Source organism: Novosphingobium sp. 63-713 (assembly GCF_001898925.1).
Taxonomy (GTDB): domain Bacteria; phylum Pseudomonadota; class Alphaproteobacteria; order Sphingomonadales; family Sphingomonadaceae; genus Novosphingobium.
Genome location: NZ_MKVS01000047.1, coordinates 626,895 through 684,310, shown reverse-complemented (window position 1 = coordinate 684,310; position 57,416 = coordinate 626,895). Strand labels below are relative to the sequence as shown.

Annotated in this window: 47 protein-coding genes and 1 tRNA gene (2 of these 48 cut by a window edge); 28 read left to right on the top strand and 20 right to left on the bottom strand. The window is 63.7% G+C overall.

Annotated elements, in window-relative coordinates; all coding sequences use genetic code 11:
• A protein-coding gene (mlaD, locus tag BGP00_RS21540; protein WP_292688905.1) for an outer membrane lipid asymmetry maintenance protein MlaD crosses the window boundary here: on the bottom strand, positions 1-398 show its 5' portion. Its footprint begins 133 nt before the window's first position; only the first 398 of its 531 coding nucleotides appear in the window; the start codon lies at positions 396-398; its stop codon lies off the left edge, out of view.
• A gap of 27 nt (positions 399-425) precedes the next feature.
• Positions 426-1,082, bottom strand: coding sequence for a phospholipid-binding protein MlaC (locus BGP00_RS21535; protein WP_168604257.1), 657 nt, complete (start codon positions 1,080-1,082; stop codon positions 426-428).
• Positions 1,083-1,092: 10 nt separating this feature from the next.
• Here BGP00_RS21535 and BGP00_RS21530 point away from each other — a divergent pair, with 10 nt between their 5' ends.
• Positions 1,093-1,299, top strand: coding sequence for a hypothetical protein (locus tag BGP00_RS21530; RefSeq protein WP_292688903.1), 207 nt, complete (start codon positions 1,093-1,095; stop codon positions 1,297-1,299).
• A 12-nt stretch (positions 1,300-1,311) separates the two neighbouring features.
• On the opposite strand, the gene BGP00_RS21525 is transcribed toward BGP00_RS21530, so the two are convergent.
• Positions 1,312-2,283, bottom strand: a complete 972-nt coding sequence (locus tag BGP00_RS21525; protein WP_292688901.1) for a VacJ family lipoprotein — start codon at positions 2,281-2,283, stop codon at positions 1,312-1,314.
• A gap of 262 nt (positions 2,284-2,545) precedes the next feature.
• On the opposite strand from BGP00_RS21525, the gene BGP00_RS21520 reads away from it, so the two are divergent.
• A complete protein-coding gene (locus BGP00_RS21520; RefSeq protein ID WP_292689223.1) occupies positions 2,546-4,651 on the top strand; it encodes a penicillin acylase family protein in 2,106 nt (701 codons plus the stop codon).
• Here the strand turns inward: BGP00_RS21520 and BGP00_RS21515 are convergent.
• Positions 4,648-5,388 carry an SDR family NAD(P)-dependent oxidoreductase gene (locus tag BGP00_RS21515; protein WP_292688900.1) on the bottom strand — a complete coding sequence of 247 codons (741 nt, stop codon included), beginning with the start codon at positions 5,386-5,388 and terminating at the stop codon, positions 4,648-4,650. The genes BGP00_RS21520 and BGP00_RS21515 overlap by 4 nt on opposite strands.
• A gap of 143 nt (positions 5,389-5,531) precedes the next feature.
• Between BGP00_RS21515 and BGP00_RS21510 the strand changes: the two genes are divergently transcribed.
• The gene (locus tag BGP00_RS21510; RefSeq protein ID WP_292688898.1) at positions 5,532-6,758 is read left to right on the top strand and encodes a cation:proton antiporter; all 1,227 of its coding nucleotides are present in this window, start codon (positions 5,532-5,534) and stop codon (positions 6,756-6,758) included.
• Between the two features lie 107 nt (positions 6,759-6,865).
• Positions 6,866-6,941 (top strand) — tRNA-Thr (locus BGP00_RS21505).
• Between the two features lie 152 nt (positions 6,942-7,093).
• On the opposite strand, the gene BGP00_RS21500 is transcribed toward BGP00_RS21505, so the two are convergent.
• From BGP00_RS21500 to BGP00_RS21485, 4 genes are all read right to left on the bottom strand, one after another.
• Positions 7,094-9,019 carry a methyl-accepting chemotaxis protein gene (locus tag BGP00_RS21500; RefSeq protein ID WP_292688896.1) on the bottom strand — a complete coding sequence of 642 codons (1,926 nt, stop codon included), beginning with the start codon at positions 9,017-9,019 and terminating at the stop codon, positions 7,094-7,096.
• 290 nt (positions 9,020-9,309) lie between these two features.
• Positions 9,310-10,329, bottom strand: a complete 1,020-nt coding sequence (locus tag BGP00_RS21495) for a hypothetical protein (RefSeq protein WP_292688894.1) — start codon at positions 10,327-10,329, stop codon at positions 9,310-9,312.
• Between the two features lie 173 nt (positions 10,330-10,502).
• Positions 10,503-11,285, bottom strand: coding sequence for an OmpA family protein (locus BGP00_RS21490; protein ID WP_292688892.1), 783 nt, complete (start codon positions 11,283-11,285; stop codon positions 10,503-10,505).
• A 109-nt stretch (positions 11,286-11,394) separates the two neighbouring features.
• Entirely contained in the window at positions 11,395-12,615 is a 1,221-nt protein-coding gene (locus tag BGP00_RS21485) for a S8 family serine peptidase (protein WP_292688890.1), read from the bottom strand.
• 134 nt (positions 12,616-12,749) lie between these two features.
• Between BGP00_RS21485 and BGP00_RS21480 the strand changes: the two genes are divergently transcribed.
• The 4 genes from BGP00_RS21480 to BGP00_RS21465 all read left to right on the top strand — a co-directional run bounded on the left by BGP00_RS21480 (position 12,750) and on the right by BGP00_RS21465 (position 15,952).
• A complete protein-coding gene (locus tag BGP00_RS21480; protein ID WP_292688888.1) occupies positions 12,750-13,199 on the top strand; it encodes an RNA polymerase sigma factor in 450 nt (149 codons plus the stop codon).
• Complete coding sequence (locus tag BGP00_RS21475; protein WP_292688886.1) at positions 13,196-13,957, top strand: anti-sigma factor; 762 nt, start codon at positions 13,196-13,198, stop codon at positions 13,955-13,957. The genes BGP00_RS21480 and BGP00_RS21475 overlap by 4 nt, the downstream gene beginning before the upstream one ends.
• 155 nt (positions 13,958-14,112) lie before the next feature.
• A complete protein-coding gene (locus BGP00_RS21470; RefSeq protein ID WP_292688884.1) occupies positions 14,113-15,105 on the top strand; it encodes a LacI family DNA-binding transcriptional regulator in 993 nt (330 codons plus the stop codon).
• A 343-nt stretch (positions 15,106-15,448) separates the two neighbouring features.
• Entirely contained in the window at positions 15,449-15,952 is a 504-nt protein-coding gene (locus tag BGP00_RS21465; RefSeq protein WP_292688882.1) for a DUF2478 domain-containing protein, read from the top strand.
• Here BGP00_RS21465 and BGP00_RS21460 read toward each other — a convergent pair.
• Positions 15,921-16,910 (bottom strand): LLM class flavin-dependent oxidoreductase, encoded by a 990-nt coding sequence (locus BGP00_RS21460; RefSeq protein ID WP_292688880.1) that lies wholly within the window; start codon positions 16,908-16,910, stop codon positions 15,921-15,923. The genes BGP00_RS21465 and BGP00_RS21460 overlap by 32 nt on opposite strands.
• A gap of 62 nt (positions 16,911-16,972) precedes the next feature.
• Positions 16,973-17,818, bottom strand: coding sequence for a rhodanese-related sulfurtransferase (locus tag BGP00_RS21455; RefSeq protein WP_292688878.1), 846 nt, complete (start codon positions 17,816-17,818; stop codon positions 16,973-16,975).
• Between the two features lie 80 nt (positions 17,819-17,898).
• On the opposite strand from BGP00_RS21455, the gene BGP00_RS21450 reads away from it, so the two are divergent.
• Both BGP00_RS21450 and BGP00_RS21445 read left to right on the top strand, forming a co-directional pair.
• Entirely contained in the window at positions 17,899-19,767 is a 1,869-nt protein-coding gene (locus BGP00_RS21450) for an ABC-F family ATP-binding cassette domain-containing protein (protein ID WP_292688876.1), read from the top strand.
• 326 nt (positions 19,768-20,093) lie between these two features.
• Positions 20,094-20,387: a hypothetical protein gene (locus tag BGP00_RS21445; RefSeq protein ID WP_292688874.1), complete on the top strand. Its 294-nt coding sequence runs from the start codon at positions 20,094-20,096 to the stop codon at positions 20,385-20,387.
• A gap of 131 nt (positions 20,388-20,518) precedes the next feature.
• Here BGP00_RS21445 and BGP00_RS21440 read toward each other — a convergent pair whose 3' ends face one another.
• Positions 20,519-20,968 (bottom strand): cytochrome c, encoded by a 450-nt coding sequence (locus BGP00_RS21440; RefSeq protein ID WP_168604242.1) that lies wholly within the window; start codon positions 20,966-20,968, stop codon positions 20,519-20,521.
• A 5-nt stretch (positions 20,969-20,973) separates the two neighbouring features.
• The gene (locus tag BGP00_RS21435; protein WP_168604241.1) at positions 20,974-22,542 is read right to left on the bottom strand and encodes a flavin monoamine oxidase family protein; all 1,569 of its coding nucleotides are present in this window, start codon (positions 22,540-22,542) and stop codon (positions 20,974-20,976) included.
• 539 nt (positions 22,543-23,081) lie between these two features.
• Here BGP00_RS21435 and BGP00_RS21430 point away from each other — a divergent pair.
• Together BGP00_RS21430 and BGP00_RS21425 are read left to right on the top strand one after the other, a co-directional pair.
• On the top strand, positions 23,082-25,604 hold the full coding sequence (locus BGP00_RS21430) for a TonB-dependent receptor (protein WP_292688872.1): 2,523 nt from the start codon (positions 23,082-23,084) through the stop codon (positions 25,602-25,604).
• A 102-nt stretch (positions 25,605-25,706) separates the two neighbouring features.
• Positions 25,707-27,659 (top strand): tetratricopeptide repeat-containing sulfotransferase family protein, encoded by a 1,953-nt coding sequence (locus BGP00_RS21425; protein ID WP_292688870.1) that lies wholly within the window; start codon positions 25,707-25,709, stop codon positions 27,657-27,659.
• Positions 27,660-28,223: 564 nt separating this feature from the next.
• On the opposite strand, the gene BGP00_RS21420 is transcribed toward BGP00_RS21425, so the two are convergent.
• Positions 28,224-28,487 carry a KTSC domain-containing protein gene (locus BGP00_RS21420; RefSeq protein ID WP_292920969.1) on the bottom strand — a complete coding sequence of 88 codons (264 nt, stop codon included), beginning with the start codon at positions 28,485-28,487 and terminating at the stop codon, positions 28,224-28,226.
• Between the two features lie 5 nt (positions 28,488-28,492).
• Positions 28,493-28,636 carry a hypothetical protein gene (locus BGP00_RS21415; protein WP_292688866.1) on the bottom strand — a complete coding sequence of 48 codons (144 nt, stop codon included), beginning with the start codon at positions 28,634-28,636 and terminating at the stop codon, positions 28,493-28,495.
• A gap of 295 nt (positions 28,637-28,931) precedes the next feature.
• Here BGP00_RS21415 and BGP00_RS21410 point away from each other — a divergent pair, with 295 nt between their 5' ends.
• Positions 28,932-29,408, top strand: a complete 477-nt coding sequence (locus BGP00_RS21410) for a hypothetical protein (RefSeq protein WP_292688864.1) — start codon at positions 28,932-28,934, stop codon at positions 29,406-29,408.
• A 91-nt stretch (positions 29,409-29,499) separates the two neighbouring features.
• Here BGP00_RS21410 and BGP00_RS21405 read toward each other — a convergent pair whose 3' ends face one another.
• The 3 genes from BGP00_RS21405 to BGP00_RS21395 all read right to left on the bottom strand — a co-directional run bounded on the left by BGP00_RS21405 (position 29,500) and on the right by BGP00_RS21395 (position 33,756).
• Entirely contained in the window at positions 29,500-30,564 is a 1,065-nt protein-coding gene (locus tag BGP00_RS21405) for a ribonucleotide-diphosphate reductase subunit beta (RefSeq protein ID WP_168604238.1), read from the bottom strand.
• Between the two features lie 464 nt (positions 30,565-31,028).
• Positions 31,029-31,418 (bottom strand): PepSY-associated TM helix domain-containing protein, encoded by a 390-nt coding sequence (locus tag BGP00_RS21400; protein ID WP_292688862.1) that lies wholly within the window; start codon positions 31,416-31,418, stop codon positions 31,029-31,031.
• 391 nt (positions 31,419-31,809) lie between these two features.
• Positions 31,810-33,756 carry a ribonucleoside-diphosphate reductase subunit alpha gene (locus tag BGP00_RS21395; RefSeq protein WP_246870217.1) on the bottom strand — a complete coding sequence of 649 codons (1,947 nt, stop codon included), beginning with the start codon at positions 33,754-33,756 and terminating at the stop codon, positions 31,810-31,812.
• Positions 33,757-34,280: 524 nt separating this feature from the next.
• Here BGP00_RS21395 and BGP00_RS21390 point away from each other — a divergent pair.
• The 7 genes from BGP00_RS21390 (at position 34,281) to BGP00_RS21360 (ending at position 44,339) form a co-directional block, all read left to right on the top strand.
• Positions 34,281-34,529: a GlsB/YeaQ/YmgE family stress response membrane protein gene (locus tag BGP00_RS21390; protein WP_168604235.1), complete on the top strand. Its 249-nt coding sequence runs from the start codon at positions 34,281-34,283 to the stop codon at positions 34,527-34,529.
• A 126-nt stretch (positions 34,530-34,655) separates the two neighbouring features.
• The gene (locus BGP00_RS21385) at positions 34,656-36,929 is read left to right on the top strand and encodes a TonB-dependent receptor (protein WP_292688860.1); all 2,274 of its coding nucleotides are present in this window, start codon (positions 34,656-34,658) and stop codon (positions 36,927-36,929) included.
• A 44-nt stretch (positions 36,930-36,973) separates the two neighbouring features.
• Positions 36,974-38,290 carry an alkaline phosphatase family protein gene (locus BGP00_RS21380; protein WP_292689219.1) on the top strand — a complete coding sequence of 439 codons (1,317 nt, stop codon included), beginning with the start codon at positions 36,974-36,976 and terminating at the stop codon, positions 38,288-38,290.
• Positions 38,291-38,526: 236 nt separating this feature from the next.
• Positions 38,527-39,705, top strand: coding sequence for a TolC family protein (locus BGP00_RS21375; RefSeq protein WP_246870194.1), 1,179 nt, complete (start codon positions 38,527-38,529; stop codon positions 39,703-39,705).
• A 4-nt stretch (positions 39,706-39,709) separates the two neighbouring features.
• Entirely contained in the window at positions 39,710-40,858 is a 1,149-nt protein-coding gene (locus tag BGP00_RS21370; protein WP_292688858.1) for an efflux RND transporter periplasmic adaptor subunit, read from the top strand.
• Positions 40,855-43,986, top strand: a complete 3,132-nt coding sequence (locus BGP00_RS21365; protein ID WP_292688856.1) for an efflux RND transporter permease subunit — start codon at positions 40,855-40,857, stop codon at positions 43,984-43,986. Before BGP00_RS21370 ends, BGP00_RS21365 begins: the two co-directional genes overlap by 4 nt.
• Positions 43,987-44,000: 14 nt before the next feature.
• Entirely contained in the window at positions 44,001-44,339 is a 339-nt protein-coding gene (locus BGP00_RS21360) for a P-II family nitrogen regulator (protein ID WP_168604230.1), read from the top strand.
• Positions 44,340-44,363: 24 nt separating this feature from the next.
• On the opposite strand, the gene BGP00_RS21355 is transcribed toward BGP00_RS21360, so the two are convergent.
• Both BGP00_RS21355 and BGP00_RS21350 read right to left on the bottom strand, forming a co-directional pair.
• Positions 44,364-45,323 (bottom strand): MlaA family lipoprotein, encoded by a 960-nt coding sequence (locus tag BGP00_RS21355; RefSeq protein ID WP_292920974.1) that lies wholly within the window; start codon positions 45,321-45,323, stop codon positions 44,364-44,366.
• A gap of 160 nt (positions 45,324-45,483) precedes the next feature.
• A complete protein-coding gene (locus BGP00_RS21350; RefSeq protein ID WP_292920976.1) occupies positions 45,484-46,380 on the bottom strand; it encodes a LysR family transcriptional regulator in 897 nt (298 codons plus the stop codon).
• Between the two features lie 135 nt (positions 46,381-46,515).
• On the opposite strand from BGP00_RS21350, the gene BGP00_RS21345 reads away from it, so the two are divergent.
• From BGP00_RS21345 to BGP00_RS21325, 5 genes are all read left to right on the top strand, one after another.
• Positions 46,516-48,411 (top strand): FUSC family protein, encoded by a 1,896-nt coding sequence (locus tag BGP00_RS21345; RefSeq protein WP_292688851.1) that lies wholly within the window; start codon positions 46,516-46,518, stop codon positions 48,409-48,411.
• The gene (locus BGP00_RS21340) at positions 48,408-48,638 is read left to right on the top strand and encodes a DUF1656 domain-containing protein (RefSeq protein ID WP_168604226.1); all 231 of its coding nucleotides are present in this window, start codon (positions 48,408-48,410) and stop codon (positions 48,636-48,638) included. Before BGP00_RS21345 ends, BGP00_RS21340 begins: the two co-directional genes overlap by 4 nt.
• Before the next feature lie 10 nt (positions 48,639-48,648).
• Positions 48,649-49,620: an HlyD family secretion protein gene (locus BGP00_RS21335; RefSeq protein WP_292688849.1), complete on the top strand. Its 972-nt coding sequence runs from the start codon at positions 48,649-48,651 to the stop codon at positions 49,618-49,620.
• Between the two features lie 8 nt (positions 49,621-49,628).
• On the top strand, positions 49,629-51,008 hold the full coding sequence (locus tag BGP00_RS21330; RefSeq protein ID WP_168604224.1) for an efflux transporter outer membrane subunit: 1,380 nt from the start codon (positions 49,629-49,631) through the stop codon (positions 51,006-51,008).
• A gap of 161 nt (positions 51,009-51,169) precedes the next feature.
• Complete coding sequence (locus tag BGP00_RS21325; protein WP_292688846.1) at positions 51,170-51,571, top strand: lysozyme inhibitor LprI family protein; 402 nt, start codon at positions 51,170-51,172, stop codon at positions 51,569-51,571.
• A gap of 75 nt (positions 51,572-51,646) precedes the next feature.
• Here BGP00_RS21325 and BGP00_RS21320 read toward each other — a convergent pair whose 3' ends face one another.
• Complete coding sequence (locus tag BGP00_RS21320) at positions 51,647-52,123, bottom strand: DNA-deoxyinosine glycosylase (protein WP_292688844.1); 477 nt, start codon at positions 52,121-52,123, stop codon at positions 51,647-51,649.
• 187 nt (positions 52,124-52,310) lie between these two features.
• Here BGP00_RS21320 and BGP00_RS21315 point away from each other — a divergent pair, with 187 nt between their 5' ends.
• The 3 genes in view from BGP00_RS21315 to BGP00_RS21305 are tightly spaced (each overlapping or abutting the next) and all read left to right on the top strand, a layout consistent with a single transcriptional unit that may run on beyond the window.
• Positions 52,311-53,531 (top strand): efflux RND transporter periplasmic adaptor subunit, encoded by a 1,221-nt coding sequence (locus tag BGP00_RS21315; protein ID WP_292688842.1) that lies wholly within the window; start codon positions 52,311-52,313, stop codon positions 53,529-53,531.
• Entirely contained in the window at positions 53,528-56,668 is a 3,141-nt protein-coding gene (locus BGP00_RS21310) for an efflux RND transporter permease subunit (RefSeq protein WP_292688841.1), read from the top strand. The genes BGP00_RS21315 and BGP00_RS21310 overlap by 4 nt, the downstream gene beginning before the upstream one ends.
• Positions 56,665-57,416: the 5' portion of an efflux RND transporter permease subunit gene (locus BGP00_RS21305; RefSeq protein WP_292688839.1), read on the top strand. The gene runs 2,452 nt beyond the window's last position; only the first 752 of its 3,204 coding nucleotides appear in the window; it begins with the start codon at positions 56,665-56,667; the stop codon falls past the right edge of the window. Before BGP00_RS21310 ends, BGP00_RS21305 begins: the two co-directional genes overlap by 4 nt.

Sequence of the window (57,416 nt, the reverse complement as noted above, 5' to 3'; positions counted from 1 at the left end):
ACCGCGCCCTGCGTGTTGTTGATCTCGCCGCCCGGCTTCAGGTCATCCTCGGCCCCGCCCGGCGTCAGCGCGATATGCGCGCCGCCCAGCAGGCCGTCGCTGGTGATCTTGGCCGTCGAATCCGAAGGCAGCTTCACATCCTTGGTCAACGAAAGGTGCATCACCGCCAGATAGGTCTTGGGGTCGATCGTCACATCGCTGACCGCCCCCACCTTGACCCCCGAAACCGTCACCTTGGCGCCGGGCTGAATGCCGCCCGCCTCGCCAAAGCGCGCGCTCACCTCATAGGTGCCGCTGCTGTGCTTCAGTCCGGAAACGCCCAGCGCGTAGGTCAGCATCAAGGCGGCAAAGGCCAGCACGGCAAAGCCCATGATCGTTTCGGCCCAACTTGCCCTCATGCGTCTTTCCTACCCTTTTTCTTGTACTTACTTGCCGCTGCGCAGGATCTTGCCCGTGCCGCCATCCTTGATCAACTGGGCGATCAGCACATCGATCTTGCCGCCATTGTTGTCGATGGTCGAGACGAAATCCTGCTGCTGGGTAATGGCCAGCCAGACGCCCGATACCTGAACGTCTACAACTTTCCACCCTGAACCATCGTTCAGCACGCGCCAGACCAGATTGGTGGGCGCGCTCGACCGGCCCCCGGCAAGCTGCGTCGTGACCAGCACATCGCCCGGCTTGCGCACCAGCGAGCCCAGCACCACGACCTTTTCGCCGTGATAATCGTCGATCCGGCTCATATAGACGCCCTCGGCATAGGTGCGGAAGGCGGCGGCAAAGCGGTTATATTGGTCGGGCGTCGCGCTGCGGGCATATTTGCCCAGCACAAAGCGCGTCACCTTGGGCACATCGACCAGACGGTTGATAAGGACGCGAAACGCCTCCTTCTTGGCCGCATCATTCTTGCTCCGGTCGTTCAGCACGGCCAGCACTTCGCGTGCGCCCTGCTGGACAAAGGCTTCGGCATTGGCATCGCGGGGGGATTGGGCAAGCGCCACAGGCGCGGCGACCGGCAGCGCGGCGGCTACCACACCTGCCACGCCCAGCGCGAAAGACAGCTTCAGATCAGCGCGAAACATCGACAGCTCCATGACCAGCATCGTGGGGGATTACATTGGCCTGCCGGTCGCGGAACCTCTTGGCCGCGACACAGGTTTTGGTCAATGCCCAAGCCCCGCACCAACGCGTGAAGAAAATCCGCCGGACCAGAAAATCCGGCGTTTGTTAACAGACGAGCCGAATCAAAAATCCGACGCTTTTATAAGGTTGGTCGAATCAAAAATCCGGCGTTTTTGAAGGTTAGCCGAATCAAAAATCCGGCAATGCCGCCGCCTTACCCGTGGCGTCCTGAACAACGGCTGCACGCTGCTGGCTGTAGGCCGCGCGGGTGAAGGCATAGGGATCGGACGCCCCGTAAATGGCCGCCATCGTGCCGTCATTCTTTTCGCGCCAGTTGATCCCGGCCATCGCATAACGCGCCGCGCCGCCCGGTGAGGTAAAGACACCGCCGATGACAAAGCCCACCGGATCCGTAAACGTATCGACCAGCCGCCCAAACCCGTCGCGCAGATTCGACGGCCCAAGGAAGGGCAGCATCACATAGGGCCCCGGCTTGGCGCCATAGCGGCCCAGCGTCTGGCCGAAATCGGCCGGGCGGCGGCGCAATCCGCCCGCCGAGGCGACATCGATCAGGCCGCCGATGCCGATCGTCGAATTGATCGCGAAACGCACCGTGGTTTTCAGCGCCCGCCCGATCTTGAGCTGGACCACCTGATTGATCGCGGTGCTCGGCTCGTCCAGATTGAGGATGGCATTGTTGATCCCGGCCCGGAAAATCTGAGGCGTCACCGCGCGATAGCCATGGGCGACGGGGGCCAGCATCTTGCTTTCAAAAAACAGGTCAAAGGCGAAAATGTCGCGATTGGGCTTTTGCCAGGGATCGCGCAGCACCAAGGACTCGCTGGCCGGGGCCGCTTCCATGGGCGCGGCGGCATCGGCTGCGGCCGGCGGATTGACCGCAACGGGGGCATTATCGACGGGCGGCGCGCTCTGGGCGTCGGCCGGGGCCGCGGTCTGGGGGGCGCTGGGGGCGGCTTGGGGCTCGCCCGCGCCGCCATCCAGCGGCAGGGCGGTGATATGGGGCGCATCATTGACCCGCGCCAGCAGCGAGGTGCCAAGCTCGGCCGGGGTTGCGACCGGAACAGAGGAAACACTGGCCAAGGAAACACTGGCCAAGGAAACATTGGCCAGCAGCAGGGCCGATAGGGGCATTACGATCATATCCAAGCTTCCATCATTATGCCCGCCCCGCAGGATCGCCACCCCATGGCGGTCCCGGGTTTGAGCATCACCCGAATCCCCTTCCCTGCGCCAGAGCATTTTTCTGAAGGCAAAGCAATTCCCACCAGAGATCGTCCGCCGCGATAGCTTGCGTCAAACTGCCCCCTTTGCGCGCTTGCGGCCCATGCTAGACATGCCCCGGCGCAGGCGCAGATGGGGAGCAGGGATGCGATTGACAATAGGCATGATGGCTTTGGCGCTGATGACCCCGGCCATGACCGCCCCCGCCTTGGCCGCCCCGCGCAAGGTTGTCATCACCCGCGACACATGGGGCATCGCCCATGTTTCGGGGCAAACCGATGCCGATGCGGTCTATGGCATGGTCTATGCGCAGGCCCAGGATGACTTCAACCGGATCGAGGTCAATTACCTGACCAACCTTGGCCGCATGGCCGAGGCGGAAGGGGAAAAGGCGATCTGGCAGGATCTGCGCCAGCGCCTGTTTATCGACCCGGCGCGGCTTAAGGCCGATTATGCGCGCAGCCCGGCTTGGCTCAAGGCGATCATGGAGGCCTGGGCGGACGGGCTGAACACCTATCTGGCCGATCACCCGGAGGTCAAACCGCGCGTCCTGACGCATTTCGAGCCATGGATGGCGCTCTCCTTCACCGAGGGCAGCATTGGCGGCGATATAGAGGGCATTGCCCTTTCCCAGCTCGAAGGCTTTTACACCCACCACAAACTGGCCATGACGGGCGAGGAGCGCGGCATCATCTTTCGCGAGCCGCAGGGTTCCAACGGCTTCGCCATCGCGCCGAGCCACAGCCAAAGCGGCCACGCGCTGCTCTACATCAACCCGCACACCACCTTCTACTTCCGCTCCGAACTGCAGATGACCAGCGCGCAGGGTCTCAACGCCTATGGCGCGGTGACATGGGGGCAGCCCTTTATCTATCAGGGCTTTAATCAGCATGCCGGATGGATGCATACCTCCAGCGGCATCGACAATGTGGACGAATATGCCGAAACCATTGTCGAGACACCGCAGGGTAAAGCATACCGATATGGCGCGCAGACCCGCCCACTGATCGTCCGCCCCATCACCCTTTCCTATCGCATGGCCGATGGCACAATGGCGCGGCGCACCTTCGAAACCTATGCCACCCATCACGGCCCGATCATCCGCGAGGAGGGCGGCAAATGGATCTCCATCGCATTGATGAACAAGCCCGTGCCCGCGCTGGAGCAGAGCTTTCTGCGCACAAAGGCGCATGATCTGGCCGGTTTCCTGAAAATCGCCGGGCTCAAGGCCAACAGTTCGAACAACACGCTCTTTGCCGATGACAAGGGCCATATCGCCTATCTCCACCCGCAATTCGTGCCGATCCGCGACCAGCGTTTCGACTGGCGCGCGCCGGTCGATGGGGCCGATCCGCGCACCGACTGGATGGGGCTGCACCCGCTGTCCGATCTGCCGCAGGTGATCGATCCGAAGAACGGCTGGGCCTATAACACCAACAATGCGCCATGGAGCGCGGCGGGCGCGGATTCGCCGAAAAAGGGCGCCTATCCCGCCTATATGGACGAGGTGGGCGCCAATCCGCGCGGCCCCCATGCCGAGCGGGTGCTGGCGGCCACGCCGCGCTTTACCCTCGACAGCCTGATTGCGGCGGGCCACGATCCGTGGCTGCCCGCGTTTGACCGGCTGCTGCCGCGCCTGTTCGCGGCGGATGCGGCCGCCCCCTCGCCCGCACGGGCCGAGGCCATCGCTTTGCTCAAAAGCTGGGACCATCGCACATCGACCGCGTCGACCGCCGAAACGCTGGCCATCGTCTGGGGTGAGAACCTCTGGGCCAAGGGGGCTGAAAGCGCCAAGAGGCAGCGCATGAGCCTGTGGGACTGGATGGACGAACAGGCCACCAATGAGCAGCGCCTTGCCGCGCTGGACGAGGCCATGGCGCATTTGACCAAGGACTTTGGCGACTGGCGCGTGCCATGGGGCGAACTCAACCGCTATCAGCGCCTGACCGGGGCGATCACCCAGCCCTATGACGATGCGCGGCCCAGCCTGCCCGTGGCCTTTACCTCATCGCAATGGGGCGCGCTGGCCGTGTCGAGCGGGCCGCGCGTGGCGGGCATGAAGCGCTATTACGGCAACCGGGGCAACAGCTTTATCGCCGCCGTCGAATTCGGCCCGCGCGTCACCGCCCGCGCGATCAGCACGGGCGGCGCCAGCGGCAATCCCAAATCCCCCCATTTCACCGATCAGGCGCAGCGCTATCTCTCGGGCGATCTGCGCCCTGTCTGGTTCTATCCGGCGGATATCAAGGCCCATGCGGAGAGCGTGAAAGTGCTGATTCGGCGCTAAACAGCAAGCGTGCCCAATATCCCGCCGTCCGCCGCCCAGCTCTGCGCGGTGACATGCGATGCATCATCGGAGAGCAAAAAGGCGGCGACAGCGGCGGCCTCATCGGCGGTGCCGATCCGGCCCTGCGGCACGCGGGCAGCCATGGCGGGGCGCTGCGCCTCGGGCACATCGGCCAGCATCGGCGTTTCGATGAAACCGGGCAGCAGGCAGTTGCAGCGCACGCCAAAGGGCGCCGCCTCCATCGCCACGGCGCGGGCAATGCCTTGGGCGGCATGTTTGCTGGCCACATAGGCGACATTGGCCGCCATGCCCCGCACCGAGGCCAGCGACCCGGTAATCAGGATCGCGCCCCGTCGCCGCTCCATCATGCCGGGCAGGACGTGGGCGATGGCCCAGAACAGCGAAGTGGTGTTCACCCGCATCACCTCGTCAAACATCGCATCGCCATAGGCCGAAACCGGCGCAAAAGCCCCGCCGGTCCCGGCATTGAGGAACAGAGCGTCAATCGGCCCGCCCTGCGCCTCCAGCGCATCGAGTGCACCGATCAGTTGCGCCTTGTCGCCTACGTCCGCCGCAGCCCAGCCCGCGTTCAACTGCGCGCCCAGATCGCGGAGCATCCCTTCCCGCCGTGCGATCAGGCCCAGCTTGCCGCCTCCGGCCGCGATCCTTTCGGCGGTGGCGCGGCCGATGCCGGTGCTGGCCCCGGTGATGACGATATGGCGGCCTGCGAAATTCATCCTCTTCTCTCCCTATCTGGTTCTGCGCGCCACTTTGTATCCATTCCTGACAGAAATCCAGCCCCGGAATGAGCGTTGGTGACTTGCTGTTTTCAATGGGCTAGACTGTGTGCAAACAATTGCAAAACACTTCAGAGAGGCCCATGACCAACGCTGAACTTTCCCCCCTGTTCTTTCTGGCCATGGCCTGCATTCTGGCCGCCTCGCGCGTGGTGGGCTGGGCCGCCCGGCGCTTTCTGGGCCAACCGCAGGTGGTGGGCGAGATGATCGCGGGCGTGCTGCTGGGGCCTTCGCTGCTGGGCTGGCTGGCGCCGGGGGTGGAGGCGATGCTGTTTCCGCCGGAACTGAAAAAGATTCTGTATGTCGGCGCGCAACTGGGCGTGGGCCTTTACATGTTTCTGGTCGGCCTGACCTTCAGCCGCGAGGAATTTCGCCTGAACGCCGGGCGTGCGGCGGCGGTTTCGGTTGCGGGCATGGCCGCGCCCTTTGCGGCGGCGGCGGCCATGGCGCCATGGCTGATCGCGCAAAACGGCCTGTTCATGCCCCATGTCGGCGTCGCGCAGGCCAGCCTGTTTCTGGGCGCGGCGATTGCCATCACGGCCTTTCCCATGCTGGCGCGAATCATCCATGAACAAGGCCTCGCAGGCACGCGCATGGGCACGCTCAGCCTGGCCGCAGGCGCGATCGGCGATGCAGGCGCGTGGGTGGTGATGGCGCTGGTGCTGGCCAGCCTTGGCGCGGGGCCTGCCGTGGCGGTCAAGGCGGCGGGGGGCGGACTGGCCTTTGCGCTGGTGATGGCGCTGGTCGCGCCGCGCCTGCTGGCCCCGCTGGGCCACCGGGCCGAGGCGCAGGGCATGGACGATGGTTTGCTGACGCTAGTGCTCGGACTTTTCCTGCTTTGCGCATGGGCAATGGATGCCTGCGGGATGCATGCGGTGTTCGGCGGCTTTCTGCTGGGCACGGCCATGCCGCGCGGCGCTCTGGCCGAGGGGCTGCGCGCGCGCCTTGAACCCTTTGCCACCACCTTCCTCCTGCCGATGTTCTTCACCTTCTCCGGGCTCAACACCCAGCTTCAGGTGCTGGGCAAACTTGATCTGGTGCTGGTCACGCTGGCGATCATGGCCGCCGCCGTCTTGGCCAAGGGCGGCGCGTGCTATCTGGCCGCGCGCCTTTCGGGCGAGGACAATCGCAGCGCGCTGGGCATAGGGGCACTGATGAATGCGCGCGGGTTGATGGAGTTGATCATCATCAACATCGGGCTTCAGGCCGGAATCATCGGGCCGGGCCTGTTTGCGATTCTCGTGCTGATGGCGATTGTCACCACGCTGATGGCCTCGCCCCTGCTGGCGCTTTCACGCCGGTTTGGCTGAGGCCGGGGGCGGCGTTTAGGGCAGGTTGAAAGGATTGCGAGTTTTGTCGCTTTTTTGCCTTGCCATCCCGCCCCTCTATAGCTAAACGCCCGCCTCACCGCTGGAGTGCCGCTTTAGCTCAGCCGGTAGAGCACATCATTCGTAATGATGGGGTCAGGTGTTCGAGTCACCTAAGCGGCACCACTTTTCCAAGCGTTTAGCCCCAAATTCGCCGACACGTTACACGCGCTTTGCCATGCGCGCGTCGCGGTCCTGCCCCGCATACAGCAAACCCCCGCTCCGCATGAGGAAGCGAGGGCCTGCCTGTGAGAGAAGGTTGTGCTGAAGCCGTGGGTTCAGGCCGCGCGGCCGAAGTCGGCGTCATCCTCATCCTCGCCGCCGCTCATCATATCCAGCGCAAAGCCTTTGACGCGCTCTTGCTGGTGCATGACGGAATTGGGCTTGGATTTTCTGGACTTGGCGCGGGGCGGCGGAGCGGCGCGGGTCTGGCGCGCGGGGGCGCTGCGCTGGACGGGCTGGGGGGCGCTCATGCTGTCCTCGGCGCTGACGCGGAAGAAAGAGACGATGTGCTGCAATTCGTCGGCCTGCGAGGCCAGTTCCTCCGAGGTCGAGGAAATTTCGACCGAGGCGCTGGCGTTCTTTTGAGTCACGCGATCAAGCTGCTGGATCGCTTCATTGATTTGCGACGCGCCAATGTCCTGCTCGCGGCAGGCGGCGCTGATTTCCGACACCAGTTCGGCGGTGCGGCGGATGTCGGGCACCAGTTTGGTCAGCATCTCGCCCGCTTCGGCCGCGGCCTTCACCGTATCGGAAGACACAGCCACGATCTCGGCGGCCGCCACCTGGCTGCGCTCGGCCAGTTTGCGGACCTCGGAGGCAACCACGGCAAAGCCCTTGCCATGTTCGCCCGCGCGGGCCGCCTCTACGGCCGCGTTCAGCGCCAGCAGGTCGGTCTGACGCGCGATTTCCTGCACAATGCCGATCTTGGCCGCGATGGTGCGCATCGCGCCCACCGCCTTGTCCACCGCCGCGCCCGACAATTCGGCATCGCGTGAGGACTGGCGGGCGATCTTTTCGGTCTGGGCGGCATTGTCGGCGTTCTGGCGGATATTGCCCGCCATCTGCTCCATCGAGGCCGAGGCCTCCTCGGTCGAGGCGGCCTGTTCGCTGGCGCCCTCGGACAATTGTTCGGAACTGGCGGCCATCTGGTTGCTGCCGGCGGCCACATGCCCGGCCGCGCCGCCCACGTTAAGGGCAAAGGCGCGCAGATTGTCGATCAAACGGTTGACCGAATTCTTCATCTTTTGATGGTCGCCCTGACATTCGATCTCGACCCGTTCGAGCAGATCACCCTTGCTGGCCAGATCCAGCACCCGATTGCCCTCGCCAATGGGCAGCAGGATCGCATCGAGCATACCGTTGATCCCGGCGATCAGCGCGGCAAAATCACCGACAAACCGGCGGTCATCGCCCCGCTCGCTCAATTGCCCCGCCGTGGAGGCATCGATCAGGCGGTGAATTTCCGTGGTGATCGCGCGCAGATTGGTGCGCAATGTCTCGATCGTCTCGTTGATAAAGGCCTTTTTGCCGGGGAATTGTTCAAGCGGCGCGTCGAAATCGCCCTCGCCGAACGCTTTCACACAGGCCATGGCCTTTTTCTTCACCGCGATATGTCCGGCCACCATATCATTGATGCCCTGCGCCACGGTGGCAAAATCGCCCTTGAACTTTTCCGCGCGCACCTGAACGTCGATATCGCCCTTGTCATGCTCAGCCGCCATGTAGTTCATCTCGGTGATCAGCCCGCGCAGATTGGCGCGCAATGTCTCGATCGTCTCGTTGATGAAGGCTTTCTTGCCGGGGAATTGTTCAAGCGGCGCGTCGAAATCGCCCTCGCTGAACGCCTTCACACAGACCATGGCCTTTTTCTTCACCGCGATATGTCCGGCCACCATAGTATTGATGCCGCGCGCCATGTCGGCCAGTTCGCCCCGGAATTTGTCCACGGGCAGGATCGCGTCAATCTCGCCCCGGTCATGCTCGCCCGCCATGGTTGCCACGCCGTGGCCCAGCGCCTGCATCGGTTGCGCCGCGCTGTCGAGCAGCCGGTTGATCGCGCCAAGGATCACCTGCGTATGGCCCTTGCCGACCATGGGATCGGTCCGCGCGCCCAGATCGCCGGCGGCCATGGCTGCTTCGACACGCTCAATCTCGGCCACGATGGATTCGGGCGAAACGCTGGAGAAAATACTAAGCGCCATGAACCAATTCCTCTTTACCGGCTCTTTATCTGAATGATTTTTATATTTTTTCCGAACGCGCCGACCTTTCGCAATTATACGGAAGGAAAGTCGGACATGCTTCGGATGTCAAGAATTACCCAACAAGTACATGGATCTTCTCGAATAACGGTAAATTGAAACCGGGCCTTATCTAAGCAAATATCCGATAGGCGCTTTAGATCGGGATTCGCCTTAGGATTTTCCTGCCGCTCGCACAGGAAAAGGGGCGGCCCCAAAGGACCGCCCCTTCCCCCTCATCAACATCCGGTTCAACGGGTCGCGCCGCTGGCCTGTCCCTGCGCGGCATTCTCGATCTGCTGGCCGTTCATGGTCGAGATCAGGCTCTTGCCATTGCCGCTGGCGGCAAAATTGCCTGCAGGCAGCGTGATATCGCTGTTGCGGGCGCGCATCACCACGCTCTGCACCCGGCCGTTGCTGTCGGCCACCACCTGACGCACCTTGCCCAGACGCGAGCCATCGGGGGCGGTGATCGCCATGCCGGGCTTGACGGCGGCGCTGCCCGCAACCTGCGAGGCCGCGCTGCCCGCCAGCGCCAGATTGCTGCTGCCCAGCGAACCGGCGGCGGAAAGCGAGTTCTGCGCGCTGCCCTGCGCGGCGGCGCTCAGGCCATTGGCGCGCCCGGCAACGTTAGAGGCGACATCATTGGCGCGCCCGGCGACATTGGAGGCGGTATTGGAGGCAGCCTCCTTGCCGCGCGAGGCTGCATTCGCCGCCGTCATATTGGCGCGCGATACGGCGCCCGAGGCCGCAGAGCGCGCATCGCCCACCGCCCCATTGGCTCGCGAGGCCGCCGCCCGGGCGCCATTGGCCACCTGATCCGTGCCGATCAGCTGCGCATTCGCACTGCCGCTGCCGGTGGCCGAACCGCTGGCCGAAAGCGCGCCATCGACAGTGCGCGTCCCGGTAACCGGGGCGGTCGTCGTGGTGGTCTGGGTCAGATTGGCCGCGCCATTGCCGGTCACGCTGCGATTGGCGTCCACCTTGCCATTGTGGGTGTTGACATGCTGGCTGCCGGTGGTGTTGCCGCTGGCCGTGGCGGTGCTGCGGGTGGTGGAGCGCGTGGTGGTTTCCACCTGCGAAGTGGCCGAACCGATGGTGCCCATCGATCCGAAACCGCCCATCGAACCTGCGCCACCGATCGCGCCGCCCAGACCGCCGCCAATGGCGCCCCCAAGGCCACCGCCGCCGCCCAGCAACTGGGCATGGGCAGGCACCGAGGCGAGGCTGAGAACCAGAGCGGCGAAAGTAAGGCTGGAAATGCGGGTCATGTCGTGTCTCCTTCATGATAATGTTGGGAACCACGTCCTGGGGTTCTGATGAGGAAACGAGTGCCGAAGCGGATTTCTTCCAAAGAAAATTCGGAAATTTTTAAAAAGAAATCCCCGCAGAAAGAGATGAACCTCTCTGCGGGGACCTGCCGCCTGCCGTTGGTAGCCGATAATCAGGCGGCATAGGGGGTAAGGATGATTTCCACGCGGCGGTTGGCGGCGCGCCCGCTGATGGTGGCGTTTGAAGCGATCGGCTCGGTCTTGCCGAAACCCTGCACATGCATCCGCGCGCCATTGACGCTGCGGTCGGCCAGATAATCGGCCACCGCACCGGCGCGCCGTTCCGACAGGCGCTGGTTATAGGCATAGGAGCCGATGGCATCGGTATGGCCGTTCACATCGACATAGGTGGCCGGATATTTGCCCAGCGTGCGCGACACCGCATCGAGCACGCCGTAAAAGCGCGGCTGGATGTCGTGCTTGTCAAAGGCGAAGGTCACATCAGAGGGCATTTCCAGCACGATCTGATTGTTGCGCTTGATCACCTCGACCCCGGTGCCGCGCAGGTCATTTTGCAGCACGACATACTGGCGGTCGATATAGGCGGGCGCCTCGGCATAGGTGATGGGCATGATGCCCGCATTGACGATGGCCACGCGGCGCACCGCGACATCGGGAATGGCCGGAACAAGGGCGGGCACGGCAACCACCGTGTTGACACGGCTGACCACCGGCACCGCGACCGCAGGACGGGCCACAACCGGCGCGCGCACCGCAGGAGCCTCGACATCCTGAGCCAGCGATCCGGCAACGCCCAGCGAGCCCGTGGCCCCGCCCAGCGCCCCGCCGACACCCAGCCCGCCGCCGATCGCGCCGCCCAGCAACTGGGCGTGAACCGGGGCGGCCAGAGCCAGCGTCATCGCAATGGATGCGGCGATGTTGAAAGCCTTCCTCATGATCTGTCTCCTTCATCTGTGCCAGCCCGTGGAAAGAGAGCGTTGCGACTGGCTATGATGAGGAAACGATGGGGCTTGCGGTTTTCTTCCCTGCGCGACGCGGATTTTTTCAAATGCCCTTGCGACAGGCATTGCACAGAATGCCCCGCCCGGTGCGCGCGCCCGCGCCCACCGCCTCGCGGTCCAGCGCGGCCAGAGCGCCCGACGGATAGGCCGCCAGACGCGCAGCCACCAGCGGCGCGGCAAAGGAAGTGCCCCGCAAAGTCACCCGCCCGGCAAGTCCAACGGCAGTCATATCCGCGCCCGGCGCGGCATAATCGAGATGGCTGGCCCGCCCGGCCTCGAACAATACGCGTCCCTTGCCGTCCACCCCGGTCACGGCCACGACATCGCGATAAGAGGCCGGATAGGACAAAGGCGAGGCCGCACCATCATTGCCGACGGCGGCCACGACAAACATGCCCCTCGCCTGCGCCGCAGCAACGGCCCGCTCCAGCAGGGGATTGGCAGGCCCGACAAGGCTGATCGAGACGACCGGCACGCGCTGCGCCGCCATCCAGCCCAGCGCCTTGGCGATGGCCAGCGCATTGCCGCCCGCAGGATCGGCGCCATAGACATCGGCGGCAAAGACATGCGCCACCCCCGCCCCACCCAGCAGCGAGACGATGGATTGAGCATGTTGATTGGGGCGCGGGGCGCCGGTGGCGAAACCGGCCTGCGCCGAAAGGCGGGCATCGGGCCGCACGCCGCCGTCGATCAGGCCCACCGTGCCACCCCGTGGCGAGGGCATGGCGGAGGAGCCAGTCGTAGGCCCTGTCTGGCCGCCGGGGAAATGGATCTGATCGGCCGTCACCGTCTTGGCGGGCAGCAGCTTCTGCAAGGCCCGCGTGGCATCGGGCAAGGACAGACCGGCGGGGGTTTCCAGCCGGGCAAAGCCCACGCCCAGCCCTTCCAGATCGCCATGCTCCATCACGCGATAGCCCGATTTTTCCGCCAGCATCAGCGCGGCCGGATCGGGATCGAGCAGCAGCAGTTCATGCGCGCGCGCGGGCGATCCATTGGCGTCCATCGCCACCGTATTGCGATTGCGGCGCACGAAATCATCCAGCCGCTGCAGCCGCAGATCGGCCAGCGCGCGCAGATCCTCCAGCGGGCGTGCCACCACCGAGGCGGCCCCGTCCCCCGCAGCATCCAGCGTGCCGCGCAGCCGGTCCACCGCCCCGCCCAAGGTCTGACCAACAGCGGGCAGCCCAAGCTGGGCCAGCGCAGGCCCCGCCGCCCCCGCCAGCAGCGCGGCGACAATCCCCAGCCTGATCAACCGCTGTCGCACTCTCTTGCCCTTTGTTCAAAAAAATCGCACCAACGCGGAAGAAACGAGCGTGGTCGTCCGTTTCATCCATGACAAGGTGCAAATCATTGCCAACGGCTCAATTCAGCGAAGGACTGGTCAGGCTTTTGCCGCAGATGCGGCGGTTTGCCCGCGGTCTGACGCGGGACGGGGCCGATGGCGACGATCTGTGCCAGATGACAATCGAACGCGCGCTCAAATCCTCGCATCTGTGGACCGAGGGCACGCGCCTTGATTCATGGGTGTATCGGATCATGCGCAACATATGGATCGACGAGGCCCGCGCCCGCAACCGCGCCAGCCAGACCTTCGCCCCCGAAGAGGATGGCGAACATGTGGGCATGGCGGGCGATGTGGGGATCGAGGCCCATGTCGAACTGGGCAATGTGGACCGCGCGATGGCGCAATTGCCCGATGAGCAGCGCGAGGCGGTGATGCTCGTGCTGGTCGAGGGCTTTGCCTATAAGGAGGCGGCCGAAATCATCGGATGCCCGATAGGCACGCTCACCTCGCGTCTGGCGCGGGGGCGCGAGGCGCTGATGCGCGCATTGGGAGAACAATCATGAGCATCAGCCGCGAAGAAATCATGGCCTATGTCGATGGCGAAATGGACGAGGCCGCCCGCGCCAAGGTGACGCTGGCCGCGCTGAGCGACCTTGACCTTGCCGAGGCGATTGCGCGCGAGCGTGCGCTGCGCGAGCGGCTGCAGGGCCATTTCGCGGGCGTGGCGCAGGAGCCTGTACCCCCGGCGTGGGAGGCGATGATCCGCAAGGCGCAGTCGGCCGAAGCCCCCGCCGAAGCCCCGCCCGCCCCCGTCATCGATCTGGCGCAGGTGCGCCGCAGAAAGGCCGAGGAGGCCAAGGCCGCCCGGCCCAAAATCCCCCTCTCGCAGCGCAAATGGTTTGGCGGAGCGATTGCCGCCGCGCTGGTCATGGGCCTGTTCCTGGGCGGCCAGATGATGCGCAGCGAAGGACCGATCACGGCCAAGGACGGCGCGCTGCTGGCCTCGGGCGATCTGGCCCATGCGCTGGACCGGCAACTGGCCGCCAATGAAGGATCGACGCGGATGATCGCCACGTTCCGGCGGGGCGACGGGGCGGTGTGCCGCGCCTTTTCCGGCGCTTCGGCCTCGGGCATCGCCTGCCATGGCGGCGATGGCTGGCGGCTGGAGCATGTGATGCCGGGATCGGACGCCTCGGGCGCGCAATATCGTCAGGCCGGGTCGGCCGATGCCGCCGTCATGGCCATCGCACAGGATATGGCCGTGGGCGAACCGATGGATGCGGCGCAGGAAAAAGCGGCCAGAGACAAGGGTTGGCGCTAAAATTTCCATCGTTGGTATTTGTCTATTTGAACCCTGTGAAAAAACAGGTTGAAATGGTGTGTCCTTGCGCTCTAGTCTCCCTATGACAACGTTAACATAAGGAGCGCCGAAAGCGGGGGCAATTATCGCTTTTGCGGCGCAGGCAGAGGATAGTCGTGACCACCATCAAGGATGTGGCCGAGCGCGCGGGCGTTTCGATCAAGACCGTTTCGCGCGTGCTGAACGAAGAGCCGCATGTGCGTGCGCAGGTGAAGGAACGCGTGCATGCCGCCGCGCGCGAGCTGGATTACAAGCCCAATCGCGCGGCCAGCCGCCTTGCGGGCGGGCGCTCCTTCCTGATCGCGCATCTCTATGACAATCCCAACCCCAGCTATATTTCCGCGCTGCATATCGGTGCGGCGCGGCGGTGCCGGGAATTGGGCTATCATCTGGTGGTCGAGCCGGTGAACAGTCAGGACGAGGATCTGCTGGGTCTGGTCCGGCGCCTGTTCGCCACGATTGCCCCCGATGGTATTTTGCTCAGCCCACCTTTGTCGGAAAACACCGAATTTGTCGAAAGCGTGCGCAAGCTGGGCGGGCGGATCGCGCTGATTTCGGCGACGCACGGCGATGAGTTGCGGCATATCTCCACCGATGAACGCGGGGCCAGCAAGGCGATCATGGCGCATCTGCTGGGTCTGGGCCACCGCCGCATCGGTTTCGTGCGCGGCCACCCCCAGCATTTCGGCGCCACCTTGCGCTATGACGGCTATTGCCAGTCGCTGGTCGAGGCCGGGCTGGAGCTTGAACCGGCGCTGGTGGCGCAGGGCTATTTCGACCTGCAATCGGGGCTGGAGGCGACCCGCAGCCTGCTTGCCCTTCCCGAGCGGCCCACGGCGATCTTTGCCTCGAATGACGAAATGGCGGTGGGCGCGCTGATGGCCGCGCGCGAATTCGGGCTGTCCGTGCCCGAGGATCTCTCCATCATCGGCTTTGACGATACGCCGATGAGTCGCCTGATCTCGCCCGCACTGACCACCGTGCGCCAGCCGCTGGAGGCAATGGGCGCGGCGGGGGTGGAATCCATCGTCTCGCCCGACAAGGCTCCGCGCGACTATCTGGATTTCGAGATCATCCTGCGCGATTCCTGCGCGCCGCCGAGGGGATAGGAAAGTTTGCCTCCGGCGGGCAAAGGGCGGGGGCCCTTTGCAATCCCGTTACTTGGGGCGTGGGTTCGACGGTGGGCGGGCATTTTCATGATGATGGATAGCCGCTGCGCGGCGGGGGTGGCCTGACAGGCACCCTTGCGTTTGTCCGCGCGCGGCGTCATCGTCGGGCAAGTTTCGCCATGAAAGGATGCGGGAATGAAGGCAGGATTGGCAGTGCTGATGGCCGGATTGCTGATCGCCGCGCCCGCATTGGCGCAGCCCATCGCAGGCGGCTGGACGGCACGATGAAGCTGAGCGGAAAAAAGCGCCTTTGAACTCTCCGGCCCCCATCCTCGGCGCGATCATGGCCGAACGTTCCGCCAGCGCGCAAGCCCTGCTGGCGCAGATCGTCGGGCGCTGGAGCGAAACGCTGCGCATAGCGGGCGTAATCGAGGAGCCACCGGCCAGCGGCGAGGATTGCTCGCCCGGCACACTGGTCAGCATCCACGATGGCGCGCGTTTCCCGCTGGGTCAGGATCTGGGCTGCGAGGCGCAGGGCTGCACGCTCGATTCAGGCGCGCTGGTTTCGGCGGCGGCCTGGGTGGAAACGCGCCTGTCCCAACCCTGCGACCTCCTCATCCTGAGCAAGTTCGGCAAGATGGAGGCCGAGGCGGGCAGCGGTCTGCTCTCCTGCCTGTTGGCGGCGCTGGATCAGGGGGTGCCGGTGCTGCTGACGATCTCGCCCCGTTTTGTCGGGGCATGGGCCGAATTTGCCGGGCCCTATGCCCAGACCCTGCCGCCCGACCTTGCGGCGGTCGAGGATTGGCTGGAACGGATCACAGCGCCCGCATCGCTGCCGCCGCAATAGAAAAGCTGCGGCGCCGCGCTTCCTGATCGAACATCTGGCCCGCAACGATGATCTCATCGGCCCCGGTCCGCGCGATCAGGCGACGCAGCATCGCCTCGACATCGCCCTGCGTGCCAATGGCGGTGCAGGCCATCACCTGATCCAACATGGCGCGATGGGGCGCAGGCAGGTTTTCATAGTAATTTTCAACCGGCGGCTTTACCCGTCCCCCGCCCTGCCCGGTGCGCAGCGCGACAAAGCCCTGCTGCATCGTCGAGGCCAGAAACCGGGCCTCTTCCGCCGTGTCGGCGGCAAACACATTGCAGGCCACCATCACATGCGGCCGGTCCAGCACCGCCGAGGGGCGGAACAGGCGGCGATAGACATCCACCGCTTCATCCAGCATGGCGGGCGCGAAATGCGAGGCAAAGCCATAGGGCAGGCCCATCGCGGCGGCCAGTTGCGCGCCATAGGTGCTGGACCCCAGCACCCACATCTCCGGCTGCGCCCCCGCACCCGGCACGGCGGGAAAGCCCGCCCGCGCGTCACCTGCGAAATAGGCCTGCAACTCCATCACCTGCTGCGGGAAGGCATCGGGATCGCCATGGCGCAGCGCCATCGCCACCCGCCCGTCCGACCCCGGCGCGCGGCCCAGCGCCAGATCGATCCGCCCCGGATAGAGCGCGTCAAGCGTGCCGAATTGCTCGGCAATCTGCAAAGGCGCATGGTTGGGCAGCATGATCCCGCCCGACCCGATGCGGATGCGCGACGTATGCCCGCCCACATGCGCCAGCACCACCGAGGTGGCCGCCCCGCCGATGCCGGGCATACCATGATGCTCGGCCACCCAGTATCGCGCAAACCCCTCGCCCTCGGTATGGGCGGCAAGGGCGGCGGCATGGGCATAGGCCTCATGCAGCGTGCCGCCTTCGAGCACGGGGACAAGATCGAGGACGGACAGGGGAATGGACTGGCTCATGCGCCCCTATCTGGGCATGGGGCTGGCGCGCTGCAAGGAGCGCGTTGATATGGAGCGCGATTTTAGGCGCAGGCCGGACAGGTTTCCCCGGCGATATAGAGCGGCGAGGCCTGCTCCGCTTCGCCCACCGGCGCGCCGCAGGCCGCACAGGACACGTGACTGCCCAGCGCAAGGCCATGGCCCAGCGTCACGCGTTCGTCGAACACGAAGCATTCGCCCTCCCACAGGCTTTGCTGCGCAGGCACCTTTTCGAGGTAATTGAGGATGCCGCCCTTGAGGTGATAGACCTGCTCAACGCCCTCGGATTTCAGGAAAGCGGTGGATTTTTCGCAGCGGATGCCCCCGGTGCAGAACATCGCGACCTTGGGCTGCTTGCCCTCTCCCAGCAATTGGTCCCTTTGGCTGCGGAACCAGTCGGGAAATTCGCGGAAAGAGCGCGTGTGGGGGTCGATGGCGCGCTGGAATGTTCCGGCCACCACCTCATAATGGTTGCGCGTATCGATGACGATGGTTTCCGGGTCGGCAATCAGCGCGTTCCAGTCCTGCGGCTCGACATAGGTGCCGACAATCGAGAGCGGATCGACGCCGGGCACGCCCATGGTGACGATCTCGCGCTTCATGCGCACCTTCATCCGGCCAAAGGGCATGGCGGCGGCGTGCGAATATTTGACCTCCAGCCCGGCGCAGCCCGGCAGCGCGCGGATATGGTCGATCACAGCGGCGATCCCTCGCGCGCTGCCCGCGATGGTGCCGTTGATCCCCTCGCCCGCCAGCAGCAGCGTGCCCTTGATCCCCTGCTCCTCGCAAAGCGCCAGCAAGGGCTCGCGCAGGGACGCAGGTTCGGCAAAGGGGGTGAAGTGATAAAGCGCGGCAACGGTGATCATGGGCGTATTCATGGGAGTCGTCATGGGGGCGGCCCATAGCGCGATTTGACGCATCGCGCAAAGCTGGGCTGGCCCTCGCGCGCCTTGCCTGCTAGGCGGCGCGGATGCTGAACATTTCCGATGTCACCGTGCGCCTCGGCGGCCGCACCATTATTGATCGCGCCAGCGCCGCCCTGCCCACGGGCGCGCGGGTGGGCCTTGTCGGGCGCAATGGCGCGGGCAAATCAACGCTGGTCAAAGCCATCATCGGCGAGCTGGAACCCGACGACGGCAGCATCGACATGCCGCGCCGCTCGCGTCTGGGCTATATCGCGCAGGAAGCGCCCACCGGCACCGCCACGCCGTTTGAAACCGTGCTGGCCGCCGATACCGAGCGCGCCGCGCTGCTGGAGGAAGCCGAAACTTCGACCGATCCGCACCGTTTGGGCGATGTGCATGACCGACTGATCGCGATTGACGCCTATACCGGGCCTGCCCGCGCGGCGCGCATCCTGCTGGGTCTGGGCTTTACCGAGGAAATGCAGGCACGCCCGCTCGATTCCTATTCGGGCGGCTGGAAAATGCGCGTGGCGCTGGCCGCGCTGCTGTTTTCGCAGCCCGATGTGCTGCTGCTCGACGAACCCTCGAACCACCTCGATCTGGAAGCCACGCTCTGGCTGGAAAACTTCCTGCGCGCCTATCCCGGCACGCTGCTGATCATCAGCCATGAGCGCGATCTGCTCAACAATGTGGTCGATACGATCCTGCATCTTCAGGGCGGCAAGCTGACGCTTTACGCGGGCGGATATGATTCGTTCGAACGCCAGCGCGCCGAACGCGCCGCCCAAGCCGCCGCCGCCAAGGCCGCGCAGGATGCCCAGCGCGCCAAGCTGGAGGATTACGTCCGCCGCAATTCGGCCCGCGCCAGCACCGCCAAGCAGGCCCAGTCGCGCGCCAAGATGCTGGCCAAGATGCAGCCGGTTCTGGGGATGATCGAGGATCCCTCGCTCTCGTTCAACTTCCCCGATCCGGCCGAATTGCGCCCGCCGCTGATCACGCTGGACCGCGCGGCGGTGGGCTATGGCGATACGCCGATCCTGCGGCGGCTCAACCTGCGTATCGACCCGGATGACCGCATCGCCCTGCTGGGCCGCAACGGCAACGGCAAGACCACGCTGGCGCGCCTGCTGGCCGGACAGCTCCCCGCGATGGAGGGCGAGATGGTCACGGCGGGCAAGCTCAACATCGGCTATTTCACCCAGTATCAGGTGGAAGAACTGGCGGGCGGCGACACGCCGCTGGTGCATATGGCCCGCGCGATGCAGGGCAAACCCGAGAGCGCGGTGCGCGCCCAGCTTGGCCGCTTCGGCTTTTCCGGCCCCAAGGCGACCACCTCCGTCAGCCAGCTTTCGGGCGGCGAGCGAGCGCGTCTGGCCCTCGCGCTGGTGACGCGCGATGCGCCGCATCTGCTCATCCTCGACGAACCGACCAACCACCTTGATGTCGATGCGCGCGAAGCCCTGGTGCAGGCGTTGAATGATTACCAGGGCGCGGTGATCCTCATCAGCCACGACCGCCACATGGTCGAAATGACCGCCGACCGCCTCGTGCTGGTCGATGGCGGGGCCGCCGAGCCCTATGATGGCAGCATCGAGGATTACATCGACTTCATCCTCGGCCGGAACCAGCCCAAGGCGGCGCCCGCCGAGGGCAGCGGAAAACCCGCGCCCTCCGCCGCTGTCAAAGCCAACAACCTTGCCTGGGCCGAGGTGAAGGAATTGCAGAAAAAGGTCGCCAAGGCCGAAAAGGACATGGCCAAATTGCAGGCCCGGATCGCTGAAGTGGATGTGGCCCTGTCCGACCCCGCCAAGGCGGCGCCTGCGCTCAAGGGCATGAACATTGGCAAGCTGGGCCAAATGCGCGAAACGCTGGAGGCCGAAACCGCCGCAGCCGAGGCCCATTGGATGACGTTGGTGGAAAAGCTGGAGGGGTGATGGGGTTGGGGGCGTTATGCCTCCGGCAGAGGTGGGGTAATGCCTCCGGCGGGCAAAGGGCGAAAGCCCTTTGCAATCCCGGTACTGTCCGCGTTGCGCTTTGGCGGCGGCGTTTTGTGTTGAGGCGAGGTGGCGGTTTTGAAGGCCGCTGCGCGGCGGGGGATGTCCGCTAAGTTAGGGGTTGCCGTCCCGCTGCTCTTTGGATTTTATGCGTTGGTATGCGCGCACATCACCTTCTGCATATAATCGCGGCCTCGATGTTATCCTGTTGCGGCCATGCGGCACCCCTGCCAGATCGACCTGCTCTCACTAAAATTCTTAAAGAGATGAAGTTCTCCCCTCATGATGGCTATATGGGAGCCGACGCGCCTGAAGATCGCGCACCCTTACAGGCGGAAGTCGACAAGGCGATTAAAGACATAGCCGAAATGCCTGACCCGCTTGTTGCTGATACCGTCCGAAACAGATTGCTTGACCTCATCAGCAGCGTCAATTGGTATGCGACCGAGGATCGGGAAGAAGTCGGACGTTACGCCATTCGTATCTGGCGGGCGGCTGGGTTTAACCAGGAAAGCGGACTGTTCCCGATAAACGACAATAAAGTCCTGGCTTATCCCTGATCCGACTTTTCCACGCCGGAGGCATCTTTCCACCCACCTCCCCAAACACAAAACAGGGCGAGGAAAGCCGAAACCTTCCCCGCCCCACCTCGCACTTCATACCGGGCGGAGCGCAACCTCCGCCCCATAACTCACCGCGTCGCCTTGGCGTCCGCAGCGGTTACCTTGTCCTTGTACTTGTTGCCGAAATTGGTGCGCACATAGTTCACCACATCGGCCACCTGCTGGTCGCTCATCATCTTGCCGACGGGGGGCATGCCGTTCTTGCCGTGCAGGACGATGTAGAGCGGGTAGCCTGCCGAGGCGAGGTTCTTGTTGGCGGCCAGAGCGGGGTACATGCCCGCCGCCTTGGCGCCCTTGGCATCGGGCATGTGACAACCGGCGCAGACGCGCTTGTACATGGCTTCGCCGGTGGGTTCGGAGAATTTGAACAGGCTGACGAAAGCGCCATCGGCATCGCCTGCCGATTTTTCGCCGGGCTTGGCGATCAGCGTGGTGGGCTGCGCGTCGCCGCGCTGGGCATGGGCGGGCGCGGACAGGGCAAGCCCGAGGGCGACGAGAGGAAAGAGGATCTTCTTCATGGATTTCACCCTGCCACAACACGTTGATGCAGACGCCCGATGGCGTCGAGCGAGGAGGTCAGCGCGCCTTCCTGCCATGCCGGGATGAACGAGGCATGTTCGCCCGCCAGCAGGATGCGGCCATCGATCTGGCACAGGTTGTCGTAATGCTCCTTGCGCGCCTCGGGGCTCCAGTTGCCAAAGCAGCCTTGGGTCCAGGGCACGCGGTGCCAGCCCACCGCCACGCCGTTGAGGAACTCGTCCTTGTACTGAGGGTGGATCTTGGCGCCCCATTCGACCGCGCGGGCCACACGCTCGGCGGGCGGCAGCGAGGTGAATTCATAGGCATAGGCGCCGAAGGTGTAGCCGCCCAGCAGAGTGGCCGGACCCGTTGAGCCATAGCGCGAGGAGGGATACGAAATCTGGGTTATTGGCAGGTCGGTATAGGAAATGCCGCCGAAGATATGGTCGTCCTGCTCCCAGAAGCGGCGCTTGAATTCGAGGCCCACCTTGAAGCCCGCCTCATAGGGCACGGCGCGGATGGCATTGGCCATCTTGTCGCCCACATTCATGTCGATCTGCGAAAGGACCGAAAGCGGGATCGTGCAGAGGCAATAATCGGCGCTGGCGGTGCCGCGCTGGCCGGTCTTGGTGTCCTCAAACGTGGCGGTCACGCCCTTGGCGTCCTGCTTGATCGACACGACCTTGCTGTTGAAGCGCACGAACTGGCCGACATGCTTTTCAAAGCCCTTGGCCACATTGTCCATGCCGCCCACCGGCTGGAAGATCGAGCTCTGGCGCTCGATGCCAAAGCCCGCCGACAGGCCGGTCCACAGGTGCGATTGCAGGACGGTCGAGAACTTCATCGGTTCGGACGGGATGGGATAGGCCGAAAGGCCGCCGCCCGGATTCTTGGCCCAACCGCGACGGTCCGAGCTTTCCGGCCCCTTCACATAGCGCAGATCCTTGTCCAGCGAGCCCCAATCGCGCAGGGCTTCGAGCAGGATCTCGGCGTCTTCCTTAGTCACTTCGTCCGACAAGGCCTGCTTGTTCACCGCCTTGGCCAGCAACTCGCTGGTATGGCCCATGAAATCGGCCTGAATCTCGCGGTAACGGATCGGCTTGCCGCCAAAGGCCTGCGTGTTGTGCAGCAGGGCATTGGTGTTGACCTGCATGAACGGTTCAAGCGCGACGCCCAGTTCATTGCAGTAAGAGATCATGCCCTTGTGGTCATAGGGCAGGCGCCACGGGCCGGGATTGATATAGTTGCCCGGCGCGAAACCGACATTCTGCGTCGCCCCGCCCAGTTCGGTGAAGCTGTCGCCGCCGCGCAGCGTCCACGAACGGCCGCCCACGCGATTGTTATATTCCAGCACCTGCACCTTGTAGCCCGCGCGGCTCAGCTCCAGAGCCGCCACCAGCCCCGCCACGCCCGCGCCCAGAATAAGCACCGAGGCGCCCTTGACGTCGCCTTCCAGCTTGGGCTTGCCCTTGAACGTGGTGGCATGGGCCTGATTGAGGCTGGACATGGCCATATACATGGCCGAAGCGCCCGCCGTCTTGCCAATCATGGCCAGCAGATCGCGCTTGGTCATCTTTGGAAGGAGCCCATTCGCGGCTGAATTGTCGGTCATTCTCAGGTTCCTGTTCGCATGTGCAACGAGGGGGGCAACATAAGGGGGCAACAAAGGCGGCTCTGCGACCTCTTCTGTCATACCATAGGGATTGTCAGGCTCTCAGGACAATTGAGGATTCCTAACAAAGCTTGGGGGCTGGATTGGGAAATCGGCGCAAATTTCGCATTTGTTGATACGCCAATGTGCTTATTCCGCATGACCTTGCCCAAAAGGACCAGTGCCTCCTTTTCCGCCTGATCGGGGCGAACGGCGCATTTTATGACCGTTTACCCCGCCATTTCCGGCATAAAATGCCGCATCGCGGCATACGCATGACACAAAGCAATAAAAGCGACATAAAAGCCCGGTCTATACGCCGAAGCCAGTATATGCCCCCCACCCTCCCGGGCGTAGCCAATCCTCATCGGGACCCCGCCCCCGGTTTCACAGCCCCCGTGAATCCGGTCGCGACCATGCCCCGACCCAGGGATCAAGGTTTAACCATGAGGGAAATTTGCATGAAGAAACTGCTGTTCACCACCACGGCGCTTGCCCTCTTCGCGCCGATGGCCGTGCAGGCTGCCGAGGCCGATCAGGCCGAACCTTCGAGCGAAATCATCGTTACCGGCACGCGCCAGACCGGCATGAAGGCCGCCGACAGCGCCGCCCCGATCCAGCTCATCGGCACGCAGGCGTTTCAAAGCGTGGGCCAGCAGGATCTGACGCAGGTTCTGGCCCAGACGCTGCCCTCGCTGAACTTCCAGGGCTTTGGTGGCGATACGGCCAACCTGACCCTCTCGGCCGCGCTGCGCGGCATCAATCCCAATGACACGCTGGTGCTGATCAACGGCAAGCGCCGCCACACCACCGCCAACCTCGCCGTGCTGGGCGGCAGCCCCTATTCGGGCAGCGCCACCACCGACCTCTCCTTCGTGCCCACCAACGCCATCGGCCGCATCGAAGTGCTGCAGGATGGCGCCGCGGCGCAATATGGTTCGGACGCGATCGCGGGCGTGGTCAACATCATGCTGAAAAGCGCCGACCATGGCGGCAGCTTCACCGCCACGGGCGGCAGCAACTATGAAAACGGCGGCAAAACGGCAGCCACCGCACTCAACCTTGGCTTCAAGCTGGGCGAAAAGGGCTTCATCAACGTCACCGGCGAATACAAGTTCCACGACTATACCTCGCACGGCAATTACGACCGCCGCTACTTCTATCCGGACGGCACGCTCAAGCCCGGCCAGAGCGCAGTGATCGTCAATGGCCTGAAGGGTTTCGCCGGCTATCCCAACGTCAACAACATCAATGGCGATGCGCGCTATTCGATTTACAACCTGTCGTTCAACGCAGGCTATGACGTAGGCTCGGACGCGCAGGTCTATGCTTTCGGCACCTATGGCAACCGCAACGCCAAGGCGTTTGAAAACTATCGCGCACCCAACCGCGTTTCGGGCACGACCAGCACCGGCACGACCGTCTATCCGCTGCCCAACGGTTTCCAGCCCCAGGAAAACATCCGCGAGGAAGATTTCTCGCTGACCGCCGGGATCAAGGGCAAGGCCGCGCAGTGGAACTATGACCTCTCGCTGACCTACGGCAAGGATGCGGTGGCGCTCTACACCATCAATTCGGCCAACCCCACGCTGTTCTCCATGGCCCAGTCGGCCAGCCCGACCGCGTTGACCGGCCTCCAGCGCAATTTCTATGACGGCCAGCTCTCGAACAGCGAATGGGTCGGCAACATCGACATCAGCCGCGATTTCGATCTGGGTATGGCCAAGCCGCTGACTTTGGCCTTCGGCGGCGAATATCGCCAGGGCAACTATTCGATCACCTCGGGTGAATACGGCTCGTATGCCTTTGGCGGCGCGCAGTCCTATCCCGGCTTTGCGCCCACTGATGCCGGTTCCTATGGCCGCAATTCCTATGCCGGTTATATCGACGTGGCGGCCGATCCGATCGCCGGGCTGCATGTCGATGTGGCGGGCCGCTATGAACACTATTCCGACTTCGGTTCGGCCTGGTCGGGCAAGTTCAACGCCCGTTATGACTTCTCGCCCGCCTTTGCCATTCGCGGCACGGTTTCCAACGGTTTCCGCGCCCCGACCCTGGCCGAATCCTACTACTCCTCGGTCAACGTCGGCCCGGGCTCGACCTTTGGCCAGCTGCCCCCCAACTCGGCAGCTGCCCAGCTTCTCGGCTTCTCCAAGCTGAAGGCGGAAAAGTCGACCAACTTCTCGTTCGGCTTCGTCGCCCATCCGCTGCCCAAGCTGCAGATCACGGTGGACGCCTATCAGATCAAGATCCGCGACCGCATTGTGGCCTCGGGCGACATCTACGGCTTCAACAGCGCGTATAATGCCAACAACGGCATTGTATCGCAGGCGGTGCAGAATGCGCTGATCTCGCGCGGCGTGTCGCTGGCTGATGCCACCTCCTATTCGGGCATCAACATCTTCACCAACGGCGCCGACACCCGCACCCGCGGCGTGGAAGCCACCGCCACCTACAGCAGCGATTTCGGCGACATGGGCAAGGTCGACTGGTCGCTGGGCGCGAACTACAACAAGACCGAGATCACCCGCATCTCGCCGCTGCCGACGGCTGTTTACAACGCCGGCTTTGGCCAGACCGACCTGCTCAGCGCCTCGGCCAAGGATGCGCTGACCACGGCCACCCCGCGGGTCAAGCTGATCGGCAACGCGCTGTGGAACATCGGTCAGTTCTCGGTCAACCTGCGTGAAACCATGTATGGCAGCACCAGCCAGCACACGGTCGGCGCCGGCGATGGCCTGCTCTATCTGCAGCACATCGGCACCACCTTCATCACCGACCTCAACGTCGGCTACAAGCTGACCCCCAAGATCCGTTTCGATGCGGGCGCGAACAACCTGTTTGACAAGCAGGCGCCGACCACCCGCCTGCAGAACGATGGCTCGCGGCCGATTTCGGGCAATGTTTACAACAGCCCGATCAGCTTCACGCCCTGGGGTATCAACGGGGGCTATTACTACGCCCGCGTGACCGTCAATTTCTAATCCAGCCTGACACCTGCGGCCCGGCCTGCCGTCCTTTAAAGGGCGCGCAGGCCGGGTTTTTCTTTGCCCATTGCGGCCCTTTGGCCCTATGCGGATAATGTGATGAGCGATCCTTTTGCCCAAGCAGCAGCGGCGCTGGCCGATGCCCCCGCCCGCGCGGAAAAGCTGGCGCGCGCGCTGGCGGCCCGCGCGCCGCAAGACCCCCGCCCCCGCCTGATCCTGGCCTCGGCCCTGCGGCGACAGGGGCGCTGCGTCGAGGCTCTGGGCCTGCTGGCGCCCTTGGCCCAAGCGTTCCCCCGTGCGGCGCGCACGCGCTATGAACTGGGCCTGTGCCTGCGCGCGACCGGGCGCGGAGCCGACGGACTGGCGCAGCTCGAAGCGGCGGTCCAGCTTGACCCGGCGCTGGGCGAGGCATGGGAAGCGCTGGCCGATACGGCTTTTTCCATGGGCGATGCCGCGCGCGAAACGCGGGCCAAAGCGGCGCTGGCGCGGCTCTCGGCCGATCATCCCGATGTGGGCCGGGCGGCCGAAATGGTGGCGCTTGGCCGCCATGGCGAGGCAGAACCGATCCTGCGCGCCTTTCTGCTGGCCCAGCCCAACCATGCCGAGGCCTCGCGCCTGCTGGCCGCCTGTTATGTGGCGGTGCGGGCCTTTGACAATGCCGAGACTTTGCTGCGTCATGCCTTGACGCTCGATCCCGGCTTTACGATCGCCCGCTTCGACCTGGCCCGCACTCTGTTTATGCGGCAGGAGGCCGAGGCGGCGATGCGCGAGCTTGCGCCCTTGCTGGCCGCCGAACCGGCCAATCCGGCCTATCGCAATCTTCGGGCCGGTTGTCTCGCACTGCTGGGCGATGAGGCCGGGGCCGAGGCTTTGCATGCCGGTTTGGCGCGGGAATTTCCCGGCAATCCGCGCGTGGCCATCAACCACGGCCATGCGCTGCGCACCAAGGGCGAGCGCGACGCCGCCATTGCCGCCTATCGCCGCGCGGCCTCGCTGGCGCCTCATGTGGGCGAGGCATGGTGGTCGCTGGCCAATCTGAAGGTCGCGGCCTTGAGCGAGGACGATCTGGCCGCCATGCGCGCTCTGCTGGCGCGGCGCGATCTGGCCGAGGTCGACCGGCTGCATCTGGAATTTGCCGTGGGCCGCGCCGCCGAGGATGCAGGGCGCGCGGGCGATGCCTTTGCCCATTATGCACGGGGCAATGCGTTGGTGCGCCGCCATTTCGGCATGGTGGCCGAGGATTATCCGGCCCAGGCGGCGCGGGTTTCGGCGCTGTTTACGCCCGAGTTTTTTGCCGCCCGCGAAGGATGGGGCGCCGACGGCGATGCGCCGATCTTTGTCGTCGGCCTGCCGCGCTCCGGCTCCACACTGGTCGAACAGATTCTGGCCAGCCATCCGGATATCGAGGGCACGATGGAACTGCCCTATATCGGGGCGCTGGCGGCGCGGATTGCGGCGCAGGGGGAGGATGCCCTGGCGCAGGCCGATGCCGCGCAGGTGCGCGCATGGGGCGAGGAATATCTGGCGCGCGCGGCGGTGCATCGACGGCTGGGGCGGGCGCGGTTTATCGACAAGATGCCCAACAATTTCCGGCATATCGGCCTGATCCGCCTGATCCTGCCCCATGCGCGGATTGTCGATGTGCGGCGCGCGCCGATGGCGGCGTGTTTCTCCGGCTTCAAACAGCTCTTCGCCGAAGGGCAGGAATTTTCCTATGATCTGGCCGAGTTGGGGCGCTATTATCGGCACTATCTCGCGCTGATCCGCCATTTTGCACAGGCCGCGCCGGGGGCTGTCCATACGCTGGTCTATGAGGATCTGGTCGAGGATACCGAGGGGCAGGTGATGCGATTGCTGGATGCTGTGGGGGTGGATTTCGACCCGGCCTGCCTGCGGTTCTTCGAAAATGACCGCGCGGTGCGCACCGTCTCCAGCGAGCAGGTGCGGCGGCCGATCTATCGCTCCGGGCTGGACCACTGGCGGGCGTTTGAGGGGGATTTGGGGGCTTTGAAGGAAGCCTTGGGGGATGCGTTGGAAGGGTGGCGTGAGTAAGCCTCCGCTGGCCAATGCGGATGACAGGCCGACATGCGGGCCGGTGCCGTCGCGCCCCTGAGACGGACGAGCAGGTGGCAGGCGGTTTCATCGCGAAGGGCCATGGCACCCCTGAAAACCACGGCTCGACCCTCTTGGGCGTTCACGCAACAGGCGACCGGCAGGACGGGCTCGCAGATCTGGGCGAAGGGGTTCCCGACGCATAAAGCGCATCGGGCCTGCTCCACTCCACCGGCATGATAACCTGTGCAACGCATGGGCTTCCTCCCCAATACCGCGCCCCTGTTTCAGCCAAGGCGCCGCAAGCTGGCGAAAGCAGTTTGTCGGCATAGGTGGGGATTGTCGCGCGTGGGCTTACCCGCATCGCTCGGTCCCGACACCGGCCCTTTTTGGCATCCCGCCCATTCCGGTTTGGGTGAGATGGGGATGGGACTTAACCTATATGGTTTTATTTGTCAAGGTGGGGTGGGAGTCGCGGGCGTGGGGTTTGGGGCGGGGTTTATCGCTGCGCGATTTTTAAGGATGCGAGGGGCTAGCCCCTCGCGCTCCCATTACTTTTCAGTTTCAGCCCGCAACGCGGTATTGGTTTTTGATGAAGGCGTTGAAATAAGTGCCCTTTGAAGGAGCATTAATCAGGCCATCATAAACCCACTGCGGCACACCAAAATAGTCATAACCCCTTGCGCCGTGCTGGAACCAGATGGTCAACACAAGGGATCGAGCATCATATTTGACGGCATGGATGGCCGAGGAACCTAAAATCAGCATATGCTTAAACTCGCATTGTGAGGAGCGAGCCGAGGCCCGCCCCTCGATTGCAACCGACAATTCAATCAGTTGTCGTTGTCATGTTCATCGACCGGCTCAGGCTTCTTGCTGATCGGGATGCGGAATGCTTTGCCCTTAGGTTTGCAAATCCGCTGTCCATTTTTCAGCGTGATGCACTGGCGGTAGATGAAGCCGTTGTCTGTCGACATGGCCACCTCCATCAGATTTCATTTGACGGGGGCATCACGAGTTGCGAGAATAAGGGTTCCTACACCGATTATCGCGCGTCTCGTGATGCGGGTTTTCGAACGAGAAGGTCGGCCGAAAGGTCGGCCTTCTTTTCGTTTGGACCAATTAGCTACTCAATAAGCGAATCTCCTGCAATTTCCATTAACCAATTCCTAGGACCTATCAACTCAGAAGTCAACTCCAATCGAAACTCTCAAATGGTGATAGGGTTGACCTAGTGTGAAGTCTGTGGAAAACTCCGCGCAGGAGGACGCAATGGATGACAAACTCTATCGCGAAGCAATCGCAAACCTTGAGCAACTTAAAAAGGCGCGCCATCAAGCACTAGAATTGGTCAAGCAGTGTGATGAAAGGATTGCCATCCTTGAAACTTTCATCAAGGGATTAGAGAAAACTGCGAGTGCCGCCAAAGAGGCCCTTCAAGCCAACGCTCTCATTCAAAATAGAAACTCACGAAAGCAAAAATCCGCAGAAATCGAGCGGATGATGGATTCTGCAGAGAATTTTATTATCGAAAAAGGCCATCCACTCACACGAAGCGAATTACTCGAATATCTTGAGAAAGAGGGCTTCAGAATTGAAGCTGCCGACCGAAGCAAAGTACTAGGAACAAATCTGTGGAGGTCCAAGCGCTTCCACAATTTGAAGGGAGCTGGCTATTGGCCGAAGTCTAAAAAACTGCCACCCGAATTTGAAGACCTTGATATTCGAACCACATCGCTCTCAGAGTGATAATTGAAGGGAGCGCGAGGGGCTCGCCCCTCGCATCTTAAAAATCGCGAAGCGAATGGCGGCCAAGCACAACACCGGACCGCCCAAACGCTTACTCCGCCGCGATCCCCGCCGCCTTGAACATATCCTCGGTCCCCTCGCCTTCGTCAAAGACGAGCGCGGCGGGATCGTTGGCCTTGGCCTTGCGGCGCGAATCAAAGCTGGACCACACGGTGTTCCAATCGCCGCGGGTGGCGCCCTTGGAATATTCGGTGGCGCGGGTTTCGAAGAAGTTGGCGTGCTCGACGCCGTTGAGCAGCGGCTGGAGCCAGGGCAGCGGGTGATCCTCGATCATGTAGATCGGCTGGAAGCCAAGCTGGCCGAGGCGCCAGTCGGCGATGTAGCGGATGTAGCGCTTGATGTCCTTGGCGCTCATGCCGGGCACGGGGCCTTGTTCGAAGGCAAGGTCGATGAAGGCGTCTTCGAGGCGCACCGTCTTCTGGCAGCAGTCGATGATGTCTTCCTTGACCGCCTTGGTCAGGCAGCCGCGTTCCTTCACGAAGGTGTGGAACAGCTTGATGATGCCTTCGCAATGCAGCGATTCATCGCGGATCGACCAGGTAACGATCTGCCCCATGCCCTTCATCTTGTTGAAGCGGGGGAAGTTCATCAGCATGGCGAAGGAGGCGAAAAGCTGCAGCCCTTCGGTAAAGCCGCCGAACATGGCCAGCGTGCGGGCAATATCCTCGTCCGAATCGACGCCGAAGGTCGCCATATAGTCGTGCTTGGCCTTCATTTCCTCATATTCGAGGAACATGCCATATTCGGTTTCGGGCATGCCGATCGTATCGAGCAGATGCGAATAGGCCGCGATATGGATCGTTTCCATGTTCGAAAACGCCGCCAGCATCATCTTGATTTCGGTCGGCTTGAACACGCGGCCGTATTTTTCGTGATAGCAGTCCTGCACTTCCACGTCGGCCTGCGTGAAGAAGCGGAAGATCTGGGTGAGCAGGTTGCGCTCATGCTCGGAAATCTTCTGCGCCCAGTCGCGGCAATCCTCGCCCAGCGGCACTTCCTCAGGCAGCCAGTGGACCTGCTGCTGGCGTTTCCAGAAGTCGTAAGCCCACGGATATTCGAAGGGTTTGTAGGTCTTACTGGCTTCGAGAAGGGACATGCGACTGCTCCAGAATCGGCGGTTTTCAAGGGCCCGAGACGGGCGGGACCGCCAATAGATACGCGGCCCGGCCCATCAACAGATAGATGGTATTGCGTGCAGGCAACCACAAGGTCTTGTGGGTATGCGTTACATCGACTGCGCGCGCTTGATAACAGTTTCGGCGCCGGGATGCATCGGCCCGCTGAGCTTTCCCACAGATTCGGCAGAGGAATTTTTTGTGGGGAAGAAGGGAAAGAAAATGCGAGGGACTCGTCCCTCGCGCTCCCGTTACTGTCTGCGTTGCGCCACGGGTTCGGCCTATGGGTGTCGGACGCGGCCTCGAAACAGGAAAGCCTGCGGCGCCGGTAAAAAGCGCCGCAGGCTTTCAATTCATCGCCCAATCCGCATCATCGCAAACAAAGCGCCACCCCCTTATCGGGATTGCAAAGGGCCCCCGCCCTTTGCCCGCCGGAGGCAAAAACTTACTTCCAGAACCAACGAGGCGACAACCCGCGGCCCTTACGAAAACCCCACATCTGAACATAGAGCCAGATGCCCGAGATCGAGAAGAAGAGCAGCGCAAAGCCGGTAAGCGTCGAGATCAGCACGCCGACCGGGCCGAACTCTTCGCCCGAATGCAGGTGGTGGAGCAGGCCGACAAGGCTCTGGCCGCCCTTTTGCTTGGGCCGGCACATGACATCAGGCGGGCAGACGAAATCGGGCTGGAGCTTGGAAACCGGGGCCGGGGCGCCCTGCGCCTGCTGCGGCTTGGCCTGAGTCAGCGGCACGATCTGGCTGAGCACGCCGGTAACGGCCATCCACAACATGAAAACGCCGAAAAACAGGCTGAGCCAGCGGTGCCATTTACGCATGAAATTCCCTTCCTAGAATCGGGCCTTGAACAAGCGCGGTCCCGTTGCGCGCCAAGGTTACGCGCTGATGAAAAGCAGGCAATGCGACATATTGGCAAGCCGCGAAGGGTGAGAAAATGTCGCAAGCCGTGTCAGGGGGAGGCAAGAACAGGGGCAGGTGCGAGGGTCTAGACCCTCGCGCTCCCGTTACTGCCTGCGTTGCGCCACGGGTTCGGCCTATGGGTGTGGGACGCAAGGTTCGAATGATAAAGCCTGCGGCGCCGTAAAATAGCGCCGCAGGCCCTCAATTCATCGCCCAATCCGCATCACTGCAAATAAAGCGCCACCCCGTAACGGGATTGCAAAGGGCCCCCGCCCTTTGCCCGCCGGAGGCATCAAACCCTGCGAAATATCACTGACAGGCCAGACATTCCTCATAGTCCGTCTGCTCGCCCGCGCTCAGTTCGATCTTGGGCGCCTCGGAGGTGTTGTCCGCCTCGACCCCGCCGGCAAAGCCCGCGCGCTGCACCGACTTCGAGCGCAGGTAGTAGAGCGACTTGATGCCCTTTTCCCACGCCTGATAGTGCAGCATCATCAGGTCCCACTTGTCCACGTCGGCCGGGATATAGAGGTTCAGCGACTGGGCCTGATCGATATAGGGCGTGCGGTCGGCGGCGAATTCGAGCAGCCAGCGCTGGTCGATTTCGAAGCTGGTCTTGTAGGTCGCCTTTTCCTCGGGGCTGAGGAAATCGAGATGCTGGACCGAGCCGCCATGTTCGAGGATCGAGTTCCACACATTGGTGGAATCCTTCGATTTGCTGGCCAGCAGCTTTTGCAGATAGGGGTTCTTGACGACGAACGAGCCCGACAGCGTCTTGTGGGTGTAGATGTTGGCCGGGATCGGCTCGATGCAGGCGCTGGTGCCGCCGCAGATGATCGAGATCGAAGCGGTCGGCGCAATGGCCATCTTGCAGGAAAAACGCTGCATCACGCCCATGTCGGCAGCGTCCGGGCATGCGCCGCGTTCCTGGGCCAGCAGGATGCTCGCCTCGTCCGCCTTGGCCGAGATGTGCTTGAACATCTTGAGGTTCCACGCCTTCGCCATCGCGCTTTCAAAGGCGATGCCCTTCTTTTGCAGGAAGGAGTGGTAGCCCATCACGCCCATACCGACCGAGCGTTCGCGACTGGCCGAATATTTGGCGCGGGCCATTTCGGACGGTGCGCGGTCGATATAATCCTGCAGCACATTGTCGAGGAAACGCAGCACGTCCTCGATAAAGCGCTTGTCGCCGTTCCACTCGTCCCAGGTTTCCAGGTTGAGCGAGGAGAGGCAGCACACGGCGGTGCGGTCATTGCCCAGATGGTCCTTGCCCGTGGGCAGGGTGATTTCGCTGCACAGGTTCGAGGTATAGACCTTGAGACCCAGATCGCGGTGATGCTTGGGCATCATGCGGTTCACCGTGTCAGAGAACACCAGATAGGGTTCGCCGGTGGCCAGACGCACTTCGACCAGCTTCTGGAACAGGCTGCGCGCATCGACCTTGCCGCGCACGCTGCCGTCCTTGGGCGATTTCAGTTCAAATTCGCGCCCGTCGCGCACCGCCTGCATGAAATCGTCGGTCAGCAGCACGCCATGATGCAGGTTGAGCGCCTTGCGGTTGAAGTCGCCGCTGGTCTTGCGGATTTCAAGGAATTCCTCGATTTCCGGGTGGCTGACATCGAGATAGGCCGCCGCCGAACCACGACGCAGCGAACCCTGCGAAATCGCCAGCGTCAGGCTGTCCATCACGCGCACGAAGGGGATGATGCCGCTGGTCTTGCCGTTCAGGCCCACCTGCTCGCCAATCCCGCGCACCTTGCCCCAATAGGTGCCGATGCCGCCGCCGCGCGAGGCGAGCCAGACGTTTTCGGTCCAGGTCGAGACGATGCCGTCCAGGCTGTCCTCAACCGTGTTCAGATAGCACGAGATCGGCAAGCCGCGCCCCGTGCCGCCGTTCGACAAAACCGGCGTTGCGGGCATGAACCACAGCTTGGAAATATAGTCATAGATCCGCTGGGCATGTTCGGCATCGTCGGCATAGGCGTCAGCCACGCGGGCAAACAGGTCCTGATACTTCTCGCCGGGCAGCAGATAGCGGTCATCGAGCGTTTCGCGCCCGAAATCGGTCAGCAGCGCATCACGCGAAGGATCGGTCACGATATTGAACCGGCGCGCATCGACGCGCTTGGTGTCCTCGGGCTGCTTGGGCGAGGAAGCGGCGGCGGCCGCCACGCTGAGCAGGTCGCCCATACGTTCGGCGGTCAGCAAATCAGGGGCCAGCAAATCGGCGGCCATATCGGTCTTGTCATTCATCGGCATAGCCGGGCCTGCGCCCGCCTCCTTCTTATCGGACAGAACGGCGGCGCCCTCGGCACCCGTCTGCGGCTCCGTCAGCGGCAAAGTCGAAAGATCGCTGTTGCGTTCGGCTCGCTCATCCCCGCTGCTGAAATCCACGTTCTGCCCCTCCATGGTGTTGAAACTGGTTGTTCCGGCGCCTTGCGGGGCTGCTCTTTTCCAAAGAATCGCGCCGCACCGAGGTTTTGCGGCCTCTGGCGGTCAATAACTAGGGATAGAGGTCGGCGCCCTTCACCGGCCACAACTTGTTGTGCCTCAAAGGCGGAAACATGCGCAAGAGGAAAGCGCTCCATCGCACATTTTGCCCGGGCCCGCCCGCCGGGGCGGCGACGCGCCGGAAATCGGGCATTGGCCTGTCACGCAAGAGTCAAAATGGGCGGAATCGAAAAAAGTTCTCCACATCTGGATGCGCCCTGCGGATGGGCTTTGCGCTTCGCGGCGGGCTGTACTAATCTGCTAGAACACCTCAACCCTTCCGGAGAAAACCGATGTTCCGCCTGATCGCCGCGCTGTTTTCCGGGCTTGTTGTCGGGCTGGTGGCCCGCTTTGTCTATCTGGGCACGGTGCCGATGGGGTGGTGGATGACGATTCTGCTGGGCATCGGGGGATCGTTGCTGGCCGATCTGGTGGTCAATCGCGGCGATGTGGGGCGCCCGGCCCGCCCGGCCGGATTCATCGCCTCGGTGGTGGGGGCGATGGCGCTGATTTTCATCGGGCGACATATGGGCTGGCATTGATGTAAATAAGCAACGTCTTGTAATCTTCATAAAATCGTCATCAAATCATCTCTGTTCCGCCACCTGTCCGTAACAGGGCGGCCCTAGGCCGCGCCCCATCACTGCATCCTGCACATGGGGGTCGTCATGTCCAAACTTTGCTATCTTCTGCTTGCCGCCAGCGCGCTCTGCCCGCTCGGCTTTGTCCATGCCGCCGAAGCGCCTGTCGCCGCAGAAGCGCCCGCCGCCGATGCCGGCGAATCGGACGCCATCGTCGTGGTGGGGCAAGGCGTCGTGCGTCAGGCTCAGACCCTGACCACTAAGGATCTGGCCGTGCTGGTCCCCGGCACCAGCCCGTTCAAGGCCATCGAAAACCTGCCCAGCGTCAATTTCCAGAGCGCCGATCCCTTCGGTTCGTATGAATGGGCCATGCGCGTCTCGATTCGCGGCTTCAACCAGAACCAGCTCGGCTTCACCCTCGACGGCGTGCCGCTGGGCGATGCCACCTATGGCAACCTGAACGGCCTGCATATCAGCCGCGCGATCATCACCGACAATATCGGCGCCACCCGCGTGACGCAGGGCGCGGGCGCTCTGGGCACGCAGGCGACCAACAATCTGGGCGGCACGGTCGAGTTTTCCAGCATGGACCCGCTCGACCATTTCGCGCTGGATGCCGCCGCCACCTATGGCAGCTTCAACAGCTGGCGCACCTATGGCCGGGTCAATGCGGCCAGCGCCAATGGCGATCTGCGCGGCTATATCGCGGTCGATCACCACGAAACCTCGAAATGGAAGGGCTATGGCCAGCAGCGCCAGACGCTGGTGAACGCCAAGATCGTGGGCGATGTGGGCAAGACCCAGCTGTCGGCCTATGCCTCGTATTCCGACCGCGCCGAGGTTGACTATCAGGACCTCAGCCTCGGAATGCTGAACCGCCTCGGCTATAACTGGGACAATATTTCAAACAATTACGCGCTGGCGGTCAAGGTGGCCGATGTGGCGGCCAACAATGGCTATTCGGGCGCCACCCCCACCAATCCCTCGGCGGGCACCGCATGGCCCGCGCCCTTTGCCAATGCCGATGATGCCTATTATTCGGGCGGCGGTCTGCGCAAGGACTTCCTCGGCTGGGTGGGCGCCAAGACCCAGTTCAGCGAAAAGTTCTCCGGCGAGATCAAGGCCTATTACCACGACAACAAGGGCCGCGGCCTCTGGTGGACGCCCTATGTCAACAGCCCGAACGGCATCCCGCTCTCGCTGCGCACCACCGAATATGCGATCAAGCGCGGCGGCATTTTCGGCCATATCGACGGCGAGATCGGCGCGCATAAGCTGACCGTCGGCGGCTGGTGGGAACACAATGCCTTCAATCAGGCGCGCCGCTATTACGCCGTGCTCAGCCGCACCGATCCGGGTCAGGGCCTGCTCGACTGGCCCAGCAACCCCTTCGCCACGCAATGGGAGCTGAACTTCGCCACCGAGACACTGCAATATCATGTGGCCGATACGGTAAAATATGGCGACCTGACCATCAATCTGGGCTGGAAGGGCTTTGCCGTCATCAACAAGGCCAGCCCCGTGATCGCGGGCGGGCGCGCCTCGGGCCGGATCACGGCCAAGGACTGGTTCCAGCCCACCGTCGGCGCGGCCTACAAGATCGGCGGCAATGGCGAAATCTACGCCGGTTTCGCCCAGTCCACCCGCGCCTATCAGTCGGCCACCACCAGCGGCCCCTTCTCGGCCACGCAGGCCGGGTTCGACGCGGTGAAGAACACGCTTAAGCCTGAAAGCTCGGACACGTATGAGGCCGGTTATCGCTATTCGGATGCGCGCATCAACGCCACGCTGGGCGCATACCTGACCAATTTCCACAACCGCCTGCTGGTGATCCCCACCGCTGCGGGAATCGTGGGTGCGGCCAATCTGCTGTCCAACGTGGGCGGCGTGCGCTCGGCGGGGATCGAGGCGCTGGTCAACGCCCGTCTGGGCCATGGCTTCTCCACCACCCTGTCCTATGCCTATAATGACAGCACCTATCGCGACAACATCGGCACCTATCAACTGGTCGGCAAAACCACTGTCGATGCGCCAAAGCACCTAGCCCGCGCCGAACTGGCCTATGATAACAAGGTGATCTTTGGACGGGTTGCGGTCAATTATATGTCGAAGCGCTATTTCACCTATACCAATGATCAATCGGTGGGCGGCCGCACGCTGGTCGATGCCAGCCTCGGCTATCGCGTCAAGACGCCGTTCTCGGACCGCCCGATCGAGCTTCAGGTCAATGCGACCAATCTGTTCGACGTGAAATATGTCTCGACCATCGGCACCAACGGCTTCGGCTTCAGCGGCGACAACCAGACCTTGATGGTGGGCGCGCCGCGCGCGGTGTTCGGCACGATCAAGGCGGGCTTCTGATGGGCGTGAAATCGGCGTTTCTGGGTCTGTTGCTAGCGGCGGGGATGATCCCTGCCGCCTCGGCCAAACCGGCGCATCACCCGGTGCTGATGATCTCGATCGACGGGCTGCGTCCGGGCGATGTGATCGAGGCGGACAAGCGGGGGCTGAAAATCCCCGCCCTGCGCGCCCTGCTGGCCGAAGGCGCCCATGCCGGAGGCGTCGTGGGGGTTTTGCCCACGCTGACCTTCCCCAGCCACACGACGCTGATCACCGGGGTCGATCCGGCGCATCACGGCGTGCTCAACAATGTGACCTTCGACCCGACCGCGATCAACCAGGACGGCTGGTACTGGTATGCCAGCGACATCAAGGTGCCCACCTTGTGGGATGCGGCGCGCGCCAAAGGCCTGACCACCGGCAATGTCCACTGGCCGGTCAGCGTGGGGGCAAAAATCGGCTGGAACCTGCCCCAGATCTGGCGCACCGGACATCCCGATGACGCCAAGCTGGTCTCCGCGCTTTCCACGCCGGGCCTGTTGCCAGAACTGGAGGCCAAGGAAGGCCCCTATGCGCCGGGCAAAGCCGAAGACCTGCCCGCCGACCAGACGCGGGGGCATTTTGCCGCCCGCCTGATCGCGGCGCATCATCCCGATTTCCTCACCGTTTACCTGACCGCGCTGGACCATACCCAGCATGAGACGGGGCCCGACAGCGCGCAAAGCCATGCCGTGCTGGAAAGCATCGACGCCATCGTCGGCAATCTGGTTGCGGCCGAGCGCAAGGCCCATCCCGATGCGGTGATCGCGCTGGTGTCGGATCATGGCTTTGCGGCGGTGGACAATGCCTTCAACCTCAGCCGCGCGCTGATCGATGCGGGGCTGATTCGCCTGTCGGCGCCCGATCAACTGGGGCGGCAAAAAATCGAGAGCTGGGACGCGGTGGCATGGGCCTCGGGCGGGTCGGTGGCGGTGGTGCTGGCGCGGCCGGATGACGCGGCGCTCAAGGCCAAGGTGCGCGAGCTGCTGGTGGGGCTGAAGGCCGATCCGGCGAACCGCATCATCGACATGCTGGAGGGCGACGCCATCGCCAAGGCGGGCGGCAACCCGCAGGCCAGCTTCTACCTCAATCTTGCCCCGCCAATGCTGGCCACCGGCTATGTCGCGCCCGGCCTGCCGCTGCGTTTTGTGCCGCCGACCAAGGGGATGCACGGCTTCTTCCCCGCCGATCCGCGTATGCGCTCGACCTTTATGATTGCCGGGCCGGGCGTGCCCAAGGGCCGTGATCTGGGCGAGATCGACATGCGCGCCATCGCACCCACGCTGGCGCGGATCATGGGCGCGCGGCTGGATCAGGCCGAAGCCCCGGCGATCACCTTCTGAGACGCCTGACGCGCAGGGTTTGGCCCCTGCGCGTCAGGCCTGTTTGTTTATTGTATTTTTATTTGCCGCTCCGCCGGCTTTCCCATACCCCACAATCCGACAGCGATAGAACATAACCATAGTCAGTCGTCCGTCGGGAGGGTTCTGGAAATACGGGATTAAGCCCTCGCGGAGTGCGATTACTGATGCGATTACACCATATTCTGGTGCTTTTTCTGGCGACTGGCGGAAATGCCATGGCACAGGAAAACTATTCTCTCGATCATCTTGAGCAATTAGCGCAGGATACCAATCCTGCTCTTCAGGCTGCCCAGCGCGATGTCGCCATCGCCCGCAGCGAGGTGAGCACCGCGCGCGCCCTGCCCAACCCCACGGTCGAATTCATGACCGGCCCGATGCGCTATAAGCCCGTGGCCAGCGGGCTTTCCGGCACGGCCACCAGCTACAGTCTGTCGCAGCCGCTCGACCTGCCCTTTTCACGCACGCCGCGCATTGAGGCTGCCCGCGCCGGTTTGGCCGCCAGCGAGGCGGGCTTTGCCGGACAGGTGACCAACTGGCTGGCCAATCTGCGCATGGCCTATTACGACCTGCTGCGCCGCAGCGCCGAACAGGTCGTGGCCGAGGAAGATGTCGGCATCGTGCGCTCGATGCAGCAAAAAGTGTCCTTCAGCGTCAAGCAGGGCGAAACGGCCAAATTCGAAGCGATCCGCGCCGAGGCCGAATTGCTCAACGTGCAAAAGACCGCCGCCGCCGCCGCGCTGCGGGTGCAGCAGGCGCGCAGCCAGTTGCGGATGCTGGTGGGGCCCGCCCTGCCGGAGAATTTCACCGTGACGGGGCGTTTGCAGGCTTTGCCCAAATTGCCGCCCTTTGACGAGCTGGTCGAACAGGTCGCGCGCACCAACCCCGATCTGGTTCAGGCCCGCGCCCAGCAGGATCAGGCGCGCTATCGCCTGCGTACCGAGGAAGCGCTGCGCCTGCCGCAGATCGCGCTGCGCGCCGAACGCAGCGGCGACGCCGAACAGGACCAGACCCGCTTTGGCGTCAGCCTGACCGTACCCATCTGGGACCGGCGCAAGGGGCCGGTGGCGGCCGCCGAGGCGCAATTGTCGAAATCCACGCTGGGGCTTGAGGCGCGCGAATATGCGGTGCGTCAGGAACTGGTGATCGCCTACAAGCAATATGAAATCGCCCAGAACACCGTGGCCGCACTCGAAGGCGGCGTGGTGTCGCAGGCGCAATCGGCGCTCAAGGTGGCCGAGTCGGCCTATCGCTTTGGCGAGCGCGGGCTCATCGACGTTCTGGACGCCCAGCGCGTGTTCCGTGCAGCGCGCGCCGACCTTATCAACAGCCGTTTCGATCTGGCCGTGGCGCTGGTCGAGATCCAGCGCCTCAGCTCCAACCTTGCGCAGAGATAAAACCATGAAAAAATATCCTTTTGTGGCGCTGGCTCTGTCCCTTGCGCTGCCTTTGTCCCTGGCGGCCTGCGGCGAAGACAAGAAAGCCGCCAAGCCCAAGATCGACCCCGAAAGTGTGGTGGCGGGCGCCAACATGCAGGGCCGCGTCAAGGTCGCCCCGGTCGGCGTCGAGGCGGTGTCCGATACGCTGCGCGTAGCGGGCCAGATCACGTTTGACGAAAACCGCGTGGCGCGCATCGGCGCGACCGTAACGGGGCGCGTCACCGACATAGCCGCCAATATCGGTCAGAACGTGGCGCGCGGCACGGTGCTGGGCCGGATCAACAGCTCGGACCTGTCGACACAGCAGCTCGCCTATCTGCGCGCGCGCTCGCAATACGAACTGAACCGCCGCGCCGCCGAACGCGCGCAGCAGCTCTATGCCGCCGACGTGATCGCCGCGGCCGAATTGCAGCGCCGCCAGAGCGAGGCCAGCATTTCGCACGCCGAAATGCGCGCCGCCGCCGATCAGTTGCGCCTGCTGGGCGTGTCGGCCTCGGCGCTGGGGCAATTGGGGGGGCAAGGGGTGATTTCCTCCTCCACCCCGATCCTCTCGACAATGAACGGCGTGGTGGTCGAACGCAATCTGGCGCTGGGGCAAGTGGTGCAGCCGGCCGATGCGCTGTTTGTGGTGGCCGATCTGTCGAAACTGTGGGCCACCGCGCTGGTGCCCGAACAGCAGGTGCGCTTCGTTCAGCAGGGCCAGACCGTCGCGCTGGAAATCCCGGCGCTGGGCGGTGCCAAGCGCGAGGGGAAGCTGGTCTATGTGGGCCAGGTGGTCGATCCCAAGACGCGCACAGTGGTGGTGCGCACCGAGCTGGACAATCGCGGCGGGGAGTTGAAGCCCCAGATGCTGGCGACGATGCTGGTGACGGCCGCGCCCGAAAAGCAGCCCGTGGTGCCCAATGCGGCCATCGTGCGCGAAAACAACAAGGACTATGTCTTTGTCGAAACCGCCCCGTCCAAATTCCGCATCCGCGCGGTCACGCTGGGCGAGGAGGTTGCGGGCAAGAGGGTGGTGATCTCGGGCGTCAAGCCGGGTGAACGCATCGCCATCGAGGGCGCCTTCCACCTGAACAACGAACGCAACCGGCAGGCATTGGAAGGCCAATGATCCAGTCCCTGATACGCGCGGCGCTGCAACAGCGCCTGATCGTGATCGTGGTGGCCGCCGTGCTTTTGGGCTTTGGCCTGAATGCGGCGTCGAAACTCTCGGTCGATGCCTTTCCCGATGTGACCAATGTGCAGGTCCAGATTGCCACCGAGGCATGGGGCCGCAGCCCCGAAGAAGTCGAGCGCATGGCCACCGTCCCCATCGAGGTGGCGATGACGGGCCTGCCCGGCCTTGAGGAAATGCGTTCGCTCAACAAGCCCAACCTCTCGCTGATCACGCTGGTGTTCACCGACAAGACCAATGTCTATTTCGCGCGCCAGTTGGTGATGGAACGCCTGATCGAGGTCGGCTCGAAAATGCAGCCGGGGATCGCCCCGGTGCTGGGACCGGTCTCGACGGGTCTGGGCGAGGTCTATCAATATACGCTGGACAAGCCGGGCGACGGCAATTCGGTGCTGAGCCAGGAGGAATTGACCAGGCGCCGGACCACGCAGGACTGGGTGGTGCGCCCGTTGCTGCGCTCGATCCCGGGCGTGGCGGAAATCAACTCGCAGGGCGGCTTTGCCAAGCAATATCAGGTTCTGGTCAACCCCGATCAACTGCGCCACTATTCGGTCAGCGTGGCCGAGGTCTATCAGGCCGTGGCGCGCAACAATGCCAATGCGGGCGGCGGCGTGCTGCCCCAATATGCCGAGCAATATCTGATCCGGGGCGTGGGTCTGGTCAAATCGGTCGATGACCTTGGCTCCATCGTCATCCGCGAAAGCGCGGCAACGCCCGTCTATCTGCGCGATGTCGCCGAGGTGAAGATCGGGCCCGGCGTGCGCGATGGCGCGCTCATCAAGAACGGCGTGACGGAAAGCGTGGGCGGGATCGCGCTGATGATGGCGGGCGGCAATGCCAAGGCCATCGTGACCAAGATCAAGGAGCGCGTCGAACAGATCAACAGCAAGGGCATGTTGCCCGACGGCCTCAAGATCGTGCCCTATTACGACCGTTCCGAACTGGTCGATGCGGCCATCCACACCGTGGTCAAGGTGCTGATGGAGGGCATCGTGCTGGTGGTGATCGTGCTCTTCGTCTTCCTTGGCGATGTGCGATCCTCGGTGATTGTGGTGTCCACGCTGGTGCTGACGCCGCTGCTCACCTTCATCTGCATGAATTATCTGGGCATATCAGCCAATCTCATGTCGCTGGGCGGGCTTGCCATCGCCATCGGCCTGATGGTCGACGGGTCCGTGGTGGTGGTGGAAAACGCCTTCCTGCTGCTGGGCCAGACGCGCGACAGCGGTGAGAGCAAGGTGCGCATCATCCTGCGCGCCGTGGTCGAGGTGGCGACGCCCGTGATCTTTGGCGTGGGCATCATCATCCTCGTCTTCCTGCCGCTGATGACGCTGCAGGGAATGGAGGGCAAGATGTTCTCGCCGCTGGCCTATACGATCGCGATTGCGCTGGCGATTTCGCTGGTGCTCTCGCTGACGGTGACGCCGGTGCTGTCCTCCTATCTGCTGAAAGCGCCGAAAGTGCATGAAGGGCATCATGGCGGCGAGGAAGACCACGATACCCGCGTCATCAAGGTGATGAAAAGCCGCTATCTCAAGATGCTGCATTGGGCGCTGGCCAATGAAAAGCGCACGATCACGCTGGCGGTGGGCGGCTTTCTGGCCACGCTGGCGCTGCTGCCTTTCCTTGGCACGGCCTTCATTCCCGAAATGAAGGAAGGGTCGGTGGTGCCCGGCATCAACCGCGTGCCCAACATCGCGCTTGATGAATCGATCAAGATCGAGATGGAGGGCATGCGCCTCATCATGCAGGTGCCCGGCGTCAAATCGGCGGTGTCGGGCGTGGGCCGCGGCGAAAGCCCCGCCGACCCGCAAGGCCCCAATGAATCCACCCCCATCGTCAGCCTGAAACCGCGCGAGGAATGGCCCAAGGGCTGGAATCAGGACGATATTGCCGACGCGATGCGCGAAAAGCTCAAAGCTCTGCCCGGCGTCCAGATCGTCATGGCCCAGCCCATTTCCGACCGCGTGGACGAAATGGTGACGGGCGTGCGTTCGGACATCGCGGTCAAGGTGTTTGGCGATGACATGGACGAATTGAAGCGGGTGGCCGAGGAAATCGCCCGCGTGGGTCAATCGCTGCAAGGCGCGGAGGATCTGCGCATCGAAAAGGTCAGCGGCCAGCAATATCTCTCGATCGAGATCGACCGGGCGGCGCTGGCGCGCTTTGGCCTCAATGTGGCCGATGTGAACGATCTGCTGGAAACGGCGGTAGGCGGCAAACAGGCGACCGAAATTTTTGAAGGCGAGCGCCGCTTCCCCGGCGTGGTCCGCCTTCCGCAAGCCTATCGCGACAATATCGAGGCGATCTCGAACCTGCTGATCACCTCGCCGGGCGGCGCGCAGGCGCGTCTGGCCGACGTGGCCAAGGTGGTGGTGTCGGACGGCCCGGCCCAGATCAGCCGCGAAATGGGCAAGCGCCGCATCGTCATCGGCATGAACGTCAAGGGCCGCGACCTTGGCGGCTTCGTGGCCGAGCTTCAGCAGAAGGTCGATAAGCAGATCAAGCTGCCCGATGGCTATTACCTCGAATGGGGCGGACAATTCCAGAATATGGAGCGCGCGCTGGGCCATCTGATGATCATTGTGCCGATCACGGTGGCGGCGATCTTCTTCCTGCTGTTTGTCCTGTTCAACTCGCTGCGTCTGGCCTCGCTGATTATTCTGGTGCTGCCTTTCGCCTCCATCGGCGGGATCGTGGGGCTGGCAGTCACGGGGGAATATCTCTCGGTGCCGGCCTCGGTGGGCTTTATCGCGCTCTGGGGCATTGCGGTGCTCAATGGCGTGGTGCTGGTCTCCTATATCCGCAACCTGCGCGATGAGGGCAAATCGGTGCGCGAGGCGGTGGTTCAGGGCGCAACCCTGCGTTTCCGCCCGGTGATGATGACGGCGACAGTGGCTCTGCTGGGCCTGATCCCGTTCCTCTTCGCCACCGGGCCGGGGTCGGAGGTGCAAAAGCCGCTGGCCATCGTGGTGATCGGCGGGCTGATCACATCCACCGTGCTGACGCTGGTGGTGCTGCCCACGATCTATCGCTTCTTTGATGACGAACGCGTCGAGGCCTGAGGGGAGAAAACACCATGGCCATGATTGAGATCCGCGCCGTTGTTCGGCCCAGCCGTCTTGAAATGCTGCGCGTGGCGCTGCGGCAATTGCCGGAATTTCCCGGCATGACCGTGGCCCGCGTCGAAGGGTGCAGCGGCACCGGAAAGCTGGGCAACTATCCATGGACGATCAAACAGGAACTGGTCGATTTCACGCCCAAATCCATGATCCACATCGTCGTGGACGAAGCCAATGCCAAGCCGATCTATGACACGATCCACCAGATCACCCGCACCGCCCGTCAGGGCGACGGGCTGATCTGGACCATGCGGGTCGAACAATGCCTGTTTATCGCCGCGGAGCCGGAGGATTAAACCTTACCGAAGGGGGCTGAGGTTTCAGCCCTCTTCTTCTTTTTCCGCCTTTTTGCCCGCTTCGTCCTCGCCATGGGGATGGCGCAGTTCCTCGATATGATCGGCGCGGCGGCGCAGATAATTGTCGCGGGTCGTCGTATAGGGGTCGGCCGATTCCTTTTCCTGCCGCAGCCGCTCCTTGTTGACCACCCGGCGATCCACAATCCCCAGCACGATCATCGGCACGACGGCCGCCGTCGGCAGGACATTGCGGCCGATTGCCAGAGGCAAGACCGCACGATCCACAATGCGCCCGGTCAGATCACGCAGGGTCGTCGATCCGAACAGCGGCATGTAGATATAGGGCCCATTGGGCACGCCGTAAAAACCCAGCGTATCGGCAAAACCGTTTTCGCGGAAAGGCAGCCTGAACGGCTTGCGCTTGGCCATATCAAAGATGCCGGCCAGACCGATCGTCGAATTGAGGACGAAACGGGCGACCGTTTCAGCGGTCTTGCCGACCTTGTGCTGCATCAGGAAATTGGCCGCGATCACCGGTTCGCGCAGGTTATAAAGTGCATTGTGAATGCCATCGCGCACCGGCGAAGGCACCACCGCTTCATACCCTTTGGAAAAAGGTTCGAGCACCGCATTGTCAACGGCCTGTGTCACGGCAAAGGACGCCTGATTGATGGCCCGGCCAGGATCGGGCGCCAGCGGGCGCGAGGAAACCACGATGCCGGGTTCTTCCTCGGCACCACGATGGCCGGGGTGACGCGGCGGCTCGGCAGGCTGGGTTTCGGCGGAAGCTGGGGTCGAGGGCGCAGGCTGGGCCGATGTCGATGCCGGGGCGGCGTCCTGAACCGGCGGAACATTGGGCGCTGTTGCCGCATCCTGCGTCACGCTCTGCGGCGCAGCAACGCCCGGCGCAGCGTCGGGAGAAACCGATTGCGCCCAACATGGCGCCGCCGCCAGCATCCATGCCAGCGCAACACCGCCTTTCAACAAACCGCTCTTGCCCCCACGACAAGACATGGCCGATCCCAACATCACAAAATTCCCCAACTCAGGCCCCCGCCATCGCATGATCCTTGTAGAGAACTCGTGCAGACTGCCTAGTGGTAACTACGACAAATTGCGACAAATCGGTGGGAAAATGTCCCTTTCAGGGAAAGCTGCCCGCCATCAACGCATTGCGGGCAAAGGCAACCCGCGGATGACGCAGGGCCGCAGGCGACCAGACCAGCGAATAGGTGTGGACCGGCCGCTCGACCGGGGCGACGATCTCGGTCAATTGCCCCTGCGCGATCAGATCGCCGCACAGATAGCCGGGCAGCGCGGTCCAGCCGAATTCCTGCATCATCAGGCTGCGCAGACAGCGCAGGTCCTGCCCCACCACCGCCGGGCTGACGGGCGGGCCGGGCAGGCGGTTTTCCACCAGCCAGTCCTCGACCAGCGGGCGTTCGAGATGATAGGCCAGCACCGGTTCGGCCATCAACGCCCGGCGCAGATCGGGCGCGGCCATGATGCGCGCGGCCACGCGCGGCGCCGCCACCGCATAGACCCGCTCTTCATGAATGCGCGCGCTGCGCAAACGGCGGTCGGCCAGCACATAGGCCGAGAGGCCAAGATCGTAATTGCCCTCGATCAGCCCCTGGCGGATCGCCTCGCGGTCGCCGGTGTGCAGGCTGATGCGCAGGCCCGAATGGAGCAACGGCAAGAGGCGCGGCGCCACCACCTCGGCCAGAAAATCGCCATGGCCGATCAGCCGCACCGATCCCGTCATATCCGAGGAACGCGCCCGCGCCGCCGCCAGCGCCGCCTCGGCAATATCGAGCCGGTCGCCAAGGCTGGCGGCCAGTTCCTCGCCCGCCAGTGTGGGGATGACGCCCTTGGGCTGGCGGGTGAACAAATCGCGCTCGATGGCGGCCTCCAGCGCGGCAATATGCTGGGAAACCGCCGGTTGCGTCAGGCCAAGGCTACGCGCGGCCCCGCTGATCGAACGCTGGCGATAGACTTCGACAAAGGTGCGCAGATGCTGAAGCGACATAAGCAATGCCATAAATATTTTTATTGCTAAATGCCAGACTGCTGTGTGGTATGACGGCATAAGGAGGCCTAAGGCACAGATGTCCCCCCGTTTCGAGTCGCCCTTCGTGATCGATCTGTTGCCCCATCCCGCCTGCGGTCGTTGCGCATGACCTTGCCCAGTTGGTCCGCGTGGGCCTATTCCGCCAAGACCGCCTTTGCCGCGCTGCTGGCCCTGTGGATCAGCCTGTTCGTCGGGCTGCCCATGCCCTTTTGGGCGATGAGCACGGCCTATATTGTGTCAAGCCCGCTCTCGGGCGCCACCCGATCTAAGGCGATCTATCGCGTGATCGGCACGGGCGGCGGCGCCACGGTGGCGGTGGCGCTGGTGCCGATGCTGGTGGAATGGCCCGAATTGCTCAGCCTCGCGCTGGCTCTCTGGGTCGGGATCACGCTGGCCATCTCGCTGCTCGACCGTTCGCCGCGCGCCTATATGCTGATGCTGGCGGGCTATACCGCCGCGATCATCGCCTTTCCCGCCGTGGACCGGCCCGAGGCGGTGTTTGACATTGCCGCCGCGCGCGTGACCGAGATCGTGCTGGGCATCACCTGTGCCACGCTGGCTCACAGCCTGCTATGGCCCAAATCGGTGGCCACAGCGCTGGAGCCGCGCCTCAAGCGCTGGCTGACCGATGCGCGCGGATGGTATGACGATATTCTGGGCGGCGCGCACCCGACCACCTCGCTGCGCGACCGCCAGCAACTGGCCGTCGATGCGGTGGAATGCACGCTGCTGGCAACGCACATCCCCTTTGACACATCGCACTGGCGCGAGGCCACGGCCAGCGTTCAGGCGCTGCTGCGCCGCGTGCTGCTGCTCTTGCCGGTGCTCTCGGGCATGGCGGACCGGCGGCGCGCGATCGGCGATGCCGATGATGAATGGAACAACCTGCTGCGCGAAAGCTATGAGTTGCGGCGGCGACAGGCGGGCGTGCTGCTGGATGAATGCGATGCGCTGCTCCATCATCTGGGCCATCCGCAAAGCCCCTCGCCGCTCTCGGATCAGGAGCAGAAGGGCACGATCGAATTGCATGCCGATCCGATGTCGGCGCTGATCGCGGGGGTGGCGGCCACGCTGACCATTCTGGTGGTCTGTGCGATCTGGATCCTGTCGGGCTGGCATGACGGCGCCTCGGCCGCCGCGCTGGCGGGCGTGTTCTGTTGTCTGTTTGCGGCGATGGACAATCCGGTGCCCGCCATTCTCAATTTCGGGGTGGCCACGCTCTCGGCCATGCCGCTGGCGGGGCTGTATCTGTTTTATATCCTGCCCCAGATCGACGGGTTCCTGCCGCTGGTGCTGGTGCTTTCGCCCTCCCTGCTGCTGTTTGGCAGTTTGCTGCCCAATCCGCGCTATGGCCTGTTTTCCCTTGCGCTGATGATGGGCTTTTGCAGCACGCTCGCCCTGCAGGAAACCTATACCGCCGATTTTGCGCATTTCCTCAATACCAATCTGGCCCAGTTCGTGGCCATGGTGGTGGCCGCCGGGATGACGGCGGGGCTGACCACGATCAGCAAGGATGTGGCGATTGCCCGGCTGAACGCGCGGATGCGGCGCGATCTGGTATCGCTGGCGCGGGCCTCCTCGCCGCCCGATGCGCTGGCCGCGCTGGGGCGCAGCACCGATCAGCTCGCCCTTATCACCCAGCGTCTGGGCGCGGACACCGATATGGCGACGGCGGGGCTGAGCGACATCCGCATCGCGATGAACATCGTCCAGATCCAGCATCTGCGCAGCCATGCCACGCCCGCCCTTTCCGCCGCGCTTGAACATATGCTGCGCCTGGGCACGGCGCATTGGTCGAACAAGCGCGACACGCCGCCCCCGCCCGAATTGCTGGAGGCGATCGACATCGCGCTGCGCCTGACGCAAAGCCAGCCCTTGCCGCAACTGGCCACATCGGCCACCCTGATCACCGAGCCGGAACAGGGCCGCGCCGCGCTGGTGGCGCTGCGCCGCAACCTGTTTCCCCATGCATCCGCCTTTCGCGCCGGAGGTTACGCATGAGCGCCGAATATATCCTTGGCGGCATCTATATTGACGCGGCCCCCGTGCATGGCTGCATCGCGCTGCTGATTGCGCTGCTGCTGCACAGGCTGTTGATCGCCGTCCGTTTTTATCGTTTCGTATGGCATCCGGTGCTGTTCGATACGGCCATGTTTGTTCTCGTCTGGGCGATGGTCACGCTGTGGTTGCCCCCGCTCGTCCCCTCGCTTCTGCATTCCCCGCTATAAGGCCCCTGCCATGACTCTCTCGCTTTCTCCTGCTGGCTCCAAAGTCGTCCGCTATGCTGTGACCGGCGTGCTGGTGGCGGCCGCGCTTGTGGCGGGGCGCGCGCTGATTACCTATTATCAGGCCGACCCATGGACGCGCGACGGGCGCGTGCGGGCCGATGTGGTGCAGGTGGCGCCCGATGTGGCCGGATTGGTGACGCAGGTTTTCGTCACCCACGATCAGGCCGTGCGCAAGGGCGATGTGCTGTTTCAGATCGACCCGGCGCGCTTTGATCTGGCCATCCGCCAGGCCGACAGCCAGTTGCAGAGCGCGCAGGCCGATGTGACGCGCGCAAGGGCCGCCATCCAGAGCGCCAATGTGGTGCTGACGCAGGCCAAGCGCGATGCCACCCGCAACCAGAAGCTGGGCGATCTGGTCGCCGCCGAGGCCACCGAGCAGAGCCAGTCCAAGGCCGCCGAGGCGCAGGCCAAATCCGCCGAGGCCAATGCCATGCTGGCCGAGGCCGAAGCGCGGGTGACGGCGGCGCGCGACGCGCGCGATCTGGCGCTGCTCAACCGGGCGCGCACGCGGGTGGTCGCCCCCACCGACGGGCGCATGTCCGACCTCAACCTGCGCGTGGGCAATTATGTCAGCGCGGGCGCGCCGGTGATGGCGCTGATCGACACGGCATCTTTGCGCGTCGAGGGCTATTTTGAGGAAACCAAGCTGCCCCATGTCCATGTGGGTCAGGCCGCCACGATCCGTATGATGGGCGAGAGCAAGGTGCTGACCGGCCATGTCGTCTCGCTGGCCGCCGCGATCGAGGATCATGACAGGCTCGCGAGCGCGAAGATGCTGCCCGCGATCAACCCTTCGTTTAGCTGGGTGCGTCTGGCCCAACGTGTGCCGGTGCGCATCAAGCTGGACAATCCGCCCGCCGATATCGCGCTGATCGCGGGGCGGACGGCCTCGGTCACGCTGGCGCGGGATGGCGCGAAGTGAAGCCCCCCATGAACAAGGGCCTACTGACGGCCTGTGCTGCGCTGGCGTTAAGCGGCTGTGTGATGGGGCCGAATTATCAGGCGCCCAAGCCCGTTTCGGCCAAGTTGTCGCAAGCCGATGGCATGACGCAGCAGGCGCCCCTGCCCCCGCGCTGGTGGCATCTTTATGACGATCCGGTGCTGGATCGGCTCGAAGAACAGGCGTTGAGCGCAAACACCGAATTGCGCGTGGCGGCGGCTTCTCTGGGCCGGGCGCGGGCGATGACCGAGGCGGCAGAAGGCGCCAATGAGCCGGAATTTTCCGTCGAGGCCGCCGCCCAGCGCGCAAGGCTTTCGGGCGAATCCTATCTGCTGACCGAACAACTGCCGGTGATGAATCTCGGCTCGGCCGGCGGCGGGGTCAGCTATCAGTTCGACCTGTTCGGCCGGTTGCGCCGGGGGGCAGAGGCCGCGCGCGCCGATGAAGGGGCCGTGGGCGCGCTGGCCGATGCGGTCAAGGTGACGCTGGCCGCCGAAGTCGCCAAGTCCTATGTCGAAGTCTGCGGCGCACAGGAAATGGAAGCTATCGTCGAGCATTCGGTGGAAGTGCAGGAGCGGCTGGTCGAATTTGCCGAGCGCCTGCAGGCCGAGGGCCGGGGCAGCGCGATCGAGGTGTCCGCCGCCAAGGCGCGTCTGGCCGATGCGCGCGCCGCGCTGCCGCTCGACAAGATCAAGTCGCGCGCGGCGCTCTATCGGCTTGCGTTCCTGATGGGCCGCACGCCCGATGACTATCCGCGCGAAGCCGAGGCCTGCCACCACCTGCCCAAATTGTCGCAGCCGCTGCCCACCGGCGATGGCGCGGCCCTGATCGCGCGCCGCCCCGACATCCGCGCGGCCGAGCGCCAATTGGCCGCCGCCACCGCTCGCATCGGCGTGGCCACGGCCGAACTTTATCCGCAGATCGGCATCGGGCTGACCGGCGGCACCACCGGCCTGCTGGCCGACCTGGGCCAAGCGGCAACCAATCGCTGGAGCATCGCCGGGCTGATCCACTGGAATTTCCCCAGCGCAGGCCCGCGCGCCAAGGTCCGCGCCGCCAAGGCCGACACCGCCCGCGCTCTGGCCGTGTTCGACGGCAAGGTGCTCAACGCCCTGCGCGAGGTACAGACCGCGATCAGCACCTATGGCGAAAACCACAACCGCCTCCTCTCCCTGACCGAGGCGCGCGAGGCCGCCGATGAAACCGCCGACCAGCTCCGCCGGTTGCGCGAAGGCGGCAAGGCAGCGGCGCAGGTGGACATCGGTGGGCGTAACACGGCGCTTTTGGCGGCCCAGCGCGAACAGGCAGCCAAGGAAGCGCTGGTGCTGGATCAGATCAATCTGTTCCTCGCGCTGGGTGGCGGGTGGTAGGTTTTAGATTGGCCTCCGGCGGGCAAAGGGACTGGTCCCTTTGCAATCCCATTATGGGGTTGCGCAAGAATGGCGACGTGAGGCTTTGACCGGGTCGGGTTTTGAAGGCCGCTGCGCGGCGGAAAAAATTGGCTGCGTTGGGGAGTGCAGGGGGAGGTTTGATGAGAGGTTTCGAATTGGCGGCGATACTCGCTTTGACAGGCGTTCTGGCCCTGACCGAAACTGCACACGCCCAAGGCGATCAGGAAATCGCTGCCCAAATCTCGCGTGAGCTTCGCGCGTGCGAACATGATCCCGCGAAGGGCGGTACTTTTCAGCAAGCCGTTTGTTACAGTGAGGAGGCTAAGCGACAGGATCAGCGACTGAATGAAACTTGGAAGCGCCTGCCGCCCTCGCGCCGCGCAGCTTTGCTGGGTGGCGAAAGAGAATGGATCAAGCGTCGCGATGCAGTTTGCCGGGATGCTGCCGCCGATTATAGGAATTCAACGGCCAATTATATGTACGGCACCTGTTACGTGAATGAGACCATTAAACGGCGCCTTTGGTTGGTGCATGGCCGCTGACACATGAAGCCAGGCTTCAGGCGGCAGATGCTTTCAACTTCCGCAACCTGGCACCAAAACACCCCCAAAAAAACTTCAAAGCCACTCCCGCAAGGCCGTCCATGGCGGCTGCTTCGCCGCAATCCCCACCGCATGGGCCGGACTGCTGGAGGGCAGCGCGATCAAGGGCACGGGCGCATCATCGCCCAATTGCGCCCGGGCGATGGCATAGGCCTTGGCTCCGTTGAACGCCATCGCGCGCAAGGCTGGCAAACCGGCCGCCGCGCTGCGCAGGTCGCGGGCCTCCACCTCACGCAGGTCAGCGTCCAGACTGCCGCGCCGCCGGGCGCTTTCCACCACATCCCACAGGCCGATCCCCGCGCCCAGCAGCGCAGCAAGCCGCGCCTGATACTCCATGGCCATCAGGTCCGCGCCCACCACCGGCGAGAGCAACCTCCAGAACTGATTGCGCGGATGGGCATAATAGCGCCCCGCCGCCAGCGATTGCCGCCCCGGCAGGCTGCCCAGCAGCAAAAGCCGGGTTTGCCCATCGGCCACCATGCCAAATGCCATGTCCCGCAGACCATCTGTTACGTTCTGTTGCAATTGACGATACTTTCTTGATTGTCAGCTTGCGGCAATCTGCCCATTGTAACGAATGGGCAAGCTGTGGATCGCTTGGCCAGTCCTGACGTCCTTTGAAACACCGGGCGCACCGTCAATGGGCCGCGTATGGCCTGCGCCGATGGAGAATGCCAACATGTCCGACACCGCGCCCTATTATGAAGATGACCGGCCCCGCCGCAAACCCTGGCTGGCCTATGCGCTGGTGGTGTTGGGGCTGGTGGCGGTGGCGCTGATCGGCAAATGGTTTGCGGGGGCCGGGGCCCAGAAGAACGCGCGTTCGGGGCGTCCGGCGGCGGCGGTTTCGGCGGTGCCGGTGGGCCTTGGCGATATGCCGGTCGAGGTCAACGCTATCGGCACGGTCACGCCCATCGATTCGGCCGCCGTGCGCAGCCAGCTTTCGGGCACGGTTTTCGCCATCCTGTTCAAGGAGGGCCAGCAGGTCCGCGAGGGGCAGGTCATCGCCCAGATCGACCCGCGCCCCTATCGCCTTTCCCTGTCGCAGGCCGAAGGAACATTGGCCAAGGATATGGCCCAGTTGAACTCGGCCAAGCTGGACCTCAAGCGCTATGAAACGCTGGCCTCGCAGGATTCGGTCGCGCGCCAGACGCTCGATACCCAGCGCGCCACGGTGGGCCAGTTGGAGGGCACCGTGGCCGCCGACCGCGCCTCGGTGGGCACGGCGCGGCTCAATCTGCAATATACGGCGGTCAAGGCGCCTTTCTCGGGCCGCATCGGCCTGCGTCAGGTCAGCGTGGGCGCCTATGTCACGCCGTCGGACACGGCAGGCATTGCCACGATCACGCGCACCGATCCCATTGATGTGGCCTTTACCGTGCCGCAGGGGCAATTGAACGCGATTGCCGCCAAGGGGACCGGTCTGCCCGTGATCGCCTATGATCAGGATGGCAAGAGCGAGCTGGCCAAGGGCACGTTCTCGACCTTTGACAATCAGATCGACACCACCACCGGCACGATCAAGGCCAAGGCGCGCTTTGCCAATCCGGCGGCGGTGAAAGCTTTGTTCCCCAATCAGTTCGTCAATGTAAAGATGCTGGTCGATACGCTGCACCAGGTGCCGGTGGTGCCGGTTTCGGCGCTGCGGCACGGCGCACCGGGCGATTTCGTGTTCGTCGTGCAGCCGGACAACAAGGTGAAGCTGACGGTGGTCAAGGTCGGCCCCAGCGATGGGCGGAACACCGCGATCCTTGGCGGACTGAACAAGGGGCAACTGGTCGTGGCCGAGGGCGCGGATGGGCTCGATGACGGCTCGAGCGTGCGCCTGGCGGGCGGCAAGGGCGGCCCGGGAGGACCCGGCGGCGCAGAACACAAGGGCAAGCGCAAGGCGGCCCAATGAGCGCGCCCGTTGAACCCGGCCGGGACGAGCTTCCCGCCGAGAAGATGATGGGCGGCCCTTCGCGGCCCTTCATCCTGCGCCCTGTGGCCACCACGCTGATGATGATCGCGCTGTTGCTGGCCGGTTTTATCGCGTGGAAGCAATTGCCGCTCTCGGCGCTGCCGCAGGTGGATTATCCCACCATCCAGGTCCGCACGCTCTATCCCGGCGCCAGCCCCGATGTGATGGCGCTGACCGTCACCAGCCCGCTGGAGCGCCAGTTCGGCCAGATGCCGGGCCTGACGCGCATGACCTCGAATTCATCGGGCGGGGCCTCGGTCATCACGCTGCAGTTCGATCTGGGCATGGCGCTGGATGTGGCCGAGCAACAGGTGCAGGCGGCCATCAATGCCGCCAACAGCCTGCTGCCGTCCGATCTGCCCGCGCCGCCGGTCTATGCCAAGGTGAACCCCGCCGACGCGCCGGTCATCACGCTGGGCGTGTCCTCGAAAACCCGCCCGCTGGGTGAAGTGCAGGGGATTGTCGAGCGGCAGTTTTCAAACAAGATCGCGCAGGTTTCCGGTGTTGGTCTGGTCAGCCTGTCGGGCGGACAGCGCCCCGCCGTGCGGATCATCGCCAATGTCGGCGCGCTGGCCACGCGGGGGCTGAGCCTTGAAAGCATCCGCAGCGCCATTTCCAACGCCAATGTCAACATGGCCAAGGGCAGCTTTGACGGGATCACCAAAAGCTGGACCATCGACGCCAATGACCAGTTGGGCAGCGCGAAGGACTACGCCAATCTGGTCGTCTCCTATGCCAATGGCGCACCGATCCGCCTGTCCGATGTGGCCAGCGTCGAGGCGAGCGTGGAAAACACCCGCACCGCCAGTTGGATGAACAGGCAGAGCGCCGTCATCATCGACGTTCAGCGCCAGCCCGGCGCCAATGTCATCGCCACGGTCGATGCGATCAAGGCGGCTCTGCCCGATCTGACCGCGCAATTGCCCGCCGACGTCAAGGTCAGGGTGCTGACCGACCGCACCGAGGGCATCCGCGCCAGCGTCGAGGATGTACAGTTTGAACTGGTGCTGGCGGTGCTGCTGGTGGTGCTGGTGATCTTCCTCTTTCTGGGCAGCCTGCGCGCAACCATGGTGGCGGCGATTTCGGTGCCGCTTTCGCTGGTCGGGGCCTTTGCCGCGATGTGGGCGCTGGGCTTTTCGATCAATAACCTGACGCTGATGGCGCTCACCATCGCCAGCGGTTTTGTGGTCGATGACGCCATCGTAGTGATCGAGAATATCGCCCGTTATGTCGAGGAAGGGATGAAGCCCTTTGACGCGGCATTGAAAGGCGCCAGCGAGATCGGCTTTACCATCATCAGCCTGACCGTCAGCCTGATCGCGGTGCTGATCCCGCTGCTGTTTATGGGCGATGTGGTGGGGCGGCTGTTTCGCGAATTTGCGATCTCGCTGGCCGTGACCATCGCGCTGTCGGCGCTGGTGGCGCTGACCGCCGTGCCGATGCTGGCCGCGCGCTGGCTGAAACCCGAACATGAGGAGCGCCGCTTTGCCATCGTGGACAAGGCGATGCACCAGTTCGACCGCCTCGCCGCCGCCTATGCCCGCGCTTTGGGCTGGGTCATGGCGCGCAGCGGCCTGACGATGCTGGTCTTTGCCGCTTCGCTGGTGGTGACGGCGGCGCTGTTCTGGGCGATCCCGAAAAACCTGTTTCCCACGCAGGACACCGGGCAGATCCGCGCGACCTTGGTGGCCGCACAGGACATCAGCTTTACCCACATGGCCCATCTGCAACAGCAGGTGGCGGCCAAAATGCTGGAAGATCCGGGCGTGGAATCGCTCTCCTCCAGCGTGGGCGTGGATGGTACGAACACGACCGTCAATCAGGGGCGGATGGTCATCAACCTCAAACCCATCAATGCGCGCGAGGATCAGGAAGCGATCATGACCCGCCTGCGCGACAGCGCGGCCGGGGTGCCGGGGGTCCAGCTTTACTTCCAGCCGGTGCAGGATCTGACCATCGACACCGAAACGGGCCTGACGCCCTATCGCTTTGCCCTGCATGGTGCGGATCAGGATACGGTCAACACATGGGGGCAAAAGCTGGCGCAGGCGCTCAAATCCGAGACCTCGCTGCGCGATGTCAATGCGCCTGCTCTGGGCCAAGGGCGCAGCGTGATCGTGGACGTCAACCGCGATGCGGCGGCGCGTCTGGGCCTCTCGGTGCTCAGCGTCGACAATGCGCTTTATGATGCCTTTGGCCAGCGGATCATCTCGACCATCTATACCCAGTCAAGCCAGAACCGCGTGATCCTCTCGGCCAGCCCGCAGATGCTGTCCGATCCGCAAAGCCTTGGACAGCTCTATATCCCGCTCTCCTCCGGCACGCAGGTGCCGCTGGGCACCATCGCCACGATCCGCGAGGGGACCAGCCCGCTGGTTCTGGCACGCGAGGGACAATTCCCCTCGGCCACCATCGGTTTCGATGTGACGCCGGGCGTATCGCTGGGCCATGCGGTGTCCTCGATCGAACAGGCGGCCAAGGATCTGGGGATGCCCTCATCCCTGACGATGGATTTCTCCGGTTCGGCCTCGGCCTTCCGCTCGGCGCTGGCCAATGAGGCGGTGCTGGTGCTGGCCGCGATCATCACGGTCTATATCGTGCTGGGCGTGCTGTATGAAAGCTTCATCCATCCCGTCACCATCCTCTCCACCCTGCCCTCGGCGGGCGTGGGGGCGCTGATCGCGCTGGCGCTGACCTCCTATGGGCTGGGGGTGATCGGGATTATCGGCATCGTGCTGCTGATCGGCATTGTGAAGAAAAACGCGATCATGATGATCGACTTTGCCATTGCCGCCATGCGCGAGGAAGGGATGGCGGCGGATGAGGCGATCAAACGCGCCGCCCATCTGCGTTTCCGGCCGATCATGATGACCACCTTTGCCGCGCTGTTTGCCGCGATCCCGATGATCTTCGGGTCGGGCATGGGCCATGAATTGCGCCAGCCTCTGGGCCTGTCCATCGCGGGGGGCCTGATCCTGTCTCAGGTGCTGACGCTGTTCACCACGCCGGTCATCTTCCTCGCCTTTGAAAACTGGCGCGAGCGCCGTCAGGCCAGACATGTGGGGCAGGCGGCGTGAATATTTCCGCCCCCTTCATCCGGCGGCCGGTCGGTACGATCCTGCTGACCATCGGGGTGGCGCTGGCGGGCATTGCGGCGTTTTTCCAGCTTCCCGTCGCGCCCCTGCCCCGCGTCGACATCCCCACGGTGATGGTGCAGGCCAGCCTGCCCGGCGCCAGCCCGTCCACCATGGCCAGCACCGTGGCCAGCCCGCTGGAGCGCCGCCTCGGCACGATTGCGGGCGTGACGGAGATGACCTCGCGCTCCTCGCTGGGTTCGACACAGGTGGTGCTGCAATTCGACCTGAACCGCAACATTGACGGGGCGGCCCGCGATGTTCAGGCCGCGATTGCCGCCGCGCGGGCCGATCTGCCCAGCACGCTCAAAACCAACCCCACCTATCGCAAGATGAACCCAGCCGATGCGCCGATCCTGATCCTTGCCCTGACCAGCCCGACCCGCACGCCCGAACAGATTTACGACGCGGTGTCGAACATCGTGCAGCAAAAGCTGCTTCAGGTGAATGGCGTGGGCAATGTCGAGTTGGGTGGCGCGGCCTTGCCCGGCGTGCGGATCGAGATCAACCCGATGCAGCTGGCCCGCGCAGGGATCGGGCTGGAGGATGTGCGCACCGCCCTGCAATCGGCCAGCGCCAACCGGCCCCGAGGCGTGCTGGAGGGGATCGACATTTCCAAGGGCGGCCTGTCCTGGCAGATTTTCTCCAATGCCGCCGCGCTGAAGGCGGCAGACTTTGCTCCCATGGTCAT

What these genes read in the sequence shown, in the direction of transcription:
- BGP00_RS21535 (WP_168604257.1), bottom strand. Translation starts at nt 1,082, where the DNA reads ATGTTTCGCGCTGATCTGAAGCTGTCTTTCGCGCTGGGCGTGGCAGGT.
- BGP00_RS21530 (WP_292688903.1), top strand. Translation starts at nt 1,093, where the DNA reads ATGACCAGCATCGTGGGGGATTACATTGGCCTGCCGGTCGCGGAACCT.
- BGP00_RS21525 (WP_292688901.1), bottom strand. Translation starts at nt 2,283, where the DNA reads ATGATCGTAATGCCCCTATCGGCCCTGCTGCTGGCCAATGTTTCCTTG.
- BGP00_RS21520 (WP_292689223.1), top strand. Translation starts at nt 2,546, where the DNA reads ATGACCCCGGCCATGACCGCCCCCGCCTTGGCCGCCCCGCGCAAGGTT.
- BGP00_RS21515 (WP_292688900.1), bottom strand. Translation starts at nt 5,388, where the DNA reads ATGAATTTCGCAGGCCGCCATATCGTCATCACCGGGGCCAGCACCGGC.
- BGP00_RS21510 (WP_292688898.1), top strand. Translation starts at nt 5,532, where the DNA reads ATGACCAACGCTGAACTTTCCCCCCTGTTCTTTCTGGCCATGGCCTGC.
- BGP00_RS21500 (WP_292688896.1), bottom strand. Translation starts at nt 9,019, where the DNA reads ATGGCGCTTAGTATTTTCTCCAGCGTTTCGCCCGAATCCATCGTGGCC.
- BGP00_RS21495 (WP_292688894.1), bottom strand. Translation starts at nt 10,329, where the DNA reads ATGACCCGCATTTCCAGCCTTACTTTCGCCGCTCTGGTTCTCAGCCTC.
- BGP00_RS21490 (WP_292688892.1), bottom strand. Translation starts at nt 11,285, where the DNA reads ATGAGGAAGGCTTTCAACATCGCCGCATCCATTGCGATGACGCTGGCT.
- BGP00_RS21480 (WP_292688888.1), top strand. Translation starts at nt 12,750, where the DNA reads ATGCGGCGGTTTGCCCGCGGTCTGACGCGGGACGGGGCCGATGGCGAC.
- BGP00_RS21475 (WP_292688886.1), top strand. Translation starts at nt 13,196, where the DNA reads ATGAGCATCAGCCGCGAAGAAATCATGGCCTATGTCGATGGCGAAATG.
- BGP00_RS21465 (WP_292688882.1), top strand. Translation starts at nt 15,449, where the DNA reads ATGGCCGAACGTTCCGCCAGCGCGCAAGCCCTGCTGGCGCAGATCGTC.
- BGP00_RS21460 (WP_292688880.1), bottom strand. Translation starts at nt 16,910, where the DNA reads ATGAGCCAGTCCATTCCCCTGTCCGTCCTCGATCTTGTCCCCGTGCTC.
- BGP00_RS21455 (WP_292688878.1), bottom strand. Translation starts at nt 17,818, where the DNA reads ATGACGACTCCCATGAATACGCCCATGATCACCGTTGCCGCGCTTTAT.
- BGP00_RS21450 (WP_292688876.1), top strand. Translation starts at nt 17,899, where the DNA reads ATGCTGAACATTTCCGATGTCACCGTGCGCCTCGGCGGCCGCACCATT.
- BGP00_RS21445 (WP_292688874.1), top strand. Translation starts at nt 20,094, where the DNA reads ATGAAGTTCTCCCCTCATGATGGCTATATGGGAGCCGACGCGCCTGAA.
- BGP00_RS21440 (WP_168604242.1), bottom strand. Translation starts at nt 20,968, where the DNA reads ATGAAGAAGATCCTCTTTCCTCTCGTCGCCCTCGGGCTTGCCCTGTCC.
- BGP00_RS21435 (WP_168604241.1), bottom strand. Translation starts at nt 22,542, where the DNA reads ATGACCAAGCGCGATCTGCTGGCCATGATTGGCAAGACGGCGGGCGCT.
- BGP00_RS21430 (WP_292688872.1), top strand. Translation starts at nt 23,082, where the DNA reads ATGAAGAAACTGCTGTTCACCACCACGGCGCTTGCCCTCTTCGCGCCG.
- BGP00_RS21425 (WP_292688870.1), top strand. Translation starts at nt 25,707, where the DNA reads ATGAGCGATCCTTTTGCCCAAGCAGCAGCGGCGCTGGCCGATGCCCCC.
- BGP00_RS21415 (WP_292688866.1), bottom strand. Translation starts at nt 28,636, where the DNA reads ATGTCGACAGACAACGGCTTCATCTACCGCCAGTGCATCACGCTGAAA.
- BGP00_RS21410 (WP_292688864.1), top strand. Translation starts at nt 28,932, where the DNA reads ATGGATGACAAACTCTATCGCGAAGCAATCGCAAACCTTGAGCAACTT.
- BGP00_RS21405 (WP_168604238.1), bottom strand. Translation starts at nt 30,564, where the DNA reads ATGTCCCTTCTCGAAGCCAGTAAGACCTACAAACCCTTCGAATATCCG.
- BGP00_RS21400 (WP_292688862.1), bottom strand. Translation starts at nt 31,418, where the DNA reads ATGCGTAAATGGCACCGCTGGCTCAGCCTGTTTTTCGGCGTTTTCATG.
- BGP00_RS21395 (WP_246870217.1), bottom strand. Translation starts at nt 33,756, where the DNA reads ATGCCGATGAATGACAAGACCGATATGGCCGCCGATTTGCTGGCCCCT.
- BGP00_RS21390 (WP_168604235.1), top strand. Translation starts at nt 34,281, where the DNA reads ATGTTCCGCCTGATCGCCGCGCTGTTTTCCGGGCTTGTTGTCGGGCTG.
- BGP00_RS21385 (WP_292688860.1), top strand. Translation starts at nt 34,656, where the DNA reads ATGTCCAAACTTTGCTATCTTCTGCTTGCCGCCAGCGCGCTCTGCCCG.
- BGP00_RS21380 (WP_292689219.1), top strand. Translation starts at nt 36,974, where the DNA reads ATGATCCCTGCCGCCTCGGCCAAACCGGCGCATCACCCGGTGCTGATG.
- BGP00_RS21375 (WP_246870194.1), top strand. Translation starts at nt 38,527, where the DNA reads ATGGCACAGGAAAACTATTCTCTCGATCATCTTGAGCAATTAGCGCAG.
- BGP00_RS21370 (WP_292688858.1), top strand. Translation starts at nt 39,710, where the DNA reads ATGAAAAAATATCCTTTTGTGGCGCTGGCTCTGTCCCTTGCGCTGCCT.
- BGP00_RS21365 (WP_292688856.1), top strand. Translation starts at nt 40,855, where the DNA reads ATGATCCAGTCCCTGATACGCGCGGCGCTGCAACAGCGCCTGATCGTG.
- BGP00_RS21360 (WP_168604230.1), top strand. Translation starts at nt 44,001, where the DNA reads ATGGCCATGATTGAGATCCGCGCCGTTGTTCGGCCCAGCCGTCTTGAA.
- BGP00_RS21350 (WP_292920976.1), bottom strand. Translation starts at nt 46,380, where the DNA reads ATGGCATTGCTTATGTCGCTTCAGCATCTGCGCACCTTTGTCGAAGTC.
- BGP00_RS21345 (WP_292688851.1), top strand. Translation starts at nt 46,516, where the DNA reads ATGACCTTGCCCAGTTGGTCCGCGTGGGCCTATTCCGCCAAGACCGCC.
- BGP00_RS21340 (WP_168604226.1), top strand. Translation starts at nt 48,408, where the DNA reads ATGAGCGCCGAATATATCCTTGGCGGCATCTATATTGACGCGGCCCCC.
- BGP00_RS21335 (WP_292688849.1), top strand. Translation starts at nt 48,649, where the DNA reads ATGACTCTCTCGCTTTCTCCTGCTGGCTCCAAAGTCGTCCGCTATGCT.
- BGP00_RS21330 (WP_168604224.1), top strand. Translation starts at nt 49,629, where the DNA reads ATGAACAAGGGCCTACTGACGGCCTGTGCTGCGCTGGCGTTAAGCGGC.
- BGP00_RS21325 (WP_292688846.1), top strand. Translation starts at nt 51,170, where the DNA reads ATGAGAGGTTTCGAATTGGCGGCGATACTCGCTTTGACAGGCGTTCTG.
- BGP00_RS21320 (WP_292688844.1), bottom strand. Translation starts at nt 52,123, where the DNA reads ATGGCATTTGGCATGGTGGCCGATGGGCAAACCCGGCTTTTGCTGCTG.
- BGP00_RS21315 (WP_292688842.1), top strand. Translation starts at nt 52,311, where the DNA reads ATGTCCGACACCGCGCCCTATTATGAAGATGACCGGCCCCGCCGCAAA.
- BGP00_RS21310 (WP_292688841.1), top strand. Translation starts at nt 53,528, where the DNA reads ATGAGCGCGCCCGTTGAACCCGGCCGGGACGAGCTTCCCGCCGAGAAG.